Here is a 55620-nt window from a genome sequence, read left to right as displayed (position 1 = left end):
GGAGGGCCGGTACGGGAGAAGGTATTTGCGGTCGGAGCCGCCAGTTCGGAGTATGGCGCTCAAAAAGGTCCTCTACTACGGCGCGATCGGGATCGGGATCCTGATCGCCGTCAGCATCGTCGTCTCCATCGTCTCGACGCTGTTGAGTCTCGCGTGGGCGGTGATATCCGGGTTGATATCGCTCGCTATCCTCCTTGGAATCGTCTACGCTGCTTATAAAGCAGGATCGTGGATATTCGGCAGCAGCGGGTCAGAAACGGACCGAATCTCCACCGGACCGAGTTCGTACTCGTCGGGGTCATCGACGGCGGGCGGCTCGCAGGACCGGCAGGACCGTCTCCGACAGCAGTACATCGAGGGACAGATCAGCGAGGCGGAGTTCGAACAGCGGATCGCCCGCGAGTTGGAAAGCGAGGACGTCGACGGCATCGACAAAGAGCTCGAACGCGAGCGTTAGAACCGGTCGCGCAACTCGGCTCGAAGGTCGTCCACGTCGAGGTCTTTCATCGAGAGCAACACCAGCAGGTGATAGACGAGGTCAGCGCTCTCGTAGGTCAGTTCATCGAGGTCGTCGTCTTTCGCCGCGAGGATCGCCTCAGTCGTCTCTTCGCCGATCTTCTCTAACACCGCGTTCTCGCCCTTCTCGTGGGTAAAAAGCGAGGCGGTGTACGACCCCTCTGGCAGTTCTCGCTTGCGCGACTCGATGGTCGCAAACAGCTCGTCGAGGACGGCCTCGTCCGGGACGGTTCGGGCATTGTCGGGCACGTTCCCGTCGCCATCGTCGAGGTCGCTCACGCGATCACCTCGCTGTCGGGGAAGAAGGCGAGGTCGTGGAGTCGCGGGTCGGCAGTGAGTTCCGGGTGGAACGCGGTCGCGACGACCGGGCCGTCACGCACTGCGACCGGCCGCCCGTCGACGGTCGCGAGCGTCTCGACTGCCTCACCGACATCGTCGATGGCGGGCGCGCGGATGAAGACGGCGTGGAACGGCTCGTCAAGCCCCTCGACCGGGACCTTCGCCTCGAAGGAGTCCTTCTGTCGACCGAACGCGTTGCGGTCGACGGTGACGTCGACGACGCTGAGGGGGTCGACCCGGTCGTCCTTGGCGTCGCGCGAACAAACGATGAGGCCGGCACAGGTGGCGAGAACCGGCTTCCCGGCCGCGACGTGGTCGCGGATCTCGTCTGCGATTCCCTCTTGATGGATCAGCCGCGAGATGGTCGTCGACTCTCCGCCCGGCATGAGAAGCACGTCGCAGTCGGGGACGATACCCGACTCCCTCACTTCGACGACCTCGGCGGGTTCGTCGTGTGCGGCCGCCGCATTCTCGATGGCAGCGGCGTGTTCGGCCACGTCGCCCTGGACGGCGATGACGCCTGCGTACATACTCGCTATCCGGGAGCGACGCGCAAAAAGGGCGCGCTACGCGACATCGGGGAGACCCCCTCCGATCTCAGCATCTTTCGAGGCGGAGCCCCCGGCCTCAACGAGCAAGCGCTTCCGACCGGTCGGAAGCGCGAAGCGAGTAGGCCGGGGAGGAAGCCGACATGGCCGGAAACAAGTAACTTGATTGCTACTGTCTGACTTGCCACCCGATACACTTTTTTCGGGCGACAACGTACCATTGTGTAGTGATACCGTCGCGCACGTCGGCGGTATCACGGGCCGCAGTAGCCCGGCCCCAAATGGTGGGGACGCCGACCCCGAAGGTCGCTCAGTACGGGCGAGGAACGACCTTCCTCCCCTGCGACAACTGACGGCGAGTCCCACATCAAAGCCCCACCCTCCACGAGCGAACCCGTCAGGGTGAGCGAAGTAGGGTGGGGTCGGTTACGCAACGGTCAACGAGAGGATCTGGACGAAGACGCCGAAGAGGACGCAGAACGCGAGGACCGTCTTCGGGTCCATCGTTATCGCGTTCCGGTCCTGTGCGTCGAAGTACCGAACGAGCCCCGCACTGGACATCAGCCCGCCGGAGTTGCTTCCACTGCTCATACGCATCGATACTGTATCGCCGGTGGTAAGCGTTTCGTCTCGGATCGGGACCGTTCGGGCGGGGATCGCTCGCGGAGTCCCTCATCGTACCGCCGGGTGAGAAACCCTTATCGGCTCGGCCCTGCTAGTCATCGGCGAACCATGACTGTTCGACTGCTGGACTTCTACGCAGACTGGTGCGGCCCGTGTAAAACGCAGGACCCGATCCTGGAGGACGTTCAGGAGGAACTCGGCGACGCCTTCGAGCTACAGAAGGTCGACGTCGACGAGGAGCAGGACGTCGCCAACCAGTACCAAGTTCGGTCGCTGCCGACGCTGATCGTCGAGAACGACGACGGCGTCGTCGACCGGTTCGTCGGCGTCACCCAGAAGGAGGACATCACGGCGGCCATCTCCGAAGCCGGCGCATAACGGTTTCTCCCGTCGCCGCCTCGCTCCGGCAGTGTTCCGTCGCCGCGTCTCGCAACCTTTTACAGCGCTCGCACGCTCACCGGTAGTATGGCCAGTTTCGACGCCGCGGAACGCCGCAACCTCGACCGCGCGATCTGTATGCGCTGTAACGCCCGCAACGCCCCGGATGCCAAGAGCTGCCGCAAGTGCGGCTACAAGAAGCTCCGACCGAAGGCGAAGGAACGCCGCGCGACCTGAACGGCACGCATCGCCCATTTATTTCCGCTCCGGTTCCCGCTAGCACCTGGCTTCTTCGGCACTGTCACTCGCCTTCTCCCGGACGCCGAATCGATTAGTCCTCGCTCGTCTCCGAGGCGACGTGATCCGCGTCCGCGGCGCTCCCGCGTTCGGCCATCATCTCCGCCGCGCGCGGTGCCCACCCGGTGTACCTAAAGCCGACAGCGACGACGAGCGCCATCCAGCAGTACGCGAGGAACACCCCGATGTACGCCCCTTCGGGGCCGAGCGCCAGCGTCCGGCTCAACAGCCACGAGAGTCCCAAAAAGAGCCCGAACATCCCCGAGACCCGCGCGACCAGTGGTATCCGGGTCTCGCTTGCGCCCTGTAACGACCCCGACAGCGCCGAGAAGCAGACGAGCGCGGCTCCTGCGAGGCCGTATACTCGAGCGAAGTCGACCGCGTAGCTCGCGGTCTCCGGGTCGCTCGTGAAGAGGCGGACGACCTCCGGTGCGAGCACGACGAGCGCGAGGCCGATCGTTCCGACCGTGAGCACGCCGAGGCTCGCGACCGCCCAGCCGTTGTATCGTGCCTCGTCCGGATCGCCCGCGCCCAGCGCATGCCCGACGAGCACCGAGGCGGCGACGTTGTATCCGCGCGAGAGCGGTCCGGTGACCTGCTGGTAGACGCGCCGCCCGATCTGGAACCCGGCGTTGACCGCCTCGCCGAATCCTAACAGCAGGGCGTTAAACGGGAACTCCGCGGCCTCCGAGCCGAATCCCTCGACCACTCGCGGGGCGCTCACCCGAAGGAGCTGGCGGGCGATCGTGAGATCCCGCGGTCGAGCGAAGTTCGCGTCGGTCCACGACCCCCAGATGGCCGCACACAGCAGGCCGGCGGTGAGGACGTTGGCGGCGGCGGTCGCCAGCCCGACGCCGACTATCTCCAGCCGCGGAAAGCCGAACAGTCCCAACCCCAACACGACCGATCCGGTGATATTGAGCGTGTTGGCGACGATGTTGACGTACATCGGCGTTCGGGTGTCGCCGGTTCCTTGGAGCGCTCGCGCGCCGACGAGCGCGACGTGTCTCGCGGGGGCGGTCGCGAAGACGATTGCGAGGTAGACGGAGCCGAGCGCGACGACCTCCGATGGGGTCTCCTGCCCGACGAGCGTTCCGAACACGTCGATCGCGGCCTCACCTAAAAAGAGGCCGAAGAGGACGAACGGAACACCTGCGAGCGCGCCGATCAGGATCGCCTGTGTGACGGCCTCGTCGCGGGTGTCTGTCGCGCCCGCGCCGGTGTCCTGTGAGGAGAGCGCGATCGCGCCGCCGCCGAGCCCCAATCCGATCCGCAGCGGAAACCGGGCGTACAGGTCCGCGAGCCCGATGGCGACGACGGCCGCCGGCGAGAACAGCGCGGTGACGATGATGTCCGTCGTCCGCATCGCGGTGCGGAACGTCTGCTCGGCCATCACCGGCCACGCGAGCGAGAACACGCGTTTCCAGACGCGCCGGAGCCGCGGGAAATCCATGCGTCATCGCCGACGGCCGGAACCGGTTTTTAGATGTCGAACGCGGCCGTCCCCGCCGGAGCCCGGACGATAGGCGGCTCCAGTCGCTCTGCCGCCTTCCGCCCGAAGATTGAAACGCGAGAGCGACCCACCCGGGCTATGGACGTCTTCGTGTACGGAACGCTCACCGAACCGGAGCAGGTCGGCGACCTGCTCGACTCGTTCGTTTTCGTCGGCTCCGCGACGCTGACGGGGCTCCGGCTCGTCGAGGGCGAGTACCCGACGCTCGCGCCGGGCGGGGAGACCGCCGGTCGACTCCTTCGAACCGAGGAGGTCGACTCCCTCGACGAGTACGAACGCGTCGACGACGACCTGTACGTCCGCGTGACCGTCCCGCTCGACGCGCCGGACGAATACCCGGCGGAGACGGCGGTGTACGTGGGCGACCCAGACCGGCTCGGTGCGGACGCGACGTGGCCGGGGGAGGGATCGTTCGGCGAGCGTGTCGCGAGCTACCTGTCGACCGCCGATGTCGCGGTCCGGCTCGACGGGTCGAGATCCGTCTGACGGGCCGATGACGCGGGACTAGCCCCGCCGCAGTCTCCCGGTTTTACTTTCACTCCGCCTGCCGGACCTTTTTGTATCACGCCGCGCTTCGTTTACTCGCACGTCACACGCGTGCATTCCCCCATTCCCTTTTACCGACGGCGACCGGAACCGATTAGCCGCCGGCCCCGCCAGAACGGCGTATGCTGACGCTATCTGCGATCCGTGACGCCCGGGAGCGGGTCGACGCGGTCGCTCGCCACACGCCCTTGGAGCGGTCGCGGACGTTCTCGGAGATGACCGGCGCGAACGTCCACCTCAAACTCGAGAACTTCCAGCGCACCGGCGCGTTCAAGATCCGTGGTGCGGCCAACCGCATCGGAACGCTCCCGGCAGAGGCGCGCGAGGCCGGCGTCGTCACCGCCAGCGCGGGCAACCACGCGCAGGGGGTCGCCCTCGCGGCCGAGCGCGCGGGCGTCGACGCAACCGTCGTCATGCCGAAGTTCGCGCCCGTGTCGAAGGTGAAGGCCACCCGCGGATACGGCGCGACCGTCCGGCTGGAGGGCGTCGATTACGAGGAGGCGCAGGCGTACGCGCACGAACTCGAACGCGAACACGGGCTCACGTACGTCCACGCGTTCGACGATCCCGCCGTGATGGCCGGGCAGGGAACGCTCGGACTGGAGATAGCCGAGGACTGCCCAGAGCTCGACACCGTCGTCGTTCCGATCGGCGGCGGCGGGCTGATCTCGGGGGTTGCCGTCGCGATCAAAGAGCAGCTTGACGACGTCCGCGTTGTGGGCGTCCAGGCCGAGGGCGCGGCGAGCGCTCCCCAGTCGTTAGCGGCGGGCGAGCGGCGCGCGATCGACAGCGTCGATACGATCGCCGACGGGATCGCTACCCGATCGGTCGGCGAGAAGCCGTTCGAGATCATGCGCGAGTACGTCGACGAGGCGGTCGTCGTCGACGACCGCGAGATCGCACTCGCGCTCACCCTCCTGTTGGAGCGCTCGAAAACGCTCGTCGAGGGCGCGGGCGCGGTCGCGCTCGCCGCGGTCCTCTCGGAGGCGTTCGACTACGAGGACGACGAGACGATCGTCGCCGCGCTCTGTGGCGGCAACATCGACCTCAACCGGCTCGGCACCGTGGTCCGCCGCGGGCTCGTCCAGATGGGTCGATACCTCAAGATCACGATCGATTTAAAAGACCGACCGGGCGAACTGGAGCGCGTCTCCAGTATCGTCGCCCGGACCGGCGCGAACGTGTACGCGGTTCACCACGACCGGACCTCCCGCGATGTCGCCGTCAACGCGGCCGAACTCGAACTCGAACTCGAAACCGACGACGCCGAACACGCCGCCGGCATCGTCGAGGAGCTCGAAGCGGAGGGGTACGACGTGGATATCGTGTCGTGAGCGGGAGACGAGACCGTGGGACTCGTTTATAAATAGTCGGCTCCGGTTGCGTCTCTGCTCTCCGGACAGATCGTCGCCCGAAATAGCTGTGGGCAAGGCTTGGTGGTGAGTGATTACGGGAGTGAGTCTCGCAAATCGACAGCGACGTGATCGTATTTAAAAGGACTGTGAGCGGCTGCGGCGACGGTTTATAAATAAGGAATGCGGTGGCGTGCCCCGGTTCGCGCCCTCAAGAGGGCGCGAACCGCGAGGGACCGAAGGTCCCTCTGGCAGCCGGCGCGTAGCGCCGGCGACGACGGCGCGAGGGAGTCGGTCGGCCGAAGCGAAGCGGAGGCCGGCCGACGAGGCTGGGGAGGCGTGAGGTGCGGTTGCTGTGCGGGGTGGGACTCAAAGGGGCAGCCTGCTCCGGGAAGATGGGCGTTCACGAGAGCGGCGCTCTCGTGAGCCGATCAGAACGCAAAGCGTTCTGATGACGACGCAAGCACTCAAAAAGGGCGAGCGCAGCGAGCCGTGTGAGCGCGCAGCGAGCCCCTCGACCGGAGCAGGCTGGGGCTTTGGAAGTCTTCACCGACGATTCGTCGCTAACCGTTTATAAACGAACAGCTGGAGAAGTGGAGCCGTTCACCACAGCACCATCTACTTATAAACAGCCGCCAGCAACACCACTAATCCACTTATAAACAACTACCAAACCGTATTGCGAGACCTACTCCCGACATCACTTATAAAAACTCCGTACTGACCGACCACCCGTTCGAACATTCGGTCGCCCGGAACTGGTCATCGACGGGTCGCAGTACTGTCCGTATCGCCGTGGTCTCAGTCGTCTGCGGCCGCGGCGTCGACTTCGGGCTCGTACAACTCGCCGGCCCGCTCCAGATCGGAGAGGTAGTCGTCGGCGTCGAGCGCGGCCTTCACGCCCATTCCGCCGGCGGTAACCGCCTGCTGGTAGTGGTGGTCGACCACGTCGCCCGCGCCGAAGAGTCCCTCGACCGTGGTCGCGGTCTGGCCGCCGTCGCGGCCGCCCTGCGTTAGCAGGTAGCCGGCGTCGTCGAGTTCGACGCCCGTTTCCTCCAAGTACTCGGTGTTTGGCGTGTGACCGATCGCATAAAACACCGCGCCCACGTCGAACTCGTACTCCTCGACCGCGTCCGCGGTCGCGGGGTCGTTGAGCTTTTCCTTCGGATGGCCGTCGGGATGCTCGACGAGCGTGACGCTCGTGATCCCGTCCTCGGCCGTGCCGTGAATCTCGGTTAGCTCCGTGTTCCGCAGGATCTCAATCGCGCCGTCATCGACCTTGTCCATGACGCGGTCGATCCAGACGTCCTCGGCACGGAACTCCTCGCGGCGGTGGGCGATGTAGACGGTGTCGGCGAACTTGGTAAGGAAATTCGCCTCCTCCATCGCGGCGTCGCCGCCGCCGACGACGAGCATGTCCTCGTCGCGGAAGAACGCGCCGTCACACGTCGCACACGTCGAGAGCCCGTATCCCATCAGCTCCTCCTCGCCGGGCACGCCGAGGGTGCGCGCGGAGGCTCCGGAGGCGGCGATCACGGCGTCAGCGGTGTACACGTCGCCGTTCGTCAACTCGACACGGAAGTGACCGGCTGGCGTCTTCTCGACGTCGGCGACGATCCCGTTTCGAAGGTCGGTGCCGAACTTCTCGGCCTGCTCGCGCATCTCGTTGATGAGCTCCGGGCCGGAGATCCCGTCGGGGAAGCCGGGGTAGTTCTCGACGTCCGTCGTCAGCGTGAGCTGGCCGCCGGGCTCGTCACCCTCGATCAACAGCGGCTCGTTGTTCGACCGGGCGGCGTAGATCGCCGCGCTCAACGCGGCGATACCGCTCCCGGCGACGAGAAGTCGTCGGTGTTCGAGTATTTCATTGCTCATACTATACTGTTCGTGACGGCGGGATATGTAGGTTGCGCTGCGGGTTCGTTGGACCGGGCGGCTCGCGTCGACACCCGTCGGGTGGTGTCAGTTCGTAAGCCCCTGTCACTCCGGAAACTCGCTCGCGGGCTCCGTCGGGGTCGTTCCCCGAGTCGCGGTCGGCGGGTCGTCGAGCGCCTCGAAGAACCGACCGGAGACGAACGCCTCGACGACGTCGGGAAGTTCCTCGTCCTCGGCAACGCCCTCCAAGATCCCGAGGGGGACCTGCGCGCCGGCCATGTTGGCGTGTCCGCCCGCGGATCCGGCCTGTTCGAGCGCGTCACGGAGGACTTCACCGATGTCGAGGTCGGTGCCGCGGGTGCGAGCGGAGCCGTAGATTACGCCGTCCATGTACCCGTACACGAAGGTCACGGAGACCCCTTCGAGATCCAGCAGTCGGTCGGCGGCCTGCGCGAGCGCGTCGCGGTCGGTTATCTCTCCGACACAGGAGGCGACGATCGATCCCCTGATGTCGCGGCGTTCGATCGCTTCCGCGAGGACGCGGAGTGTCTCCGCGCTCACGCTCGGGCTTTCGACGCGCTCCAGTGTCGACTCATCAACGTGTGGAACCAGCGAGGCGGCCGCGGTAAAATCCGGGATCGACACCTCCCGGGTGAAATCTCGGGTGTCGATACGGATCCCGTACAACAGCGCGGTCGCGAGCGCTCGCTCCGGTTCGATCCCTAGCCGCGAGAGATACTCCGTTATGAGGGTGCTCGTCGCGCCCGCGTCCGGCCGGATGTCGACGAACGTCCCCTCTATCGGACCGCGGGGTGGGTGGTGGTCGATCACGATATCGACGGTCGCGTCCTTGGACAGCGAGTCGTTGATCCCGGCCCGGGAATGATCGACTAAGGCGATTCCGCCGTACTCCGACGGATCGACCTCGCCGAAGGTCTTCAACGACAGATCGAGGAGGTTTACCATCGCGCGGTTCTCTTGATGGGCGATCTCGCCGCCGTAACAGGCGTCCGCGGAGGTTCCGATCCGCTCCGCGATCCGCGTCACCCCGATCGCGCTCGCGATGGCGTCCGGATCCGGGTTGTCGTGTGCGACCACGAGAAGCGGCCCCGAGAGCCGCCGGATAGTTCGAACCAACCGCGGCGGTCGCTCCTCGGCTCCCGGCGATCGAAGCCTCTTGGCGTCGCCGACCGGTTCGACCGGTTCGCTCGACTCATCCGAATCGTCCGGCTCCTCCATCTCGACGGCGTCGAGCACCCGATTCGTCAGCGCCTCGGTCGGGTCGACGACGCGGTCGGCGACCGATTTCAACGCCTCCGTCTGCTCGGCGGTCGGGCCCGTCCCGACGTGTGCGACGATCAGCGCGTCGGGATAGCGTTCCCGGGCGGCCCGGGCGGCCGCGACGTTGCGGGCGGGGTCGTCGCTCGCGACCAACACGACGGACGCGCGGTCGGGATACGCCGAGGGGTCGGTCGGGTCGGCCTCGACGGTCGCGACGTTGCGGTCGCGGAGCGTGGAGGCCCACCCGGTGTCGTCGGTCACCGCCAGAACGTCCGCGCGGTCCTCCCGTGCTCGCTCGACGAGCGTGTTCCCGACAGCGCTACAGCCGAGCAGCAGACGCCGGGGCATGTCCGACCGAAGGGGGTCACGACGCAAAACGCTGCCGTCCGCGGATCGACCGGGTACGGTCCGCGAATCGACTGGGTACGGTCCACGAATCGACCGATCCTCCGCCCCGAGAGTCGACTATTCCAGCGTATCCGGGTCCTTTGCGGCCGCGACGACGTCGACCGCGGCCCGGTTCTCGGCCACGTCGTGGACGCGAACGAGGTCGGCCCCGCGCTCCGCCGCGACCGCGGTCCCTGCGACGGTCGCGTGCTCGCGGTCCTCCGGGGCACACCCGACCGCACCGAACAGCGACTTGTGCGAGTGGCCGACCAACACCGGACAGCCCAGCGCGGCGAACTCGTCGACCCGCCCGAGCAGTTCAAAACTCTCCGCACCCGACTTGCCGAACCCGATCCCGGGGTCGACTATCACGCGCTCGCGGTCGATGCCGGCCACCTCGGCGCGGAGCAGTCGCTCGCGGAGGTCGTCGATCACGTCGGCGACGACGTCGCCGTACTCCGGGTCGTTCTCGGGATCGACCGGGGCGTCCACGCTGTGCATCACGACCACCGGACAGTCGGCGTCGGCGACGACCTCGCGCATCTCGGGGTCCTCCAGTCCGGTGACGTCGTTGATAATATCTGCGCCGGCCGACAGGGCCGCCTCCGCGACCGCCGGCTTCCGGGTGTCGACCGAGACGAGGACGTCGCCGTCGGCGACCGCCTCCACTTCGCGGACCGCCTCGATCACGGGGACGACGCGGTCGATCTCCTCGTCGACGGGGACGGGCTCCGCGCCGGGCCGGGTGGACTCGCCGCCAACGTCGATCACGTCGACGCCGGCTTCGACCATCCGCTCCGCGCCCGCGACGGCGTCGGAGAACCCCTCGTGGCGGCCGCCGTCGTGAAAGGAGTCCGGCGTCACGTTGAGCACGCCCATCACGGCGGTTCGGTCGGCCCACGGATACGGGGTATCGCCACGGACCGCCTCGCCGTCGCCGTCGATTCCGAGGCTCGCCCGGAGGTCGTCCGCGACGCCGCCGAGCCCGTCGCCCGCGCCGTCGAGGCGATCACACAGCTCGCGGAGCTCCGCGGGCGACCCGGCGAGCGTGACCGGCGAGAGCTCTCCCCCGCCGGATTCGCTGCCCCCGTCGACATCACTTCCCTCGCTGTCCGCGCCGACGCCGCCGACCGCAGCCTCGCCGCCGACCGTCCGGAGCGTCGCGGCGACCCGATTCGCCCGGTCCCCGCGCAGTCGGAGCGTGCGAACGCGGTGGTCGACCCCGTCACGAGCACGGTCGACGCCGGCGGGCGGGACGCACCCGGATTCGAGCGCGCGCGTGGCATCACCCGGCTCGCGGACCGACTTCGGAGTCACCGTTCTGGTTCGGGCGGAACGCGCCTCGGCGACCGCGAACAGCGATCCGACGACGAGCACGCAGTCCTCCGGGTTCGCGCGCGCGACCGCCGACTCGACCGCGTCGGCGACGTCGTCGCCGGCGGCTACCGACCCGACGCCCGCGGACCGCAGCGCCGCCGCCAACACCTCCGGGTCCTCTGCGCGATCGAGTGCGGGCCGGCAAGTAACCGCGCTCGCGGCCTCGGGGAGCGCCGCGGCCGTCCCGGCGTGGTCCTTGTCGTGCATCGCCGCGTAGACGAGGTGTAGGTCGTCGTAGTCGTACTCGGCAAGCGTTCCGGCGAGCGTCTCGCAGGCGGCGGGGTTGTGCGCGCCGTCGAGGACGGTCAGGGGCTCGGCGTCGACCACCTCGAACCGCCCGGGCCACGTCGCTCGCGCGAGCCCGTCGGCGAGTGCCCGGTCGGTGAACGCGGCGTCGGAACCGCCGACCGCCTCTACGGTCCGTCGCGCCAGCGCGGCCGCGAGCGCCGCGTTCGTCGCCTGATGTGCGCCCACCAGCGGGATCCGGTACTCGCCCGCCGACTCCCCCGCGAACGAGACCTGCGCGTCGCTCTCGCTCACGCGACCCTCGTACTCCGCGACGATCGCGGCGTCGCCGTGAGGGTCGCCTCCCGATCCCGCGTCTCCCCCCGACTCGGTGACGGTCGTCACTGGCGCGCCAGCCTCGTCGGCGACCTCGCGGACGACATCGAGGGCGACCCCGTCGCAGGCGGTTACCATCGGGGCGTCCGGCTCGGCGATTCGCGATTTGGTGCGGGCGATCTCCTCGATCGAGTCGCCGAGGACCGACGTGTGTTCGAGCGAGACGTTCGTCACCGCGGTCGCGACGGGGTCGACCGCGCTGGTCGCGTCGTACTCGCCGCCCAGCCCGACCTCCAGCACCGCGACGTCGACCTCGCGGCGCGCGAAGTCGTGGATCGCCATCGCCGTCACGACCTCGAAGAAGGTGAGCGGCTCGCCGGCAGCCGCCCGGTCGACGAGCCACGGCTTCACCTCGGCGACGACGTCGGCGACCGCGGCCTCGGTCATCGGTCGGCCGTCGACCCGGACGCGTTCCCCGAGCGACGATAGGTGCGGCGAGGTGTACAGTCCGACAGACAGTCCGGCTTCGCGCAGGACCGACTCGGTCAGCCGTGCGGTGCTTCCTTTCCCGTTCGAGCCCGCGATCTGGACGCACGCCAGGTCGTCCTCGGGGTTACCCAGCCGGTCCAAAAGCGCCGCAACGCGCTCGGTGCCGGGCTTGACCGAGAAGCGACGGAGGTCGAACAGGAAGTTCGCCGCCTCGTGGTAGTGCATGTGGCGTGGGTCGGTGCCGCGTCGGTTAGGCGTATCGGACCACGAAAGCGGAGCGACCCTCGGCGTGTCGGATCGGGAAAGAGCAACCCTTACGCGCGACGACCGCCGACGACGGATATGAACGAGACGGTGCCGTCGGAGCCGACCGACGGAACGAACGCGACCGACCCCGTCCTTGTCGCCGAGGCGGTCCGGAAGTCGTACGGCGACGTCGTCGCGCTCGACGGGGCCGACCTGCGCGTCGACACGGGCGAGGTGTTCGGGCTCATCGGCCCCAACGGCGCGGGCAAAACTACCCTCGTACGCGCGCTCACCGGCACGACCGAGGTGGAAGGAGGGGTCCACGTCCTCGGCGTCCCGCCGCGCGAGGTCGACCCACAGCGCGTCGGGCTCCTCCCGCAGTCGTTCGATCCGCCCGCGCGGCTCACCGCCCGCGAGCTCGTCGACTACTACGGCGGACTCTACGACTCCGCCCGCGACACCGAGGGCGTCCTCCGGGACGTGGGAATGGCCGCCGACGCCGACGCGTGGTACGAGACGCTTTCCGGGGGCCAGAAGCGACGGACCTGCGTCGCGACCGCCATCGTCAACGACCCCGACCTGCTGTTTCTGGACGAGCCGACGACCGGGATCGATCCGGCCGGCCGGCGCTCGATCCACCGGCTGGTCGAGCGACTCGCGGCCGACGGCACCACCGTCCTCCTCACCAGCCACGCCATGGACGAGGTCGAGCGGCTCGCGGACCGGGTCGCGCTCCTCCGCGACGGCGATGTCGTCGCGTCGGGTGCCCCGGACGACCTGATCGCCGCACACGGCGGCCGACCGCGGCTGTCGGTGACGCTTGCCGACCCGGCGGCCGGCTCCGTCGACGCGGTCGCCGGGGCGCTCGAAGCGGGGACGACCGACCCCGACGGGTCCACGAACGTCGGCACGCGCGTCGATGTCGAACCGACCGAGAACGGACTTCGCGTGCTCGGCGTCCGACCCGAGGGGATCGGCGCGGTCGTCGACGCGCTCGCGGACGCTGGGGTCGCGTTCGAGTCGCTCTCGTGGTCCGAACCCACGCTGGAGGACGTCTACCTCGAGTTGACCGGCGAGGAGTACTCGCCGCGCGGCGACGGCGGACTCGTGACCGACTCGTCCGGAAACGGGACGCAGCCGGCGGACGCGTCCACGGTCGCCGAGGTCGGGGATGTCGCTGACGGCGGGGATGTCGTCGATGGAGGAGATGTCGTCGACGGAGGGGACGCATGAGTCGGCTCGGACGGATCGGAACGGAAGCGACGGCGGCGACCCGGTCGTTCCTCCGGCGGCGGACGGCGGTGTTCTTTACGTTCTTCTTCCCCGTGATCCTCGTCGTGATATTCGGGGCGCTGATCCGGACGCAACCAACCGGCGGCGGGCTGTTCGCGGAGCCGGCCGGCTACTACATCCCGGGGTACCTCGCGGTCGTCGTCCTCTTCACGCCGCTGTCGCGTGTCGGCTCCGAGATCGCCCGCCACCGCGACGGCGGCCGGTTCGAGAAGCTGGCGACGACCCCGCTCTCGCGGGTCGAGTGGCTGGTCGCCCACACGCTCGTCAACGTCGCGATCATCGGCGCGGCGAGCCTGCTGATCCTCGGACTCGTGATCGCGGTGACCGACGCGGAACTCGTCGTCTCCGCGTCGCTGCTGGCCCTGCCCGTCTTCGTCGCCGTCGCGGTCGCGCTCTTCTGCGGGTTCGGGGCGATCCTCGGCGCGCTCGCGGACTCACAGGACGGCGTGATCGCCGCGAGCAACACGGTCGCGCTCCCGCTGTTGTTCCTCTCGGAGACGTTCGTCCCGCCGGCGCTGCTGCCCGACTGGTTCCTCCCGGCGGTCGCGGCCTCGCCGCTGACGTACTTCGCGCGCGGGACGCGAGCGATCCTGTACGAGCCAGCCACGTGGGCCACCGAGTTGGCGATCCTCTCGGTACTTGCCGTCGGGTTCCTCGCGCTCGGCGCGTACGCGGTGCCACGGACGGACTGACTCCCCTTCACGCTCAGTCCGCGACACGAAAGCCGGTGGTTTATCACTCCGGCCGCCGTTCCCCGACCAACGAGGGATCACCGTGTCGACCGTCGAGTTCACGTGTTCGGGCTGTGGCCAGACCATCGAGGTCAACGACGAGATGCGCGAGACCATTCTCTCGGTCGGCTGTCCCGTCTGTACGACCCCCGCGAGCGACGACGACTTCGCCGCACCCGACGAGGACGACGCCGCCACCCTTGGTGCCGGCGACTCCTGAGGACCACTTACAAACCGCTCTCGTGGCCGGAGGCCAGCCCGTAAGCCGTTGGTCCGGATGAACGTCTTAGAAGACGCGGGTACCTGCCACGATCGTTTATAAGCAGACACCTACGACTCGCGATCGACGGTTATCTTCCGCCCGGTCAGTGTCTCGGGTTCGAACCGGTAGAGGTCGATGTCGAGGTCCGGCTTTTCGTCGGCCCAGATCTCGAACAGGGGGCGGCGAGTCTCGCCGTACTGCGCGATCGTCTCCGGCGTGAGTTCGTCGAGGTCGACGCGGCGGAGGGTCCCGACGCCGACGACGCTCGTGTACTCCTCGCCGTCCTCCTCGTACACGACCAGCCGAGCCGCCGGGTCGGTGCCCAGAAACGCCCGCTTCTCGCTGTCGACGCTCGACACCAGCCTGATAAACGCCTCGCGGGACTCCTCGTCGTAGCCGTAGGAGACGGGGATCGCGTACGGCGCGTCGTCACGGGCGAGCGAGAGCACGCCGGTCTCGTGTCGGGCGAGGAACGCGTCGACCGCCGACGCGGACATCTCGACCTCGCGGTTCGTCGTCATACGATACGACTGTTCGTACGCGGGTATAAAGGACACGAGACACCCCGCCTCGCGAGGGGTCGGTGTCGGCGGCAGCCGAGACGTACCACGGGACGAACAGGCGTCGACGCCGGTCACATGACGGATGATTCACCGCGCTCCGGGAAGATCACCGGTGAAAGGACCTATCCGATCCCTCGTGGTACTACAGTACATGCCCTCCCCGACGCATTCCTCTTCGACGGGCGTGGCCTCGACGGCCGACCGTGCCAGACCGTTCCTCCATGCGACCGAATCCCTGCTCGCCGTCGGCGTGCTCCTCGTCGGCGCGATGGCGTTCAACTATCTGCCCCAACCGTACTCCGCGTGGCCGACGGTCGGGTCGGTCCCGGTCTCCCCCGAGTTGGTCGTCCCGACGCTGCTCGGGCTCGCGGTCCTCGCGAGCGCAGTCGTGGACCGGTCCGACATCGGGTCGATACTCCTCGGGCTCCTCGCTGGCGTGATCCTCGGGATCGGCGGCGTCAGCCTGTCGCTTCTGTATGCGTCCGGAACCGGCGGCGTGTTCTTCACCGGGCTGTTCACGCTGGTCGGTGGGATCGTGCTGGCGCTCGGCGTTCTCGGGTACCGGGCCCGCCGATCCGACGCGGTCGTCTCCGTCACGCGTGGACTCCGCGACCGGATCGACGGCTGATCACGGACCTCACTCTCTCCGAACGGACACGCTCTCTCCCGCTGTTACCCTCGCTCACTCGACGGCCGTCGGCTCGGTGAGATCCGCGTCGACGACGGGCGCGCCACAGACGACACAGCCCGCGTCGAGGAGACCCTCCCGCATTGCGTCGTCCACCTCGAAGGACTGGTGGCACTCCGAGCAGACGAAGGTGTGTGTCGATCGGGGCGTCATGGCGGCGACTACGACACTCATCCTCATGAAACGATCATCGGGTTCCCACGGCTCTGGAATCCGGGCCTCCGATCTCAGTCCAACATCGCCGGGAGCAGTTTCCGTTGTGCGGCCGCGATGTGCTCCGAGAACGTTGACCGATCGATCCCGAGCGTCTCCGCGACCTCGCCCGCGTTCGCGCCCTTCGGGTGGTCGAAGTAGCCGGCGTCGTAGGCCGCGGTGAGCACCTCCCGTTGGCGCTCGGTCAGCTCGCTGCGATCGAACGTGACCAGGTCGCTCTCTTCGGGCGTCGACGACGACTGGAGCAGCCGCAACACCTGCATGTCCGCACACGACTCCTGGAGCTCTTCGAGGACGGCCCGCAGGGCTGGCAGGTCCGTGGCATGAAAGGTGACCAGTAGGCGACCGTCCCGGATCACCGTCTCCGTGGCCGGAACGCCGTGGCGATCGAGCACCGTGAACGGCGAGCCGTTCGTACACGGGACGTCGAACCGGTAGGCGGCCTTCGCCCCGTAGTCGAACACTGTCTCCACTCCCTCGGGAACGTCGAGGTCAGCGTCGGCGACGAACTCGATCACGACCCGGTCGTCGCTCGAACCATCGGACTGGGGGGATCCGAGCCGGCTTCGGGCCACGCTGTATATCGGCATCGCCCCGTCGATGATCCCGTCGAACGGCGACGGCGACGACGTCGGCAGCGAGACTTCCGCCCTGATACCGGCTCCCATCGTCCGTCCGTACCCGCGGCCGAACAAAACGTTGACGGCACGATGCGGGCCGCGGCCAGCATTCGTTCGTCCGCGCTCGCGTATCCCCCCGCCTCGTGACTCCTCTTTCTCGTGATCCTCCCTCGCATGTACTGATCCGCCCGGTGGACGATTGGTGTATATAAAACACCCCGCATATGCTGGGATGGGGTTCGGGTAGATACGGCTCCACGGTACGTATATGAAGCGCAAGCCGTCCCGCATGGGGGGACAGAAGACGACCGTGACGGACGCCGACGAAACGCTCGGTGACGCGTTCGACGCACTCGCGGACCCGGACTGCCGGGCCATCCTCTCCGCGGCCGACGAGCCGATGACCACGAGCGAACTCGCCGACGCCTGCGACATCGCTCTCTCGACGGCGTACCGTAAAGTCGAGCGACTGAACGAGACGCCCCTCCTCTCCGAGGGGATCCGGTTCGATCCGGAGGGCGATCACGCCTCCGAGTACTCCCGCGGCGTCACCGACGCCACCGTCGAACTCACTGATACCGGCGTCCGACTGACCATGGAGACCGGAACCGAACCCGATGAGGTCGTGTCCGGCGGGTCGACCGCGGACTTCGGTGTCACCGGAGCCTCCGCGGACTAACGACGCGGTCCGCCACGGGGACCCGCCCGACTCGCTACTCGATCCGCGGCCGACTCGCCACGTTTTCCGTCGATCCGCGGCGAAGCGGATTTTATTCGTGATAGCCTCGTAGCAAGTATTATACCGATCCTCGGGAAACGCTCCGTCATGGTTCGCCCCCCCGACGCCGAGACCCTCCTCGATTTCACGCAGGAGAAACTCGTCGTGCTCGACGATGAGGGGCGGTTTCAGTACCTCAACGCGGCGGTTCGAGACGTACTCGGCTTCGAACCGGACGACCTCGTCGGCGAGGACGCCTTCGCGTTGATACACCTCGAGGACGAGCCACGTATTCGAACCGTTTTCGAGGAGGTCGTCGCCGGCAACCGCGGCACGACGGAGACCTTGGAGTACCGCTACGGGACCGTCGACGGCGACTGGCTCTGGATGCGAAGCGATGTCTACACTCGGGAGGCGACCGGTATCGACGGCTACGTACTCAGTTCCCGGGACGTTACCGACGAGGTGGAGTCCATCCGTCGACTCGAAACCATCGTCTCGACGTCTGCCGACGTCCTCTGGATGTTCGACCCCGAGTGGTCGGAGGTGCTCTTCGTCAACGACGCGGCCGAGGACGTCTTCGGGATCGAACCGGAAGCACTGGAGCGGAATCCGCAACTGTTCCTCGATCGCGTCCATCCCGAGGACCGACAGCACGTCGAACGCGCGATAGATCGACTCTCGGCGGGAGAATCGACGAACATCGACTACCGAGTCGAGCCACCGGACGGAGGAATACGCTGGGTCCGCGTCCTGGGCGAGCCGGTCCACGAGGACGGCGAGATCGTCGCAGTCGCCGGCTTCGCGCGCGACGTCACCGACGAATACCGGCACAAACGCCAACTCGAAGTGATGGACAACCTCCTCCGGCACTCGATCCGAAACGATATGAACGTCGTCATCGGGACCGCCGAACGGATCATCGAGGCGGTCGAGCGGATCGGGAGCGACCGAGCCGCTCTCGCCGCCGCGAACGACGAGGGTAACACCGACACGGATCCCTCCCCGGATGTCGGCTCGGCTGCCGATACTCACTCCCTTCCGGACGTCGAATCGATCGCAGATGTCGAAACGGCGGCCGAGACGATCCGCCGCGTCGCCGAGAGCCTCCTCGACACGGCGGAGAAACAGCGGGACGTGATCGAACTGGTGAGCCGTGGCGGGTCGCCACGTCCCATCGACATCGAACCGATCGTCCGCGAGTCGGTCGCCGAGGCGCGGGCGGGTGCCCCCGCGGCCGAGTTCTCCGTGTCCTGTCCGACGGACGCCGAAGCGTTCGCCCTCCCAGAACTGGAGTACGCGGTCTCCGAACTGGTCGAGAACGCGGTCGAACACGCGGAGGCGGACCCGGAAGTCGACGTGACGGTCGCCCGTGTCGGCGGGGACCTCGAGATCACGATACGTGACAACTGCCCGCTGATCCCGCCCGAGGAGCGCCACATCATCGCCGACCAGTGGCAGATGGACGATGTTCATCACACCGTTGGCATGGGGCTGTGGCTCGCCTACTGGGTCACCGACCGGTCCGGAGGTGACCTCTCCTTTGACACCCACGGCAACGGGAACGTCGTCACCGTTCGGGTGCCGAACGACTGCTCGGAGACCCGGTCCAGCCACCCGGACGACTCCTGAACCGCGAGCGTTTCACGACTCCGAGAGCGAGTCCCGTCGATCGGTGACGACGAGATCGTATTTGTCAGCCGCTCAACCCACCAGGTTCAACAACCCGAAGAGGGGGTCGATGTTCCGTGCTCCCAGCGACGCACGTCGCGACTGCCCGGCTACCGGTCGTCCGGCCTCTGTCCGTAGCTCTCGAACTTCTCTTCGACAACGGCGAGTTGCTCGTCGGTGAGCGTGTGTGGTTCGCCGACCGCCGAGGACTGGAGATAGAGCCGACAGAGATCCTCCACGTGACGGGTGTTCTCGACCGCGGTCTCGAGATCCGGGCCGGTGACGACGAGGCCGTGGTTCGCGAGGATCGCGGCGTCGGCGTCCGCCTCGGCCATCGCGGCGACGACGTTGACGGCGAGTTCCTCGGTTCCGTAGGGGGCGTACTCGACGAGGGGCACCTCCCGACCAACTGAGACGATCATGTAGTGGATCGGCGGCAGTGACTGATGGAGCGTCGCCATCGTCGTCGCCCACGGCGAGTGGGTGTGAACGATCGCGCCGGGTCGGTCGTGTTTATAAATACCCGTATGCATCGGCACCTCGCTTGACGGGGTCATCCGACCCGCCACTCGCTCGCCGTCGAGGTCGACGACCGGGACGTCCGCGGCGTCGAAGGCGTCGTACGCCACCCCCGTCGGCGTCACCGCGACCGCGTCACCGTCGCGAACGCTGAGGTTCCCCGTTCGGCCGGGAGTGAGGTCGGCGAGCGCAGGCGCATACTCGACGACCGCCCGGCGCGCGTCCGCCAGCAGGTCCGCGTCGTCGTTCATATCACCACCTCGATCACGTCGTCGAACCTGTCCAGCCGGTGATCCGGTCGCTCCCGGGCTCGAAGCTCCTCGTCCGCGGGCGCGTCGCCGTCCGCGACGAACAGCGCGGTCTCCGCCCCGACCGCGTTCCCGCCGGCGATGTCGGTCTCGACGTTGTCGCCGACCACGAGCGCCTCGCTCGGCCGGAGATCGAGCGCCGACAGCGCCGTAGTGAAGGGGATCGCGCTCGGTTTCTCGCGGCCGACCTCCTCGGAGGTGACGAGCCGGTCGACGTGTTCGTCGATCCCGAGCCGGACGAGCTTCTCCAGTTGGACGTGCGTCGTGAGGTTGGTGACGACGGCGACGGCGACCCCTGCCTCTCGCAGGGTTGTGAGCGCCGACGCGACGCCGTCACACCGGTCCATTGCCGCCATGTATCCCTCCCAGTACGCCTCGCCGACCGCGAGCGCGGTCGCGGCGTCGTGCGTGTCGGCGTGGATCCGGAGCGCACGTTTAAAATAGATGAACCGCTCGTGGGACGCCGCGGTACCGCGGACTTCGCGTTTCGCCTCCCGACGCGCGGTCGCGTACAACTCGTCGAACGTCGACCGGTCCATCTCGTGTCCGTGCTCCCGAAACGCTGCCAGCGCGGCCCGCTTGCCGGCCTCGTTACAGGGCGTGTACGGATACAGGGTGTTGTCGAGATCGAACAACACCGCCTCGTAGCTCATGTTCCGAAACTCGGACGGGCGACAACTTAAGCGTGCTTCGACGGGACGCGTGCGTCGACCCCGCGACGTCCCCCTCTCCACCGACTGCCCGACCTTATATACGGAGCCGCGGCCACTCTCGCCGTGACCTGTTGACCGTCCCGGTCCGGGCGAGACGGGTGTCCGGCGACCCGGCCGGGGAGCGTCGCCGCCGGCTGTTCGCCACTATCGTCTCGATCGGTCGTTTAGCCGGACTGATCGGCAGCGACGCGCCGACGCCACTCACTGCTCGTTCATCGCCTCGCTGGCGATGTTCCGGCCGCGGGAGTTGAGTGTCACCTCCCGTCGTACGCGGACCTCCTCGACGACTTCCAGGTCGATCAGGCGCTCGAACGTCTCCTCGACGACGTCGACATCGATCCCGAGGAACGCCGGGATCTCGAACGGCGAGACGCCGGAGTATAGCGCCATCAACACCTCCCTGTCGCGACTCGACAGGTCGACGTTCGTCGTGCTCCGCTCCTCACCCTTCCGGAGCCACGACTCGACGAACCGCATCCGGCTCGGCTTCCCGGCGAGATGGGTCTCGATGCTGGTGCCGTCGCCGTCGGTATGTGAGACCTCGATCACCGGTTTCTTCTCGCCGTTCACGGTGCGTTTTGCGGCGTCGAGCCCGCTGATGTCGTCGAGGTCGAACTCCACGAACGCACCCTTTTCGAGGGCCGCGTTGAGGCCGTTCTCGTCTATCTTCACGCGGGCCTGCTGCCACTCGGTCTCCTGTACGACGCCACCGGCTACCGCGGGGTGTTTCGCCATCACCGTCCGCTGGTCGATCAGTGCCCGGTAGACGTCGCGTTCGAACGCCTCGTGATCGGAGGCAGCGACGAGCAACACCTGCTCGCCCAGATCGAAGCTCACGTAGTTCGAGACGCGAGTGATGGACTGGTTGGCGTCGTGACGCCCGCCGAGTCCCCGGAGCTGCGAGAGCGGGATCGTTCGCTTCCCGTCGTTTCCGGCGAGGATCAGTCGCCGGTTCGACAACAGGACCCGTCCCGGGGTCCACGAGACGTCGTTGACGGTTCGACCCTCTCGAACCGCAACGGCGAATCGCGCTTGGGTGTCGGCGATCTTCCGCTCGCTCTCGTTTCCCGACATCTACCCACCCCCCGCACGAAGGCTGGAAACCGCGGAGAACACCCGCTTTCGGACCGCGGCGCTCTCGTCGTCGGTCAGGTCTTCGAGACGGTTCAGCGTCTCCTGCCCGCCGACGGATCCGAGCACGAACACGGCCTTCGCCCGCGCCGACTCGGGGTGTTCGGTGCCGATCCGGTCGAGGAGTCTGTCCTCGACTACCGGGCCACCGAGGGTCTTCAGGCTCGTCGCCGCGAACTGAGCGGTCTGTGGGTCGTCGTCCGCGAGCGCGTCCGCCAGCGCCTCGACGGCCGGGGCGGCGTCGGGATCCGCGACCCGCCCGAGGATCCACGCCGCGTTCCGTCGCTGTCGACGCTGTTGGCCCCGCGTGAGGATCTCGACTAGCGGCTCCACGACGGTCTCGTCGTCGGCCGCTTTCAGTTCGGAGACGACCTGATCGCGGACCGCGTGGCTCTGTTCGGTCGGGACGTTCGAGAGCAGTTCGATGACGGAGTACACCGCGGCGTTTCTGACGATCGCGCTCTCGTCACCGAGCGCTCGCGCCAGCGGCTCCACTGGCTTCGGGTTGTTCGCCTTACCGAGCGCACCCGCGGCGATCCGACGGATCGACTCGTCCGGATCGTCGAGGAGGTTCAAAAGCGGGTCGAGCGCGCGGTCGGTTCCGACGTTCCCGAGCGCGTTCGCGGCCGCCCGTTTGACGCGCGGCTCGTCTTCGAGTCGTTCGACCAGCGCCGGAATCGTCCTCGGATCGGCGAACGCCCCACACGCCTGACAGGCCCGCAGCCTCACTCGCGGGTCGGGATCCGAGAGCGCCTCGACGACCGCAGGAACCGCGCTCGGCTCGTTCAAACGCTCCAAGGCGTTCGCCGCCGCGATCCGGAGTTCAGGTCGGTCGGCCTTCAGCGCCCGGGCGAACTTCCGTGCGGTGACCCACTCGGCCTCGGAGCCGCCGCCACCCGTGAGCTCCGTGAGGAGCTGTTCGAGCGCTTCCTGACCGACCGCATCGAGGGCGTCGACCGCGGCCCCACGAACCTTCGGGTCGTCGTCCGTCGAGGCCGCACGGAGGAGCCCGTCGATCGTCGCCTGGTCGTCGGGATCGGCGAGCTCGCCGAGCAGCTCGACCGCGCGCTTTCTGACCGCCACGTTCTCGCTCCCCAACGCGTCCCTGAGCCGCTCGATGTCCCCGTTCCGTGCGTGCTGATACAGCGACATCACTCCCTCCGAAACACGCGCCGTCGCTTGTCTATCGGTTCGTATCGGTCGCTCCTGTCGGGCGGAACGCTCTCAGTCATCCCGACGATCAGGACGCCGTCGTCGTCCAGTGACGCCTCGAGGGTGTCAAACAGGCTCCCCTTGTGACCGACGTCGATGTAGATGAGGAGGTTCCGACACAACACCACGTCGAACGGTCCGCGCGAGCCGTCACTGATGAGGTCGTGGGTGTCGAACTCCACGAGCCGTCGCGGCCCGTCGCGGACGCGGAACGTGTCCTCGTCGCGGTCGACGTATCGATCCGGATCGGATAGGGGCGCGAGCTCCTCGGCGATGTCCGTCGTTCGCGTCGTGTGGTAGACGCCCTCGCGTGCGCTGTCGAGGGCCTCTTCGCTGATGTCCGTGCCGAGTATCTCGACCCGACTCTCGTCGATATCGGAGTCGTCACACGCCAGCATCGCCAGCGAGTAGGGCTCTCGACCGTCCGCACACGGCGCGGACCAGACCCGGACCCTCCGGTTCTCGGCGGTGAGGTCGGCCAACACCTCGCGAAGCACTTCCCACATCTCGGGGTTGCGGAAGAACTCTGTCACGTTGATCGTGAGCGCGTCCATCAGCGCCTCACGCTCCTCGCCCTCTTCACGGAGGAGTCGTTCGTACTCGGCATGTGAGTCCGTATCCCGTCGGCGCATCCGGGCGGAGATACGGCGGTCGAGGTACGACTCGTTGTAGTACCCCGGCTCGAACGGGACGGAATCGTCGATCTGACGCAACACGCCCTCGAAGGCGGCGTCTCCGGTCATAAGCTCACCACGTCCAGAACGGCCACGACGTCGCCGTCGCCGAGGACGGCCGTGCCGCTGAGCCCGGGCGTCCCCGACAGCGGCCCGTCGAGCGGTTTCACGACCACTTCCTCCTGGTCCAACACGCCGTCACAGTGGAGCGCGACCTGTCGCGTCTCCTCGCGGATCCTGACGAGCATTCCCTCGTCGGCAGTCTCGGAGGCGGTTTCGGTGTCGACCGATCCGCCGTCGGTCGCCGTGGTCTCCGTCGGGTCGGCTGATTCGGACGCAACACCCGACGGTGCGGGAGTGCTCCCGGCTTCGAGCCGCTCGTTGAGTCGAACGACCGGATACAGGTCGTCCTCGTGGCGGACCACCTCGTCGCCGTGAACCGTCTCGATGTCGTCCGCACGGGACACCTCGGCGATCGATTTTATCGGGATCCCGTACTCCGTCCCGCCGACGTCGACGAACATCACCTTCACGATGGCGACGGTGACCGGAAGCCGGAAGCGGACCGTCGTCCCCTCGCCGGGGACGCTGTCGACGGAGACGGAGCCGTCGAGGTCGCGGGCCGTCGTCCGAACCACGTCCATGCCGACGCCCCGGCCGGAGACATCGGTGACCTCCTCGGCCGTGGAGAACCCCGGGTGGAAGACCAGATCGTACACCTCGCCGTCCTCCATCGATTCGACCGTATCCCGACTCTTGACGCCCTCCTCGACCGCCTTCTCGCGGAGGCGGTCCGCGCTCAGGCCGCCGCCGTCGTCCGAGACCTCGATGATCACGCTGTCGCGTTCGCGCTCCGCGGTGAGCATCACTTCGCCGGTCGGGTCCTTCCCGGCCGCCTCGCGCTCCGCGGGTGATTCGATCCCGTGATCGACCGCGTTCCGCAGCACGTGGACGAGCGGATCGCGCATCTCCGTCAGGATGGTCCGGTCGAGCTCGACGTCGTCGCCCTCGATGTCGAACCGGACCTGCTTGTCGAGGTCGCGAGCGATGTCCCGAACGAGCCGCGGGAACGAGTCCGACACCTGCGAGAACGGGATGAGCCGCATGTCCATCGCGGTGTCCTGAAGGCTCGACGCGAGCTTGTCGAGCTCGTCCAGCGTGTCCGACTCGACGTTCGCCTCCTCCAGTTCGCGCCGGAGCTTGATCCGACTCGTTACGAGCTGCTCGACCAATCCGTACAGGTCGTCGACCTGATCGACGTCGACGCGGATCGACTTGATCTCGTCACGGTCGTCGCCGCCGGTCGGTCCGTCGCCATCGCCGGTCGGTCCGTCGCCGGTCGGTCCGTCGCCGGTCGGTCCGTCGCCATCGCCGTCGCCGGTCGAGTCGTCACCCGTCGGCCCATCACCCGTCGGCCCGTCACCCGCCGAATCATCGCTACCGTCATCCGGTGTGGTCTCGTCCGCCACCTCGTCCGCGGCGGTGTCGTCGGGTGCGGTCCCGTCTCCGGTGGCGTCGTCGCCGGTCGTGGCAGCGTCGTCGGGAGCATCGGCATCCCCATCGGCGGCGGCGACGCTCACGGACTCGACTTGGGTGAGCGCGTCGAGTCCCTCGGCGACGACGTCGGCTTCCGCGTCGGCGACGAAGGCGTCGAACCCGTCCTCGAACTCGCCCTCCTCCAGTGATTCGGGGTCGGGGTCGGTGACGAACTCCCCGAACTGGTCGTCGAGCGCCTGCGTGATGAGCGTCGCGTCGACCGCCGGCATCGCGCTATCGCCGACCGTTACCGCCGCGTAGACGACATCGCCATCGAGGTCGGCCGCGGCGTCCGGGAGCGCGGGGATCGGGACGTCGGCCGCGTCGCCGGCGGCGGTGTCGCCGTCGGCTTCGCCTGCGGAAGCGTTGTCGTCGTCGCCTTCGCCGTCGTCATCGCCGCCGTCCGGGTCGACCGTTCCGTGTTCCTCGACGGCGCGGAGGCGGGACTCGAGGTCCGAGGGGTCCGTCGACACCTCGCCCGTGTCGGCGATCTCGTCGACCATCGACTCGACGGTGTCGACGCCCTCGAAGAGGAGGTCCATCAGTTCCGGCGTCACCTCGCGGTCGCCGGCGCGGACCGCGTCGAGAAGGTCCTCCAGCGCGTGGCCGAACGAGGAGACGTCCTCGTACCCCATCGCGGCGGCGTTGCCCTTCAGCGTGTGGGCGACGCGGAACACGTCGTCCATTGCCGCGTCGTCCTCCGGATCCGCCTCCAGCGCGAGTAGCGCGTTGTTGAGGTCGGTGATCCCGTCCTCGGCCTCGGCGACGAACGCCGCGCGGTGTGAGTCCATCAGGCCTCACCTCCGAGGATCGCGCCGGCGACGTCGTCGAGGTCGTGGACCGCGTCGACCACGCCCGTCTCCGCCGCACGCTTGGGCATCCCGTAGATGACACAGGTGTCCTCGCTCTGTGCTATCGTTCGTGCGCCCGCGTCCGCCATCGCCCGGATCCCCGACGCTCCGTCCGAACCCATTCCGGTCAGGATCACGCCGACGAGCGGATCGTCGACCGTCTCGGCGGCCGACCGCATCGTCACGTCGACGGCTGGCGTCACGGAAGTCGAGTCGTCGTCGACGAGGTTCACGCGCAGCCGGCCGGCACGATAGCTTCCGATCTCGAGGTGGCTTCCGCCGCGGGCGACGAGCGCCTCGCCCGCCCCGATCCGGTCGCCGTCGGTCGCCTCCCGCACCGCGTACGCGGAGACGCCGTCGAGCCGGTCGGCGAACCGGGAGGTGAACGCCTCCGGCATGTGTTGGACCACGAGCACGCGGCAGTCACCCGTCGGGAGCGAGGCGAGCACGCGCTCGACCGCGTTCGGTCCCCCCGTCGACGCGCCGATGACCACGGTGACCGGGTCGTCGAGGTCGACGCTCTCGGTCCCGGACGTTTCGGTCGCCGTCCCGGTCGCTTCGCGCTCGCTCGCTCCGTCACGGGTCGCCGCGTCGAGGTCGGCGTCCGCGACCGACCGGACCGCCTCGACGAGCCGCTCCGCCTCGCGGGAGACCCCGGCGGACACCTCGCCGCCGGGTTTCGCGAAGAAGTCGACCGCGCCGCGTTCGAGCGCCTCGAACGTCACTTCCGCGCCGTCGTCGGTGTGTGCCGACAGCATCAACACCGGCGTCGGCGTCTCGTCCATGATCCGCTCGACCGCTTCGAGCCCGCCCATGCCGGGCATCTCGACGTCCATCGTCACGACGTCGGGGCGAGTCTCCGCGACCACGTCGAGTGCCTCCTCCCCGTCGCTCGCCTCGCCGACGACCGTTACCCCGGCGTCGTCGAGGAGGTCGGTTATCAACCCTCGCATGAACGTCGAGTCGTCGACGACGACCACCCGGAGAGAGCCCCCTCGCCCACCACGCCGATCCGTCGTCCTGCTCATGTCCCCAACGCCGGCCAGAACCAGCATAAACCCACGGACCCAGTAATCACAGGTGATAATTCAGGGGACACGGTTATGAGTCGGATTCGCGGATCCCCGTGTATGGCAGCCATGGAGGCGGACGCCGAACCCACGAAGGTACTGGAGTTCGGCCTCGGCGAGGGAACGTACTGTCTGGACATCGGCGTCATCGACGAGATCGTCGACGCCGGCGAACTCACCCGGATCCCGAACTCGCCCGATCACGTCGAGGGCGTGATGGACCTCCGCGGTCGAACGACCACCATCGTCGACCCGAAGACGCTCTTCGGGATCGGCGAGACGGGTCCTCGCGAACGGATCGTGGTGTTCGACGACGACGAGCTCTCGGAGGGCGGGACCGTCGGCTGGATCGTCGACGAGGTGTTTCAGGTCCGGGACGTGAGCCCCGAGAACGTCGACGACGGAACTACGGCTGATGACCCGGGACTCAACGGGATCGTCAAGTCCGACGACCGGTTCGTCGTCTGGGTGGACCCGGAGGTCGATGCCGACGAGGGTGCCGGAACCGGGATCGACGGCGCGGGCGCTGGTGACGGTGCGGGCATCGATGACGACGGCACGGGTGTCGATGACGACGGCACGGGTGTCGACGGATCCGAGTCCGCGTGAGATACTCGTCGTCCGGAGTTCTCATCGATGAAAACCGGGCGGCAACGTTTATCCGGTGACCCGAGTGGATACAGGTATGCGCGCCTCCAGTGGGGTCCCCGGGTTCGACGATGTCGTCGACGGCGGGTTCCCGGCCGATCGGCTATACGTGGTGAGCGGCCCTCCGGGAAGCGGGAAAACGACGTTCTGCTCACAGTTCGCCGCGCAGGGGGCTCGAAACGGGGAGGACGTGCTGTACGTGAGTATGCATGAGACGAAAGAGGGGATCAAACGCGACATGGGCGGCTACGACTTCGGGTTCGACCGGGCGTTGGAGACCGACCGGATCACCTTTCTCGACTCGTTTTCGGCCGACGGCCGGCGCTTCTTCGGGTTGCCCGGCGAACGACGGGACCGGTCTGGCGTCACGAACCGACTGACCGGCTTCATTAACTCCCGCGACATCGACCGGGTCGTCTTCGACTCGACGATGCTGTTGCGCTTCCTCCTCGATGACGACGAAGACACGATGATACAGCTCCTCTCCTCGATCAAGCGGGCGGACGCGACGACGCTTCTCATCTCTGAGATGACCGACCCCGACGCGTACTCCGAGGAACACTACCTCGCACACGGCGTGGTGTTCATGCACAACTATCTGGAGGACGAGGGGATGCGTCGCGGCCTCCAAGTGTTGAAGATGCGCGGCGCGGACATCGATACGGACATCCAAGACATCGAGTTCACGGAGGGCGGACTCCGTGTGGGCCCGGCAGCAACGGTGAGTCACTGATGTACGACCGCACGTTCGGTACGGACTGGTGCGACGACACGCTGGATCGCGAGGAGGCGATCGATCGCGCGTTCGCCTTGGGCGTCGCCGCCGGCTGTGGCAGCGAACGGCCGGATGAACTCGACCGCGTCCTCGGGGCGTTTCCGAGCGCGTACGACCGGAGCATCGTCGAACTCGCCTACGACGAGGGACGGACGAAGGCTCTGGAGGATCCGGCCGAGGAACCCGAACGCGTCTGGGACCGGCTCGTCGACGAGACCGGGACGCCTCGACGAGCGCCGGTCCCCGCCGCGCTCCCGGGAGCCATCAATGAACTGACTCTCATGGACCGGCCGCGAACGGGGGCCCCGTCGTCGCTTGAGCTCCCGTCGTTCCTTCGAAAATGATCGCTCGGAAGGGTTTTACACGACTCGGTCCGAAGGGAGAGATATGAGCGTGCTTCCCGACGCTGTCCTCGATGCCGGCAGCGTGCTCATCAGCGGGCCACCGATGAGCGGGAAGTACGACCTGTTCAATCGGCTGCTCTTCGAGTGGTCGAACGCACCGATCGTCGTGTCGACCGGTCGTACCGCCGACAAGGTTCGGTCGGACTACGAGCAGATCACGGGTACCGACGCGGACGACGTGGTGATAATCGACTGTGTCACCCACCAGCAGGGCGATAAACCGGCCGACACCGCGACGACGAAGTACGTCGGGAACCCGGGCGATCTCACCGAGATTGGGATCAAGTTCACCGACGTCGTCGAGTCGTCGACCGGCCTCTCTCGGGCCGTGGGCGTCTACTCGCTGTCGGAACTGTTGATGTACTGGGACCCCGAGCGGATCTACCGGTTCACGCGGGTGATGACTTCACAGGCGTCCGGGCAGGACTGGCCGTTCGTCGGCGTCGTCGGCTCGACCACGCACGACGAGCAGGTGATACACACCCTCCACGAGCCGTTCGAACTCGTCTTGGAGACCCGCATGGCGGACGACGAACGCCAGTTCCGCGTCCGCGGTCGCATGGATCAACCCTCCGAGTGGACGACGTTCTGAGGGTGGTCGTCGGGTTCGGACCCGTCGCTGCGCAACTCACCCGACGAGTTCGAACTCGATACCGACCGGTGCGGCGTCGACGACCCCCCAGTAGACGAACCGGTGTGTCCCCGGCCCCAGTGGCGGACAAACGGCGATTTCAGTGCCGGGAACTCCCGACGCGAGCGCGTCCTCCTCCAACGTGACGGACCAGCTATAGGTTCCGTTGGTCGCGAGCGACCGGTCCTCCCGGGGGAGCTCGACGGGCTCGCCGGTCGGCGAGCCCCGGACCTCCTGCCATCCGGCCCCGGTTCGTCGCTGGATCGAGTAGGCGTGTTCTCCGCGCGTGGCGACCGCCGCGTCGCCGTTGTTCCGCAACACGAGCCGGAGCGACGACCCGTACGTCTCGGACGTTCCTTCGGTGGAGAGCTCGACCCGCGTCCCGTTCGCCTCGACGGTTCGCGTCTCGACCGGCTCGGAAAAGGGGGCCTCCAGCCGGACGAACTCCTCGTCGGTACACGACAACGTCGCCGGTGTTCCCTCCGGGCCCTGCGGTCCGTCGCCGGCCGCGAAGTCGAGGCATCCGGCCGCGGCAGTCGTCCCGACCGCGGCGAGCGCGCCGCCGGCGCGGGAGAGCAGTTCCCGTCGTGATCGCGTCATGGAACCGCTACGGGCGGCGCGGGTTTCAACCACACGCGTTCGGAACGGCTTTCCCGTCGGCCGGCGCAAGACCGTCCATGGAGCTGTTCGGATCCAGCGGCATTCGCGGGGTCGCGTTGCGGTACCTCACGCCGGAGCTGGTCCTCGACATCGCGAAGGCGGCCGGAACGACGTGGGGCGCCGACCGGGTCGCCGTCGCCCGCGACACCCGGACGACCGGCGAGCTGTTCGCCAACGCGGCCGCGAGCGGGCTCGCCGCCGTCGGCTGCGACGTCGACCGGCTGGGCGTCGCTCCCACGCCGGCGGTCGGCCACTACTGCGAGTCGACCGGGGTCCCCTGTGTGCTCGTCACCGCCTCGCACAATCCGCCGGAGTTCAACGGTATCAAACTCGTCGGCGACGACGGGGTCGAGCTGTCGGTCGACGTGCTCGAACGGATCGAGCGACGCGTGCTCGACGACGACTACGACCACACGGACTGGCGCGGAGCGGGAACGACGACCCGCGTCGAGGGCGTCGTCGACGACTACGCGGACCAGCTGATCGACGCGGTCGACCGGGATGGCATCGCCGACGCGGGTCTCACGGTCGCGGTCGATCCCGGACACGGGGCCGCCTCGGTCAGTTCTCCCCGCATCTACCGCGAACTCGGCTGTGAGGTGCTAACCGTGAACGCGACGCCCGACGGCCACTTCCCCGGTCGGGAGTCCGAACCCGTCCCCGAGAACCTGACCGCGCTCTCGCGGCTCGTCGCGACCAGCGACGCCGACGTGGGGATCGCCCACGACGGCGACGCGGATCGGGCGGTGTTCGTCGACGAGACCGGCTCGGTCGTCGACGGTGACACCTCCTTCGCGGCGCTCGCCGACGACGCCCTGAAGCCAGGCGACGCGGTCGTCAGCGCCGTCAACGTCTCTCAGCGACTCGTCGACGTCTGTGCCGACAACGACGCCGACCTGGAGCTGACGCCAATCGGCGCGACGAACATCATCACGCGGACACGGGAGCTGTACGCGGAGGACGTTCACGTCCCCATCGCCGGCGAGGGGAACGGCGGCGTGTTCTTCCCGCCGTACCGGCTCTCCCGGGACGGCGCGTACATCGGCGCGAAGTTCCTCGAACTGCTCGCGGCCGCCGACGAGCCGGTCAGCGAGGTCGTCGCGCCGTACACCGACTACCACTTCGTCCGCATCAACGCCGAGTACGACGACGCCGACGAGCGTGAGGAGATGCTGTCCGCGGCCCGGGCCTACGTCGAGACGTCGGCGGCGACCCCGAACACGACCGACGGCTACCGGCTCGACTACGGCGACGCGTGGGTGCTCGTGCGCCCCTCGGGCACGGAGCCGAAGATCCGGATCTACGCCGAGTCCGCCGACGCCGACCGCGCCGAGCGGCTCGCCGAGGAGATGCGGCAGGCCGTCGAAAGCGGCCGGTGACGGTGGGTTACCGGTCAAGTGCCGCGAGCACCTCGGCGGCCTCTCGCGCCGCTTCGAGGTGGTCGCGGGCCCGGCGCGGGTCGTCGGTTTCCTCCGCCGCCCGGGCGAAGCGTGTCAGCGTCCGCGTGAGCGACGCTCGGGCGTCGTCGATCCCACCCGGTGAGCCGTCGCTCTCCTCGGACCGAACCCCGGCTGCGGTCGAGGACATCGAGGTACCGGCGGCGGTCGTCGCCGACTCCGAACGATCCGTGGTCGTCGAGTCCGGACGCGGCGCGGACCCCGACTGTGGGTCACGTGCTGGTTCCGCCGACTGTGGGTCACGTGTTGGTTCCGCCGACTGTGGGTTACGAGCCGATGTCGCCGGCTCGACGCCTTCCGGACTCCCAGCCGTCCGATCCGTTGTCGCGGGCGACTCGTTCACGGCCGCGTCGTCCGGGGTCTCCCCCGTCGGCACCTGTCCGCCGCCCGCCGGGACCGCGTAGCCCGCCTCGGTGGCGTGACAGGTGGGACAGAACTCCTGTCCGTCGTGTCGGAATATCGGATCGCCACACGCGTCACAGTGGCGGTTCGTCATCGTCGCACCCTGTAGGAGTAGCTCGGACATCCGCTGGGTGTGTTCGCGTTGCTCCTCGTCCTCCGCGAACTTCTCGCGGAGCTTCTCGCGTTCGGCCTCCTTGTCGAACCCGTCGCTCATACGCGTTCGAACGTGGTTCACGCGCAAAAAGGCGGTGGGCTCGGCTCGGTCCCCGACTCCTCGTCCGCTCGGACTACTCCTCCGTCCGAGTCCGATCGGGATCGAGCTCGCCACGGTGGATCTTCGAGCCGTCCTGAGCCACCTGCCGACCGAGCACGGCGCATTTGACCCGCATCGGCGAGATGTCGACGCCCAGCATCTCCGTGACGTCCTCGGTGTCGAGCGCCTCCAACTCCTCGATCGTCATCCCGTGGAGTCGTTCGGAGAGCATGCTCGCTGAGGCCATCGAGATCGCACAGCCGTCGCCGGTGAACCGCACCGCCTCGATCTCCTCTTCCGCGTCGTCGAGTCCGATCTCCACCTTGATCGTGTCGCCACAGGAGGGGTTCTCGCCGACGTGTGTGAAGTCCGGGTCCTCGAGTTCCCCGTAGTTACGGGGGTTCTTGTAGTGATCGAGGATCTGCTGCCGGTACATATCCGAGCCCAGTCCCATACTGCTCTCGCGTACGCCGGTCGCGCTCAAAAGGGTTCCGTCGGTCGCTCAAAAGGGTTCCGTCGGTCGCGCTCGGAGGGGTTTCGCCGGCCGCCTGCCGACCACTACTCCTCGGACAGCAACGGCATCGGTGCCGACTCGGATCGGCCGGCCGGGGCGTGCGTCGAGTCCGACGGACCGGGTTTGGCGTCCCCGCTTCCCGCCGTCCGGACGTGCCCGCGGATCGCCCTCAGGAGACAGTCGTACTGTCCCGCGTTCGACCGCTTTCTGACGTACGCGTCCGCGCCCGCACTGATAGCGTCCGACTCGACGAGCGAGTCGTGACAGGTCGTGTGAAACAGGATCGGCGTTCGAACGTCCCGTCCGCGCGCGTACTTGACCAGTTCGACGCCGGTTCCGTCCGGGAGTCGGTGTTCCGTTACCACGCAGTCGACGTCGCCGACGACTCCGAGCGCGTCGGCGAGCCGATCGACTGACTCGACGGTCACGTCGTCGAGCCCCCAGTCGATGAACGCCGCCACCACCTCCGCGGCCCGCGGATCCGGTTCGACGTGGAGGAGGTCGACCGATGGATCCTCGTCAGCGTCGACTTCCCGGTCGGTATCGGCACCTCGATCAGTGTTAATAGATCGGTCGGTGTCGGCGGTCGTTCGTGGGGCGGTTCCGTGCGCGTTCGAGTATGGTCGGTCAGTCATGATAGTTGTTCCAGCACGAGGCGTCGTCTCCGGCGGAAGCTACTACGTATGTAGTAAATCTTCTCTCCAGTGGTCGTGTTTCTCCCGGTATCATAATAAGAATTGTGCGATCCGGGTTGTCATGGCTCTATACGGCCGAGATCGAGGGGTACGAGATGTCATATCACGTCCGATACGCCCCGGTTGGAGCTCAGATCAACGGACGGAGACGGGTTCCGCGGTCCCGGTCCGTTGTCTCCTCCTAGCACTCACCGACCCGTCCATATTTAAGTCGGCCGGCGGCGATCAGTCGGCCATGTCGACACCATATGGCGAGTGGCCGTCGCCGATCGCCCCCGAGGATGTCGCCGAGGGTGGTCGCGGCTTCGGGAGCGTCCACGTCGCGGACGGGTACGCGTACTGGCTCGAACGACGACCGTCCGAGGGCGGTCGCGGCGTCGTCTGTCGGACCGCGCTCGGTGGTTCGGACGACACCCCCGACCACGACGAGATCACTCCGGAGGGCTTCGACGTCAGAACCCTCGTGCACCAGTACGGCGGCGGCGACTTCGCCGTCGCGGGCGATGACCTCGTCGTCGCGAGCATGGACGACCAGCGTCTCCATCGGCTTCCGGTCGATGGGAGCACGGAACCGACGCCGATCACGCCCGAGCCCCCGGAGCCGCTCGCGCTCCGATACGCGGACATGGCGGTCGGCCCCGGCGGCGACATCGTCTACGCGGTCCGCGAGCGACACGTCGGCCCCGGAACCGACGACGAGCCGGCGAACGAACTCGTCCGAGTCCCGCTGTATCCCGGTGACGAGGACGATCCGGATGATCCGGCCGTCATCGCCGAGGGCCACGACTTCTATGCGGCCCCGCGGCCCGCTCCCGACGGCGACCGGATCGCGTACCTCCGCTGGGATCACCCGAACATGCCGTGGGACGGAACCGAACTCGTCGTGGCGGACCTCGACGCCGAAGGAGAGGTCGTCTCCGGCTCCGAAACGGTTGCGCTCGGCGGTCCCGATGAGTCGGTGTGCTCGCCCGCGTGGTCGCCCGACGGCGTCCTGCACGCGGTCTCCGACCGGACCGGCTGGTGGAACCTCTACCGGATCGCTGATGGCTCCGCTGAGAACCTCCATCCGGCGGACGCGGAGTTCGGAGTCCCGATGTGGCTCGTGGGGGTATCGACGTTCGCCTTCCTCGACGACGGCCGGATCGCGACCCTGTATACCGTCGACGGCGAGCCGAGCCTCCGCCTGCTCGATCCGAGCACCGGGGAGATCGTCGACCCCGATCTCCCGTACACGTCGTTTCGACCGGCGTCGATCCGATCGGACGGCGACCGCGTCGTCTTCCTCGGCCACCGACCGGACGCCCCGAGCGCGGTCGTCGAGTGGTCGCCGGAGTCTCCCGAGCCGAACGGTACGGGGGACGAGGGGAGTGATGGCTTCGGCGAACCCCGTCGGCTCCGTGAGTCCACCGACGACCCGATCGCTCCGGCGTACGTCTCGACGCCGGAGTCGGTCGTCTTTCCGACCGGCGACGCCGTCGGCGCGGACGACACCGTCGCGCACGCCCACTACTACCCGCCACACAACCCGGACGTCGAGGCCCCCGACGCCGATGGTCCTGATTCCGACACCGAGCGCCCGCCGCTCGTCGTGAAGGTACACGGCGGCCCGACCAGCCGGTCGGAGGCGACGCTGTCGACGTCGACGCAGTTCCTCACGACTCGCGGGGTCGCGGTGCTCGACGTGAACTACCGCGGGTCGACGGGGTACGGCCGCGCGTACCGCGACGCGCTCGACGGGCAGTGGGGGGTCCGCGACACCCTCGACTGCGTGAACGCCGCCCGCTACGCCGCGGCGGAGGGCCTAGCGGATCCGGACCGACTCGCCATCTCTGGCGGGAGCGCTGGAGGGTACGCCGTCCTCTGTGCGCTCGCCTTCCACGACACGTTCGATGCCGGCGCGAGCTACTACGGCGTCGCCGATCTGGCCGCGCTCTCCGCCGACACCCACAAGTTCGAGTCGCGTTACCTCGACGGGCTAGTCGGCCCGCTCCCGGCGGCCGAGGAGACGTACCGCGAGCGCTCCCCGCTGTATCACGCCGAGGGGATCTCCGCCCCGCTGCTGTTGTTACAGGGTGGTAAAGACGAGGTGGTGCCGCCCGCGCAGGCGGGGGCGATGATCGACGCGCTCGTCGCGAACGACACGCCGTACGCCTACGTCGAGTTCCCCGAGGAGCGCCACGGGTTCCGCGACGCCGACAACATCGCCCGGGCGCACGAAGCCGAGTTCGCTTTCTACGGCGAGGCGTTCGGATTCGACCCGGCCGGCGATCCCGAGCACGTCCCGATGCTCGTCGGCGAGCGTCCGCCGGAGCTCCGGTGAGAGCAACGATCCCGTGCGAAGACTAATCTAGAGTGGCTAACAAGGCATACGAGCGTTCCCAACTGGCTCCCGCGAACCGCTTCGGGATCAAGCCACGAGACACTCGACTTGACAGCTGATGAAAGTCAAAACGGGTGGATCGATCGGAGCGGCTACAGCCGAGCTATTCCATGTCTTTCTGTGCCTGTCTTATCGAATTAGCCACCGCCTGATAGTCCGGAATGCCATCGAACACGATGTCTGACATCGTTCCAGTTGATATTTGGATGTTCCCCTGCCCAAGTAGTCCCTCAACAAACGCTTGTCCAGTCTGTACTTGTCGAATGTCACTGATACGGTATTCTGTGGTACCGGTGCTGAGAACGCCAGCGACCTCCACTACTCGTTCGTTCGTCACGATGTACCTGTGGTTTTTACGCGCTAGCCAAACGTAAACGAGTCCGACGAGACCGATCAGGAAAAACGACATGATTACACTGATCAATAGTAGATTACCCCACTTTGACCAGGCGGGTCTGACGTCATGCCGTATCTCTTCTCCCTCTAACAACGCTATTGACTCCGCTGCACTACTTGGCATACGAGAATTATCAATTTCGTACAAACATATAAAAGTAGTCCTCGATCATCACCGATGATAACCAGAGTCGAATACGATCGCGGGTGATTCGACGCCGATGTAGTTCAGGCGAACAGATCCCGTGCCTGCTCGACCGCGTCGACGAGCGCGTCAACCTCCTCGACGGTGTTGTATATATAAAAGGACGCTCGGACGGAGGCGGCGACGCCCATCTTGTCGTGGAGCGGCTGTGTACAGTGGTCGCCGGCGCGGATCGCGACGCCGAAGTCGTTGAGAATGCTGGATAGATCGTGTGCGTGGACGCCGTCGACGTTGAACGCGACGAGGCCGCCGCGCTCGTCGCCCGCCGGACCGTAGATCTCGACGCCGCCGAGCGCTTCCAACTCGTCGTAGGCGTACTCGGCGAGGAGCCGCTCGTGGGCTTCGATCCGGTCGACACCGATCTCCTCGACGTAGTCGATGGCGGCCGCGAGACCGATCCCTTCGGCGATAGAGGGGGTGCCGGCCTCGAACTTCCACGGAAGGTCTTCCCACGTCGAGTCCTCGAAGGTCACCTTCCGGATCATGTCGCCGCCGTAGAGGTACGGCTGCATCGAATCGAGAATCGCCTCGCGGCCGTAGAGCACACCGATCCCGGTCGGACCGGCGGTCTTGTGACCTGAAAAGGCGAGGAAGTCGACGTCCAGATCGTCGACGTCGACGGGCCGATTCGGGACGGACTGGGCCGCGTCCGCGAAGATCAGCGAGTCGTGATCGTGGGCCAGATCCGCCAGCTCGCGGATCGGGTTCACCGTCCCGAGCGTGTTCGAGACGTGGACGACGGAGACCATCTCGGTGTCGTCGTCGATCTTCGCCGCCGCGTCGGCCATGTCGAGCGTCCCCTCCTCGGTCACCTCGATGAACCGGACGTCCGCTCCGGTTCGCTTGCCGATCTGTTGCCACGTGACGAGTGACGCGTGGTGTTCCATCTCGGTGAGGACAACGTTGTCGCCCGGACCGAGCTCCTCCAGTCCCCACGCGTACGCGACGAGGTTCATCGCCTCCGTCGTGTTCTTGGTGAAGACGATTTCCTCGCGACCAGACGCGCCGATGAACTCCGCGACCGTGTCGTGGGCCTCCTCGTACGCGACGCTCGCCTCCTGGCTCAGCTGGTGGATTCCCCGGTGGACGTTGGAGTTGTAGCCTCGGTAGTAGTCGCTCATCGCTTCGACAACCGGCTCCGGGGTGTGTGTCGTCGCCGCGTTGTCGAGGTAGACGAGTGGCGTATCGTCTCCGTCCCCCTCGCCCGGCGTCTCGGGATCGCCGCCGACCGACCGCTGGAGGATCGGGAAGTCGTCGCGGATCGCCTCGACGTCGAACGGGTACTGTTCCTGAACTCCCATTATAGCCTGTTGGACCCCGAGTATTAACAGCCCTTCGGTCCGGTACGTGTTGCCCGTATCGCGGAGCCGATCCGAGGGGCGGGTTCGTCGTGTCGCGCGTCGTTCTTCAGCAGGGTTTATAAGTCGTTTCGACGGTGGGAGACACGTCTTATATATGGCTCGTCTGAGTCGCGGGCGACCCGTTTGCGGATCGAGTCGCTCTGGCGTTCGAGATGGGACCGATCGGGTGTCCCGCTCCCGCTCCGACGTGACGCCCGAACTAATGTGCTTTTGAACGTCGGGGGCCTCCTCTCGGGTATGACCGAAACCCTCACCCTCGCGACCCGCGGGTCGGATCTGGCCCTCACACAGGCCGAGACCGTCCGCGACGCGCTTTCGACACGCAAACGCGAGGTCGATATCCGCCGCGTCGAGACCCGCGGCGACCGGATCCCCGACGAGATGATCCATCGGCTCGGGCGCACGGGAGCGTTCGTCCGCGCGCTCGACGAGAAGGTGCTCGCCGGCGACGCCGACCTCGCGGTCCACTCGTTAAAAGACGTCCCCACGGAAGGGATGGACGACATGGTCGTCGCCGGCGTCCCCGAACGCGCTCCCTCAGGCGATGTCCTCGTTCACCCGGAGGGGTCGGCCCTCGACGACCTCCCGGCCGGCGCCGTCGTCGGGACTGGCTCGCTCCGCCGAACCGCCCAGATCAAGGCGGCACGACCCGACCTCGACGTCGAACCGATCCGCGGCAACGTCGACACCCGGGTCGAGAAGCTGCTCGCGCCCGGCCTCCAGGCGGAACACGAACGCCGGCTGATCGCTTCCGGCGAGGCCGCCGCCCTGACCGCGGAGGGCGGCGAGGAGGTGTCCGAGGACGATACCGGTTCCGACGGCCCCGACGGCGACACCGACGCGTCGTTCGAGCGGAGCGTCGAGGAGTGGTTCGACTCGCTCTCGGAGCTCGAACGCTCGGCCATGGAGCGCTCCGTCGACGTCGAGTACGACGCGCTCGTGATGGCGGAAGCCGGACTGCGTCGGTCCGGGCTCTACGACGACGGCCGAACGACCCGACTCCCGCGCGAGGAGTTCGTTCCCGCCGCGGGCCAAGGAGCCATCGCCGTCACCGCGACGGATCCGGACACCATCGAGGCGATCCGGTCGGCGATCGACCACCCCCGAACCCGGGTGGCGGCGACCGTCGAGCGGACGGTGCTTGCCGAACTCAATGGCGGCTGTATCGCCCCGATTGGCGTCTCGGCGCTGGTTCAGGGGGAGCACGTCCACACCCGGGTTCGCGTGCTCTCCACCGACGGCACGGAGGAGGTGGAGGGAACGCGGGACCTCCCGATCCGCGACCACGCCGGCGCGGCGGAGTCGTTCGCGGCGGATCTGGCGGACCGCGGTGCGGCGGACCTGATAGCCGAGGCGCGTGAGACGGTCGACTCGGCGGCGAGCGGCGACGAGGAGGGGAACCCCGATGAGTGACCGAGCCGGCGACGACGGTGACCACGACAACCCGCCGACCCGGACCCGCGAGGACGATGTCGGGACGGTGTACCTCGTCGGGTCCGGACCCGGCGACCCGGACCTGATGACGGTGAAGGCGGCCCGGCTGGTCGAGTCGGCGGACGTCGTGCTCCACGACAAGCTCCCCGGTCCGGAGATCCTTGGGGAGATACCGGCGGCGAAACGCGAGGACGTCGGCAAGCGTGCCGGCGGCGAGTGGACGCCTCAAGAGTACACGAACCGACGGCTGGTCGAGTTGGCCGAGGCGGGCAACTCCGTCGTCCGGCTCAAAGGCGGCGACCCGTTCGTCTTCGGTCGCGGCGGCGAGGAGGCCGAACATCTCGCCGATGCCGGGATCCCCTTCGAGGTCGTTCCCGGCGTCACCTCCGCGGTCGCCGGCCCCGCGGTCGCCGGGATCCCGGTCACCCACCGCGATCACGCCTCCTCGGTTTCCTTCGTCACGGGTCACGAGGACCCCACGAAAGAGGAGTCGGCGGTCGACTGGAACGCGCTCGCGGCGACCGGCGGGACCATCGTCGTCCTGATGGGCGTCGGCAAGCTGCCGGCGTACACCGCCGAACTCCGCGGGGCGGGCCTCGACGGCGACACACCCGTCGCACTGGTCGAGCGCGCCACGTGGCCCAACATGCGCGTCGCGACCGGCACGCTCGACACGATCGTCGCGGTCCGGGACGAGGCGGAGATCGAGCCGCCGGCGATCACCGTCATCGGCGAGGTTGCCGCGACCCGCGATCGGGTCGTGGCGTTCTTGGAGCACGCCGGCTCCGCGCCGGTGGCCCAGCCCGAGGCGAACACGGGAGCGGATCAGGAGAACGCCGTGGACGCGGACACGGGTGGTGAGGACGCGTGAGCGACGCCCCTCGTGTCGCCGTCTTCCGCCCGAACGACGAGCGGATCGAGGACGCGATGGCCGCGCTGGCATCGCTCGGAGCCGATCCGGTCGCGGACCCGATGCTCGCGATCGAGCCGACCGGCGAGACGCCCGCCGACGCGTCGTACGTCGTGGTAACGAGTAAGACGGGGGTCGAACTCGCCGCGGACGCGGGCTGGGACCCGGGTGACGCGACCCTCGTCGCCATCGGTCCGGCGACCGCGGCCGCCGCCCACGACGCGGGCTGGACGGTCGACATCGTTCCCGAGGAGTACACCTCCGCGGGGCTCGTGGCGGCCCTCCGCGACCGCGTCGACGGGGTGTCCGTCGAGGTCGCACGGTCGGATCACGGCAGCGAGGTCCTGCTCGACGGTCTCGCCGAGGCGGGCGCCGACGTGACCGAGACCGTGCTCTATCGGCTGACACGCCCGGCGGCGGCCGGCGACTCGGCGGTGGCTGCCGCCGGGGGTGAACTCGACGCGGTCGCGTTCACCTCCTCGCTCACGGTGGCGCACTTCCTCGAGGCGGCCGCGGAGCGGGGCGTCCGCGACGCGGCCCTCGCGGGCCTCGACGAGGCGATCGTCGGCGCGATCGGTGCGCCGACCGCCGAGACCGCGGCCGAACACGGGATCGACGTCGACGTAGTTCCCGACGAGGCCGCCTTCGACGCTCTCGCAACCGCCGTCGTCGATGCTGCCGGGATGTCGGCCGACGCGACCGACGCGGAGTAGGCTTCGGGCTACCGGAGCTCGGAATGCCGCCCGCCCGACATCTGCCGTCTCCCTCGGTTCTCAGATCCGATAGCGGCGGCGTCGATCATCACCCGAGCCCGACGGGTTTCGACTCGATCGATCGGTACCTTTCATTCTGACGCGGTAACGAACCGAAACGACCCGAACTCCCACGAGCCTCGGGATCTCTCGATGAGTTACCGTCCGTGGTCGAGATATCAAAAACAATAACTGGGTGCGTGGGTTTATACTCAGTCGTCTGATATCGCACGGTATGGAATCGAGCGACCGGTGGACGACACGGGTCGACGACGGCACGCTCGTCGTCGAGTTCCCGCACGGGACGGGGTTGAGCCCCGCCGACGGCGAGGCGCTGCTCGACCGGTGGCGAGCGCTTACCGCCGACCGACCGATCGGTGCCGTCGTGATCGTTGTGCGGACGAGCCGCCCGTGTTCCGACGCCGGTCGCCGAGCGCTCCGAGAGTCCGCACAGATCGCGGTCGCCCGCGGTGTCGAGCGATTCGCCGTCGTCGGCGAGCGCTCGAAGCGACGCTACCTGAAGCGCACGATCGACATCGAGGACGTCACGGTCGAGGCGTTCAACGACCGCGAGACCGGGGTGGAGTGGGCTGACTGTCGATCCGGATCCGGCCCGGCGGTCGGATCGTCACCGTCGTAGCGTCCCCCTCTCCATGACCGTCGAGTGCGGTTTCGATCGAAGTGCTCCCCCGGTCTCTACTTATCGTCCTGCCGTCTCGATCCCCGCCGCCTCGACGACTCGCTCCGCGTGACGAGTGGCTCGTTCGCGAACCGCGTCCGCGTCGATCCCGACGTGCTCTCCGCCGTCGTATCTGACCGTTCCGGCGACCATCGTGAACACCACGTCGTCGCCGTGTGCCGCGTACACGAGATGTGAGAGGGGATCGTGAAGCGGCGTCGCCCGCGTCTTCTCCGTGGTGAGCCCGATCAGGTCCGCCTCGTACCCTGCTTCGAGGCGGCCGATCCGATCGAACCCGGCCGCCCGCGCGCCGTTGATCGTCGCCATCGCGAGGACCGTCTCCGCGGGGAGGCGGGTGGGGTCGCGTGCGTCGACCTTTCCGAGTAGACTCGCCTGTCGCATCTCCGTGAACGGGTCGAGCGTGTTGTTACACGGCGGGCCGTCGTTGCCGAGCGCGACCGTGATCCCGCGCTCGAGGTAGTCGTGGATCGGCGCGATCCCCGAGGCGAGTTTCATGTTCGAGGAGGGACAGTGGGTGACGACCGTGTCGGTTTCCGCGAGGATGTCCCGCTCGCTCTCGTCGGTGTGGACGCAGTGGGCGAGCGTCACGTCCGGCCCGGTGAGACCGACCTCGTCGAGCCAGTGGACGTTCCGTTTTCCCGTCGCCTCCTCGACGGTCGCGATCTCGTCTTTGTTCTCGCTGGCGTGGGTGTGGATCGCCACACCGTCGTAGCGGTCGGCTATCTCCCGACAGCCGCGGAGACAGGCCTCCGTACAGGTGACGGCGAACCGCGGGGTGACCGCGTAGCGGATCCGACCGTCGGCCGCGCCGTGGTACTCTCCGATCAGCGCCTCCGTTTCCGCGAGCCCGGCGTCGGTCGACTCCAAGAGCCCGTCGGGCGACTCCTTGTCCATCAACACTTTCCCGAGTCGTCCGCGGATCCCGGTTTCGATCGCCGCCTCGAACGCCTCGGCTGCGTGGTTGACCGAGAGGTGGTCGACGACGGTCGTGGTCCCGGACTCCAGACACTCGAGATAGCCGAGCTCTGCCGCGGCTCGCGTCGCCTCGGCGTCCATCGCGGCCTCCATCGGCAACACGGCCTCGAACAGCCAGTCGAGCAGTTCGTCGTCGTCGGCGATCCCCCGCCCCAGCGACTGGACCGAGTGAACGTGGCCGCCGACGAGTCCCGGCGCGACGATGTCGAACGCGCGGCGTTCGTGATCCGGGTGCTCCGAGAGGAGGGCGTCGGCCTTGCCGACCGCCGTGATCGTCGATCCCTCGATAACGACTGCGCCGTCGTCGATGACGGTCTCCGGATCGGCGATGACGGTCCCTGTGATCAGCATGTCCGTCCGTTCCTGACGGCCGATTCTTAAGAGGGTGTCCCTCGCGGGCCGAGCGTGACCGACCCCGACCGGCCGCGTCGCCGCCGACCGTTCGACGACACGTCACGTCGCCGGCCTCTCACTCCAGTTCGCGCTCGCGACGCTCGCCGGACCGGCTTACGGACCGATCCGCCGACCGGGTTCTGCTTCGGCCGTCGACGCGCTCGTCAAGCGGTTCGGTCTCCAGCAGCCGGTCGAGCCGGCGCTCGAACTCCGCCTCGTCGATTTCACCGGTCGCGTAGCGATCGCGCAGCTCCGCGACCGGCTGCTCTGCGGTCGTCGATTCCGAGACGTCTCCGTTGCTCTCGGAGGCGACGAGCGGGAAGTCGTCGCCGAGCAGCCACACCAGCGGAATCAGGAGGAAGTACCCGGTGACGAACGTTGCGGGGACCGCCACGCCGAGTCCGAGCACGGCGAACAGCGCGGTGAATCCGAACGCGAGAACCGCGATGAGGCCCGAGAGCCGCACCTTTCCGAACGTCGGGAGGGACATACCGCCGCGGTGTCACTGAACCCTGAAAAACGCACCGCCGTGATCGTCGACGGGACGCCCTATCGCGTCGTCACTGACGACGCTCCCGTGTCGCGATCAACGGTACCCCAACGTCGCGACCGACGCATAGCGGCGTCGCGACCGACGCCTATTCGGCACTGCCTCCCCCACTCGGATCCGTGCTCAGATACGTGACGACGAACCCGGGGAAGGTTCGCGAGGCCGAGGAGTATCTGCCGGACGGATCCGTCGAACGGCTCGACTTCGACTACGCGGAGATCCAGTCGCCCGAACTCGGCCCCATCGCGGCCCGAGGCGCTCGCGAGGCGTACCGGGAGGCCGGTGAACCCGTCCTCGTCGACGACGCGGGACTGTTCATCGAGGAACTCGACGGGTTTCCGGGCCCGTACTCCTCGTACGTCGAGGAGACGCTCGGCATCGAACGCGTCCGGGAGGTCGCCCGCCCGCTTGCGGACGCTCGCGCCGCGTTCCGCTGTACCCTCGCGTACTGCGACGGGGAGGGGTTCGCCGCGAGCCCGGATCCCGTCGACCGCACCGATCGTGAGGCGGCCGCGGCCGCAGGCCCCGGTGAGAGCGACGGCGACTCAAGCAGAACGACCGACGACGAGACCGCAGACCGATTCGATCCGCTCCCGGTCAAGCTGTTCGAGGGCTACGTTCCCGGGCGAATCGTCGACCCACGCGGCGACGGCGGCTTCGGCTACGACCCCATCTTCGAACACGACGGCGAGACGTTCGCGGAGATGGACACCGAGCGGAAAAACGCCGTCTCCCACCGCGGTCGCGCCCTCGCGAAATTCGCGGAGTGGTACGCGGACAGGTGACTCGAGGTCCGGGCTCCGTCCGCCCACTACTCACCAGTCCCGCGCGTCCCGATCCGGCCCGGGGTACTCTCCGCCGATAACCGCCGGATACAGTCGTTCAGGATCGAACACGGTCGCGAACGCTCGCGGCTCGCGAACGCTCACGGGCAGTCGATCGCGGAGTCCGGCGGCGGCCTTCGGACCGGTCAACGTCGGGTCGAGACTTATGACCTGCATCGCGCCGCCGTGGTACGCCGACGCCAACGCGGGGTGATCCCCATCCGTGTGGTCCACCCGGTCCCGCCACGCCGCCACTTTCTCGCGCCAGTCGCTTGCGAGGTCGGGATCCGTAAGCGACGCCACGATCGCCGCTGCGTCGTCGAGCAACGGATCGCTGGCGACGAGCGTCGTCCAGGAGTGCTCCCGGAGGATATCGAGCGCGTCGCGTGCGCCACCACCCACCAGCAGATCCGCTGCCAGCACGTCCGCGTCGGCGACGACTCGGGCGGGGCTCGGCTCCGGCCGCCCACTCATTCGCGATCGCTCCGTTCCGCGCGTCGCTCCGCGAGCGTCCGGCTGACATCGTCCGTCTCGACGGCGTACTCTCCTCCTCGCTCGAACAAGTCCTCGAAGGTCATACGACACCGTCGTCCTCCGTCCCTATCGGCTTACCGGCCGAGCGGAGCCCCGCCCCGTCGGAACGTCGGCCGAACGGATCACACCCGTCTGACGCGGATATAAGTCGCTCCAGTCGGTCGATTTTGATGGGCGCACGGCCCGGACTGGTTCCGGTTCGCCGCGCCGATTCCCCCGGTTTTTCTGACCGATGTAATTACCCAGAGATGTGGGTACAGGACGTGTGAAATAAAAAGCCTAGGCCGGAATTTGAATCCGGGGTCTCGTCCTTACCAAGGATTTTTTCGAGATCGCCTCAAACCGGCCACTTCACGGCCACTATCGCCGGTTCTCGACCTGACTCGTACCTTCTCATCCCGAAATAACTGCACGATCCTATAAATAAACGATGGTACACTCTCGGGAGTCACAGGAGTACGTTCCAGATAACAGGACTCAGAAACAACAAGAGCCACTCATCACGACAAGCTCTCGATAGACTCACTATCCGGAATCGGCTCCAACGAGGAAAGCGATACTTGGTAGTTGTACTTCTCGATTGACGTAGACCATTTTCGATTCCCGTTCAGAACCATCTCCTTCGTTGCCATCCCCAGAAACTTCACCGAAGTATCGCCCTCCAGATGTCCGAGAATAAAGAGGTCAGCGTTCACACTCTCTTCTTTTACCGAAAAGACGTACGGCTTGGTTTGTCTCGTTTTCACATCAATCGTCTGCTCAACACCGTCGATGGATGTTTTAAAATCGACACCACCGTCAGACCACTCCACCAGTTCCGAATTGACCTGAAGGTCAGCATAGATGGCGAACGCTATCTCGCCTATCATCCCAACCTGATGCCGATTCTCTGGATTCTCACCTCCTGTATTTTGATGATTATCGTATCCCTCCCGTTCCTCGAACGACTTGTTTCGATCCGTTCCCATCTCACGAGCCCGCCGAACATACCGGGGCGGAACATCAACGGTGACAGTCATTCTTGTACCTCCGCACCAGTTCGAAAGCTGGTGAGTTCGTCGATGCGGTCTTCCAGGTCCTCGATCTCCCGGCGGAGGTCCTCTGCTTCTTCATCTTCCGAGGCCGCCAATTGGTCCTTGAGGCCCTGGAGTCGCGTCTCTTTGCGTTCCTCGTCCACCTCGGCCTTCCGAACGTACTCGCTCTCTTCGACTTCGTACACGTCGCTCTCGGACAGCTCCGTGACATCCAGCGCGTCGTCTACCTTGTCACGGTCAACACCCAGCACACGCTCACGGTCGATTCCGGCCCCTTCAAGCGTCCCCAGCACTTCCTCGTCGTCCTTCAGCGAGCGGTTCCGGCGCGTGGTTCGCTGAACAGACCCGAACGGTCCGGACACCGGTCGGTCGTGATGGAGCCGGTTCAACAGTACGTCGGCCACGTCCTTGCGGAGATCGTTCGCGTTGCGCTGAACGTCCGAGAGAAGCGTGTAGAGGTTTACGAGAGCGTCCGTATCCATGTCTTCGAGGACTTCCATCTCGTGGCGTTCGAGCGCGTCAACGAGCAGAAGAGCGTCCGCATACACATCCAGATCTGGCTCGGTACGTTCTTCCTCGCTCTCCTCGGATTCATCCCTGACATCGAGTAGCTGGCTCGTGGTCGATCCCTCCTTCTCGGCGATCATGCCTTGGTCCTCGTCGATCTCGAACCGTGGATGCACACTCAGCACAGCCGGATACGGATCGGCATTTGGCGGGAGTCGATCCAGTTCGAAGCCACCGGGTTCCTCGGTGATCCGCCGATACAGCGTCTCGAACTGATCGCGTTGGAGCGGCCGAGTTTCGTCTATGTCGCGGTCGAGGAACTCGATGACGACCCGTTGTTCCTGTACGTCGGTCACGCGAAAGCGATCGTGCGACAGCGGCGTGATCAGCGTAGCTCCCTCGGGGAGATCGTCGAGTTCGTCCAGAAGCGTATGCCAAGAGACGCTGAAGGTCATAGTTCGACTGTCGAGCGCAGGCAACAAAATCGTCTGGGTCGGGCCGAATCCGTGCGATGCTGTCGGGACGTGAGTAGAGAATCGGAAGACAGCGGCTACTTCGCAGATTGTGCTATTGAGACCACCAAATGGTGCTATCTGCGAGGTAGGATTGCCGGTTTGCTGAGCCGAGGCTGGAAGTGAAGACCGTGATCGGGTCGATGGTCCGACAGCAGGGTCGCGCTCGTCTTGACCTTCCCTCGGCAATAAACCCCGCACAAGAAAACCTAACGGGCTCGACATTACTCATTAATCAATGCCAACATTCGAGCGATTCAGGCACAGCCCGTCAGAGTAGTAACTCGATGTGATCCAGTACTTGTAGTCGTTGATTTCAACCTTCTTGAACTCGTTACCGTTGTATATCTCACTCTCACCGTTCTGCTCGATATACTTCCTGAACTGGTGGAAGATTTCTAAGTCCTCACCATCGTACCAGTCACTAACCACATACTCATGCTCATCTATCCCCTCATAATCGTCCTCGTCGATATGATTCCAACTCAGTGACTCCGCCCACTCGTGGAGATCGTCATCGGTGTCCATACTGCTCCTCAACAGCTTCCAGCTACACCAACTTTCACGTTGCTCTATTCGACGAGGGGAATGAACGCACGAGGGCAAAGCTGATTTGTAGGGCTTGTATATCGTCTTGTGTGACAGATAGCCTCGCGGATCAATTGGCCGGACTCAAAAGCGATCTTGATGGGCTTCCGGAGGCTAAGGAGCCGCCGTCAACGACACTCCAAATCATTCGGAACAACCAGCAGGAAGAAGAGTGGCAACAGCTTCTGTTCCACTATCTATCTCCGGACGAACCACATGGCTTGGATCACGCGCTCTTGGAGCACGTCCTGTCGGCACTCTCCGATCGAGACGATATGGATTTCACGTTCTCCGGGCTGGATCTCGCTGATGTTCAAATCAAGCAAGAGGTTACGATCCCGAACGGCCGACGGCCAGACGCTGTTGTGTGGGCTTCTGAAGAGTGGTTCATTTGCTGGGAGCTGAAGATCAATGCCCCTGAGGATGAAGATCAGACACGGGATTACGCAGATGCCAATTCGTTCCAGAGTATCGATTTGGCAAAAACAGACGTTCCCGAGAGCGGCCACCATTATGTGTATCTTGCGCCGAAGGATGCTTCACCTCCGGAAGCGGAAGAGTTTGTCCACGTCTGGTGGAGATGGGTAGCCGATCAGATTCAGACGTTTCTGAGCGAGAGTCACGGCGAATACCCTGCTCGAACAACGGCACAACTTGACCAGTTGATCGGAACAATCCAAAGTGAAGTAAAAATGACTGAATATCAGGAAAACCAGCAAGAAAAAGCAGAGCTGTACTTCGAGTACTACGATGCAATAACTGAAGCACAGGAAGCGTATGAAAACCGGTGGGATTGGTTCGCCAATAACTGGGGAAACCAACTGGTCAAGTCCATGGATAGTGTTGAGCCAGTCGAGATCTCCTCTCTACGAGATAGCGATATAGCGGTTGAACTCTCTCAGCCATCTATCGAAGATGAGACGTGGATCTTTTCACAAAGTGGTTCAGACTGGGCAACCTTCTTCAAAGAAGGATGGTTTCGCCACAAGGATGACCTGTCAAATATCTATGTCCCAGATGAAAACCGGGATGATATTTGGGTAATGTTCTGTCATCGTTTGGAAAAGAACAGAGAAAAGGCCATCAAGGATAATTTATTACAGATTAGGATAATTAACGGTTTAGGGAATAGTGATGAGTTCAATGACAAATTTAGACAAACATTCATCACTAAAGCCGAAAACAGCAACGACGAGATGCCATCATCAGTGACCGTTCCTGGTACCCGTAGCAGTCCACTTACCGCGACCTACAACATCCCGGTAAGAGAGTATGGTGATTTCTTCGAAGCATATGTCGCGGCGTTGGACGATGCATTTCACGATCTGGTGCTTGAGAACCATCAAATAATTACTCTCATCGATGAAGCGTATGAAGAGTCTCTTGAGGTATTTGAGTGAGCCCCACAGCAGGGTTGCGTTCGTTTTGACCTTTCTCCGCCCAGAAGCCTTCGCCCACGGGGACAGATACGTTCAACAATCTGGCCTCGGTACATTCTTATAATGGATGTCAGCACACTGGAGACACTGAGAGACGAATACCCAACATCGAGTTGGGCACTCTGGAGTTCGGACTTCCCTTCAGAGGGCTGTATCGAGGAGAGCCCGGGGAGGCTCTACGAGTTCATTAAGCGCAACCAGGACCGATTGCGACCGTCGATTGTGTTGCTGTCGCTGAATCCCTCTACACAATTGCCGTCCGACTACCAGAACTTCCACTCGACGGAGCCAAAACATCGCAACGACCAGTTCCGAGATTTTGTCGAGGACGCTGATCTCGGAGGGGCCTATATGACGGATCTGGTCGAGCGAATTGTCGATGCGAACTCAGGGAACGTAGATCCGACCCCGGACGATGTCGAGCACTTCTTTGAACAACTGGACCTCCTCGATCAGGAGACCTATCATATCCTGTGCTTCCACGAGAAAGTGTTCCAGACGCTTATGAACTATTACGATTCGAGGGAACGAGAACTCAACCACGACATCCGGGCGTTTCGCGCCGTCCAAGGCGGAGTCCGATTAGAGTGCTATCGCGTCTGGTTTCACGCCAACTGGGGCGCGAACCGGGACAAGATCCCCGCGCTACGGAACCAACTGACGTTCCTGAGCTCGGAAATCATCGGCGACGAACTTGCGGATCTCTCTCGGTGGGTCGAGTGACCGGCCATCCCCGAGAACCAGGATCACCAACTGACCCGTAACAAGAATCCAATAACGGGTGAGTTGGCGATTCACTCCCCGAACTCGATCATCTCGTACGTGTTGCGTCAATCCCACGTCGAAGCATCCCTCAATTTCCCTCTCACTCGAAGGAGTTCGATAGCTGTGATTAGCGCAGAAACCACTGCAATCGAAATTTCTGAGCCTGGGGTCCGTGTATAGTATATTTCGAGGAGTGGAGGTGCCGCCCCTACTGCAAATATAGCTAATGGAAAAACCAATAATGTTTTCTTATCTATATATTTGATACCTGTTATGATGTCGGACAACATATAGCTCGGTTCACAGGAATCACTAAAATAGCCCCGCTGGTTCTGACCACCTACACCTCAGACATAAAAGCGCCATAGATAGACTATCCGACGACAGCATCATCAAGACACCGGGTAACCACTAAACGGCTGTTAGAGTGTCCATACAGATTTAATTCGGGAAGTACAGATCTGTCATTATTCTATATACTAATAGGGAAACACCGATTCTGTCGAATTGATTCGTTTGAGGGGCTAAAGATGTGGATTAGGAGTAAAGTCGAGTGCCACCCCTGCTGTCGAGACGTATGCTGGGGTAGGTTGGCGTCCGGGCTTCAATAAATCCTCAACCGTCGCGACAGCAGGGTGCGGCCACGTCCTGATGTATCAGTATCTCTCTCTCTCTCGGGCTTTCTGTAGTCTCACTCGAATGAATCAACCGCCATCTGGGACACCAACGATGGTCTTCCTTCCTCGTCGTTACTGTCTTGTTCAGGAGCAACAGCCATCCAGCAGACCAACTTTACCTCCTCCTTCTCTTCGAGCTGAGGGAGCGGATCTGGGGCTTCGTACGGCTGGAGTCCGAGATCCTCAACCTTGGCAACCAGCTCGCGGGATTTCTCGACCGGGGCGAGCGACTCGTCCTCATAGATCTCGCGGAGTTCACGCTCATACCGCCGTGGCCACGGCGCTTCGACCGAGGAGACTGTTGTCTGGAGCTTCTCCTGGGTCATATCGTCCGGCCAGTGGTCTCGGAGATGCTGACCCACCTCACGGAACAGCTTCCGGATGTCGGGCTGGACATTCAGCGGGTCAGTCTGTTCCTGCCACTGCTGGAAGATGTCACCACGGGCCTCCTCCCAGGCGTCATAGACTCGCTCGCGCATCCCGTCGGGAAGGACACGCTCTGTCTCCTCCGTACACTCGATTCGCTTGAGGCAGGTGAGCGTGTCCTGAATGAGTACATCGTCGTCATCGTCACCAGTCTCAATCGTCTCCCACTCGCGGGGGACGTACCGCATAAAGACCTCGTCGCCAATCCGCGCACAAAAAAAGTAGCCCGGATTCTGCCCCTCAAACCCTGATCCTGCGGCCCAAGGAAGTGACGTAATCTGTCCCTCACGGGACTGTAACCCCTTCCGGAGTTCCTGCCGATACTCTTCTCCGGAGTAGGCCGCCGCCTGCTTCCCGCCCTCCTCGTACACATCGCTCTCCTCATCGTGGATTGAGCCGATGTCCTCAAGCTTGTCCGAGAAGTTCTGCTCCAGAGTCTCCATGTCCGGGATGACCTCGCTGTCCACACCGATCGAGCGTGCCGCCTGCGTGAGCTTCCGCCGGACCCGGTGTTCGAGTTCGAGGAGTTCGTCCAGACGGTCCTCCGGGAAGAACGAGATCGGATAGATTTCTGAGTGGGGCGAGTTTACGCGATCGATCCGTCCGTTTCGCTGGACGACACGCATCGGGTTCCAGGGCAGGTCGTAATTGATCACCGTGCGGGCTTCCTGAAGGTTAACACCCTGCCCGAGCACGTCTGTCGTCACCAGAATGTCGAACTCGTCAGTAGCGTCCGGTGGGGCGTCCGAGATGTTCGGTGCGAACCCATAGACGGCTTCCTCTCGCGTAATGCCACGCTTTGAGTCCTCGCCAGAGACGCCAGCGATGCGACCCTCATAACACGACAGTTCGTCGTCCTCCGCGACGGTGTCCTCGAGATAGTCGAGGATCCAATCGACTGTATCCTCGTAGTACGAGAACAACAGCACCTTGCGGTTCTGGCGGAACGCCGCCTCGACGTTCTCATCGTCCACCTCCCCCGCCTCAGCGTCCTCACGGGCGAGTTCTACCACGTCATGGAGGGTATCTCGGAGGGCGTGAAGTTTCTCGTCCTGGTCACGACTCACGGCCCGTGCGCCGTCGTGCCACCGTTCGAGGATCTCGATGTCGTGTTCGAGGTCGGCACGAAGCTGATCGGGGTCGGCCTCCGCCGCCGCGAGTGGGACACGACCTCCTTCAGCCTCTTCGAGCATCTCCTCCCAGGCCTCGTCGCTGTCCGTCTCCATCCACTCGTCGATGGCGTCGGAGTCCGGGAAGTAGCCCTCGTCCATCAGCTGAAGGGCGGCACGGTTCTGTGCCACCATCCGGTTGAGCGTGTTGGCGAACGCGTGGCTGGAGGACTCGAATCGCTTGAGCAAGCCGGTCCGCAGGAGTCCGACAAGGGAGAGTTCCGAGGCGTTCTCCTCACCCTCCAGATAGTACGACGGACGGTAGCGGGCAAGCGTCAGTTCTGCCTCCTCGTGATCCCCGGCGGCGAGCCCCCGCGCGACATCGCCGAAGTACTCGTCGCCGAACGTCTCGGAGAACTCGTAGTCAACCCGCCGTGGATGCTGGTCGGGGAAGCTGATCCGAACGGAACCCCCTTCTCCATCGGGCATCGTGGCGTTCTCGTAGTGGTTCTTGATGAACCGACGCGTGCGGCGGACCGTCGTCTCGTCGAGTACGTCGAACAGCATGTCTGGACTCAGATCCGACGGGTCCTCCGCCTGGGCCTGCTTGAACCGTTCACGGAGTGACCGAATCCCCTCGTGGGCGAACGCCGCGTCGTTCTTGATGAAGTAGTCGAGCTCGTAGTATAGGTCCCACAGCGAGTTGTTCACGGGCGTTGCCGTGAGCATCACCACGTCCTTCGGCGGGTCGCCACGGAGGAGTCGGCGGAGGGCATCGGCTTGCTGAGTCCCGGGGTTGCGGAACGCATGGGCCTCGTCGATGACGACGAGCTGGTACTCATCGACTTTGAGATCAAGGTTGTTGGCGTCGCCACCGAGTTGACTGTCGTTCCGGAGTTCAGCGTAGGAAATCGTCTCGAACTGAATACCCCACTCGCTCGGCTTGCGATTCCACATCCCGTCGCGGAGGTACGCCGGTGCGACCACAAGAGCGCGCTGACGGTTCTCGTGGACGTACTGATGGAGGAGTTCACCCGCGATGTATGTCTTCCCGAGGCCGACCTCGTCGGCGACGATGACGCCACCGTGTTCATCGAGGAACCGGTTCGCGCGACGGACACCGTCTTCTTGGAAGGTCGTGAGCCCGATACCGCCCTCTTCCTCGCGTTCCTCTTCGAGTTCTTCACCGTATCGCTCGTAGAGCACGCGGAGGTACACCAGGTACGGGTCGTAGGGCTCGAACCGTTCCTCGTACAGCCCGGCGAGATCGAACGGTTCGCTCTCGCTCCAGAGGTCCTCGAACCAGTCCTGTACCTTGCCCGTGACGTGGGGGTCGTACGTGCCGAGGTTGAGTTCGAGGTTCGAATTCAGGCCTGCGCCAGTGAAGTTCGACGAACCCGCGATGACGCCCTCGTGGTCGGAGAAGAGGTAGGCCTTCCCGTGAACGAAGCTATCCTCGTGCCGACGGATCTCCACGCGGTCGCTGTTCAGGAACTCGACGAGGTCCTGAAGATTCTCGTCTATCTCGCGGGAGAAGCCCAGCAGATTCCGGTCCTGTTCGAGGTTCTCATCGAGTCGCTGAAGAGCATCGTTGATGCGCTTCTGGTCGTACTCTTCGTCCAGTGGTTCACCTGGTTGTCGCCACCGTTCGGTACCCTCGTATTCCGGCTGGGCACCGATGAGAAGTCGGACCTGATCGACGTGCTCCAGGCCCTCGGAGACCGAGAAGTACCCACGCGGGTTGAAGTAGCCCGTGACGACATCCAGATTCGGGTCGTCGGCGAGTCGGTCGTCGATCTCTTCGAGGTAGCCATTGATGGCCGTGGCGAGCGTGTTCCCGCTCCGGTTGTCAACGAACTGCGGGCGCTCGAAACGACTGCGTTCAGTCATCGTTGCGTGTTCCAGCCGCTTGTTCCGCCTCGCGGTTGGCGTGATCGAGGTCGAGTCGGTCGGCCCAGTCTGCGTAGTAATCGAGCACGCGTTCGAGACGCTCATCGTAGTCCCAGCCGTCGTGGAACGTCTCGAAGATCACCTCGACGTGGTCACGGGAGAGCCCGTATAGATGCGCAACGACAGCATCGAGTTCGCAGATCTTCTCCTGTTTCGTGTCTTCGTCGAGCGGTCCGTAGTCGACACCGAGTGCTTCGGCCCAGTCTGTATAGCGGTCATCTACTGCGGCGAGTCGTCCCGCGAGATTAACGGCTCTTCGACGTAGTTGATTCTCGCTTGAAGCTCGTGGTATCGGTATTCCATTGAAAATATAATAATCTAAATGCTTTTCTACGAAACGACGGGCATACCAATCCGCTGGAATGGATGATAGGACCCCGATTAGGTATGCCTCGTCGGTCTCGTCACCCCGTTCCCAAAGCAAGAGCGGATCTGCATCCCGCATAAACACTTCTGGGGGAATGAGAGCGGCACGAATTGTCCGAGTATCTGTCGCCCGGGTCACCCTACGGAACGCTATTGACGGGCGGAAACAGGGGAGTTCCCTATCCGTGTCTGGCCACTTCCGACTTCGAGATCGCTTGTCTCGAAGATATTCAACCAGCTCATCTCGATCTCCCCAGCCATAGTACGAATTTGTGTCCGGTTTCCAGACATCGAATGATTCACCTTTGTAAACCGGCCAGACGGTTGTATCGGCCTCACTGGGTGCGTCAGCATCAAGTAGATCTCCTGCGGTAATCCCTGTTCGATAAGGAACGACACTCCACGAATCCTCAACGCTCGCGGAAATACGTGGTGACTTTTGGAGTTGGCCGAACGCACTTATCGCCCGGTCTTCGGGCGGTAACAGAGGAAAAGCGCAAACATCGGTCCATTCTCTGACTTCGTCGATAGTAAACCTCGAGGGATCTTTCCTTACGCCTTGGTTGAACTCGTTTTCACTCGCGTACGGCCCTCTAATCGGAATCGTGGCATCGTCATTAGGAAGTGACCTACGGAGCGAAACCAACCCAATCGTGTATCGAGGCTCCATCTGGAAGGCCCACCGATTTTTGTTCTTCACAAATGTAACATCGTCGAAGGTTCCATTCTCAACAGCATGACGTCGGAAGGCCTCCGAACCCTTCGCCATAAATGCTTCTCGGGGGAGAACGACACCGATCCCCCCGCCATCAGTTACCACATGCCAGAAACGCCAACAAAACGCTTGGTATAGATCCGGGTCACCAGATCCAATACCTTTGTACGGGCCGTTCGTAAGTATTTGAGACCGCTTGTCAGCCTCTTCTCTTTGCTCGGACAGGTCTTCAACTAAGTCAGGACGCTCTGCTTCAAGTTCCGATATTTGTACGTGTTTACCCCGAGGTCTCGACAGCCGGCACAGCGTGAGCCCGTGAGATCATTTCATTGTTGCTGACGACTCGACGAAGCTCTTCGTATGGATTGCGTCCCTGCTGGCGCCACGTCGCCAGCAGGGACAAGATCGTCTCGTGAACGAACATTCCTCGGTCATTACGGAGCGTTCCGATGATTTTCCGGAGAACCACTGGCTCACGAAGTGCATTCTCTGCGGCATTGTTCGTCGGAGAGACCGCTGGCTCACCGACGAAGGTGAGCCAGTGGTCGAGACCTCCTTCGATCTTCCCGAGCAGTGTTGC

55 protein-coding genes and 1 pseudogene are annotated in these 55620 nt (G+C 65.3%); 24 read left to right on the top strand and 32 right to left on the bottom strand.

The genetic code is table 11. The features are described 5' to 3' along the window. The first annotated feature begins 52 nt into the window (after positions 1-52). Complete coding sequence (locus J2751_RS09075; protein ID WP_209485348.1) at positions 53-457, top strand: hypothetical protein; 405 nt, start codon at positions 53-55, stop codon at positions 455-457. Here J2751_RS09075 and hisE read toward each other — a convergent pair. The 3 genes from hisE to J2751_RS09060 all read right to left on the bottom strand — a co-directional run bounded on the left by hisE (position 454) and on the right by J2751_RS09060 (position 1994). Beyond that, positions 454-795, bottom strand: a complete 342-nt coding sequence (gene hisE / locus J2751_RS09070; RefSeq protein WP_321168676.1) for a phosphoribosyl-ATP diphosphatase — start codon at positions 793-795, stop codon at positions 454-456. The genes J2751_RS09075 and hisE overlap by 4 nt on opposite strands. After that, complete coding sequence (pdxT, locus tag J2751_RS09065) at positions 792-1385, bottom strand: pyridoxal 5'-phosphate synthase glutaminase subunit PdxT (protein WP_209485346.1); 594 nt, start codon at positions 1383-1385, stop codon at positions 792-794. Before pdxT ends, hisE begins: the two co-directional genes overlap by 4 nt. A gap of 444 nt (positions 1386-1829) precedes the next feature. After that, positions 1830-1994: a preprotein translocase subunit Sec61beta gene (locus J2751_RS09060; RefSeq protein ID WP_209485343.1), complete on the bottom strand. Its 165-nt coding sequence runs from the start codon at positions 1992-1994 to the stop codon at positions 1830-1832. Between the two features lie 141 nt (positions 1995-2135). Between J2751_RS09060 and trxA the strand changes: the two genes are divergently transcribed. Further along, on the top strand, positions 2136-2405 hold the full coding sequence (gene trxA / locus J2751_RS09055) for a thioredoxin (RefSeq protein WP_209485341.1): 270 nt from the start codon (positions 2136-2138) through the stop codon (positions 2403-2405). An 87-nt stretch (positions 2406-2492) separates the two neighbouring features. Beyond that, the gene (locus tag J2751_RS09050; protein ID WP_209485339.1) at positions 2493-2642 is read left to right on the top strand and encodes a 50S ribosomal protein L40e; all 150 of its coding nucleotides are present in this window, start codon (positions 2493-2495) and stop codon (positions 2640-2642) included. Between the two features lie 94 nt (positions 2643-2736). On the opposite strand, the gene J2751_RS09045 is transcribed toward J2751_RS09050, so the two are convergent. Continuing rightward, positions 2737-4155, bottom strand: a complete 1419-nt coding sequence (locus J2751_RS09045) for an MATE family efflux transporter (protein ID WP_209485337.1) — start codon at positions 4153-4155, stop codon at positions 2737-2739. Between the two features lie 138 nt (positions 4156-4293). On the opposite strand from J2751_RS09045, the gene J2751_RS09040 reads away from it, so the two are divergent. Then, positions 4294-4701 carry a gamma-glutamylcyclotransferase family protein gene (locus tag J2751_RS09040; protein WP_209485335.1) on the top strand — a complete coding sequence of 136 codons (408 nt, stop codon included), beginning with the start codon at positions 4294-4296 and terminating at the stop codon, positions 4699-4701. A gap of 182 nt (positions 4702-4883) precedes the next feature. Further along, positions 4884-6095 carry a threonine ammonia-lyase gene (ilvA, locus tag J2751_RS09035; protein WP_209485333.1) on the top strand — a complete coding sequence of 404 codons (1212 nt, stop codon included), beginning with the start codon at positions 4884-4886 and terminating at the stop codon, positions 6093-6095. Positions 6096-6914: 819 nt separating this feature from the next. Here ilvA and J2751_RS09030 read toward each other — a convergent pair. The 3 genes from J2751_RS09030 to folP form a co-directional block, all read right to left on the bottom strand. After that, entirely contained in the window at positions 6915-7985 is a 1071-nt protein-coding gene (locus J2751_RS09030) for an NAD(P)/FAD-dependent oxidoreductase (protein WP_209485331.1), read from the bottom strand. 105 nt (positions 7986-8090) lie between these two features. Next, entirely contained in the window at positions 8091-9614 is a 1524-nt protein-coding gene (locus tag J2751_RS09025; RefSeq protein WP_209485330.1) for a DHH family phosphoesterase, read from the bottom strand. A gap of 117 nt (positions 9615-9731) precedes the next feature. Next, a complete protein-coding gene (gene folP, locus J2751_RS09020; RefSeq protein ID WP_209485328.1) occupies positions 9732-12305 on the bottom strand; it encodes a dihydropteroate synthase in 2574 nt (857 codons plus the stop codon). A gap of 117 nt (positions 12306-12422) precedes the next feature. On the opposite strand from folP, the gene J2751_RS09015 reads away from it, so the two are divergent. The 3 genes from J2751_RS09015 (at position 12423) to J2751_RS09005 (ending at position 14570) form a co-directional block, all read left to right on the top strand. Next, positions 12423-13559 carry an ABC transporter ATP-binding protein gene (locus J2751_RS09015; RefSeq protein WP_209485326.1) on the top strand — a complete coding sequence of 379 codons (1137 nt, stop codon included), beginning with the start codon at positions 12423-12425 and terminating at the stop codon, positions 13557-13559. Beyond that, the gene (locus tag J2751_RS09010) at positions 13556-14311 is read left to right on the top strand and encodes an ABC transporter permease (RefSeq protein ID WP_209485324.1); all 756 of its coding nucleotides are present in this window, start codon (positions 13556-13558) and stop codon (positions 14309-14311) included. The genes J2751_RS09015 and J2751_RS09010 overlap by 4 nt, the downstream gene beginning before the upstream one ends. Before the next feature lie 82 nt (positions 14312-14393). Continuing rightward, a complete protein-coding gene (locus tag J2751_RS09005; protein ID WP_209485321.1) occupies positions 14394-14570 on the top strand; it encodes a DUF7560 family zinc ribbon protein in 177 nt (58 codons plus the stop codon). 110 nt (positions 14571-14680) lie between these two features. On the opposite strand, the gene J2751_RS09000 is transcribed toward J2751_RS09005, so the two are convergent. Continuing rightward, a complete protein-coding gene (locus tag J2751_RS09000) occupies positions 14681-15133 on the bottom strand; it encodes a pyridoxamine 5'-phosphate oxidase family protein (RefSeq protein WP_209485319.1) in 453 nt (150 codons plus the stop codon). Positions 15134-15326: 193 nt separating this feature from the next. Here J2751_RS09000 and J2751_RS08995 point away from each other — a divergent pair, with 193 nt between their 5' ends. Continuing rightward, positions 15327-15803 (top strand): hypothetical protein, encoded by a 477-nt coding sequence (locus tag J2751_RS08995; protein ID WP_209485317.1) that lies wholly within the window; start codon positions 15327-15329, stop codon positions 15801-15803. A 54-nt stretch (positions 15804-15857) separates the two neighbouring features. Here J2751_RS08995 and J2751_RS08990 read toward each other — a convergent pair whose 3' ends face one another. Then, positions 15858-16016: a DUF7560 family zinc ribbon protein gene (locus J2751_RS08990; protein ID WP_209485315.1), complete on the bottom strand. Its 159-nt coding sequence runs from the start codon at positions 16014-16016 to the stop codon at positions 15858-15860. Between the two features lie 74 nt (positions 16017-16090). Then, positions 16091-16744 (bottom strand): helix-turn-helix domain-containing protein, encoded by a 654-nt coding sequence (locus tag J2751_RS08985; protein WP_209485313.1) that lies wholly within the window; start codon positions 16742-16744, stop codon positions 16091-16093. Positions 16745-16964: 220 nt separating this feature from the next. Between J2751_RS08985 and J2751_RS08980 the strand changes: the two genes are divergently transcribed. Further along, positions 16965-17375: a helix-turn-helix domain-containing protein gene (locus J2751_RS08980; protein WP_394357380.1), complete on the top strand. Its 411-nt coding sequence runs from the start codon at positions 16965-16967 to the stop codon at positions 17373-17375. A 147-nt stretch (positions 17376-17522) separates the two neighbouring features. Then, on the top strand, positions 17523-19046 hold the full coding sequence (locus J2751_RS08975; protein WP_209485309.1) for a PAS domain-containing sensor histidine kinase: 1524 nt from the start codon (positions 17523-17525) through the stop codon (positions 19044-19046). A 149-nt stretch (positions 19047-19195) separates the two neighbouring features. On the opposite strand, the gene J2751_RS08970 is transcribed toward J2751_RS08975, so the two are convergent. From J2751_RS08970 to cheB, 7 genes are all read right to left on the bottom strand, one after another. Next, positions 19196-19855, bottom strand: coding sequence for a class II aldolase/adducin family protein (locus J2751_RS08970; protein WP_209485307.1), 660 nt, complete (start codon positions 19853-19855; stop codon positions 19196-19198). Then, positions 19852-20565: an HAD family hydrolase gene (locus J2751_RS08965; RefSeq protein ID WP_209485305.1), complete on the bottom strand. Its 714-nt coding sequence runs from the start codon at positions 20563-20565 to the stop codon at positions 19852-19854. The genes J2751_RS08970 and J2751_RS08965 overlap by 4 nt, the downstream gene beginning before the upstream one ends. 261 nt (positions 20566-20826) lie before the next feature. After that, positions 20827-21699 carry a CheF family chemotaxis protein gene (locus tag J2751_RS08960; RefSeq protein ID WP_209485303.1) on the bottom strand — a complete coding sequence of 291 codons (873 nt, stop codon included), beginning with the start codon at positions 21697-21699 and terminating at the stop codon, positions 20827-20829. Continuing rightward, positions 21700-22908 carry a HEAT repeat domain-containing protein gene (locus tag J2751_RS08955; protein WP_209485301.1) on the bottom strand — a complete coding sequence of 403 codons (1209 nt, stop codon included), beginning with the start codon at positions 22906-22908 and terminating at the stop codon, positions 21700-21702. It abuts the gene before it with no gap. Further along, positions 22908-23711, bottom strand: a complete 804-nt coding sequence (locus J2751_RS08950) for a CheR family methyltransferase (RefSeq protein ID WP_209485299.1) — start codon at positions 23709-23711, stop codon at positions 22908-22910. Before J2751_RS08950 ends, J2751_RS08955 begins: the two co-directional genes overlap by 1 nt. Next, positions 23708-25969 carry a chemotaxis protein CheA gene (locus J2751_RS08945; protein WP_209485297.1) on the bottom strand — a complete coding sequence of 754 codons (2262 nt, stop codon included), beginning with the start codon at positions 25967-25969 and terminating at the stop codon, positions 23708-23710. Before J2751_RS08945 ends, J2751_RS08950 begins: the two co-directional genes overlap by 4 nt. Beyond that, positions 25969-27057: a chemotaxis-specific protein-glutamate methyltransferase CheB gene (cheB, locus tag J2751_RS08940; RefSeq protein ID WP_245202697.1), complete on the bottom strand. Its 1089-nt coding sequence runs from the start codon at positions 27055-27057 to the stop codon at positions 25969-25971. Before cheB ends, J2751_RS08945 begins: the two co-directional genes overlap by 1 nt. A gap of 102 nt (positions 27058-27159) precedes the next feature. Between cheB and J2751_RS08935 the strand changes: the two genes are divergently transcribed. The 4 genes from J2751_RS08935 (at position 27160) to J2751_RS08920 (ending at position 29518) form a co-directional block, all read left to right on the top strand. After that, entirely contained in the window at positions 27160-27708 is a 549-nt protein-coding gene (locus J2751_RS08935; protein ID WP_209485294.1) for a chemotaxis protein CheW, read from the top strand. A gap of 76 nt (positions 27709-27784) precedes the next feature. Next, entirely contained in the window at positions 27785-28480 is a 696-nt protein-coding gene (locus tag J2751_RS08930) for an RAD55 family ATPase (protein WP_209485292.1), read from the top strand. Beyond that, on the top strand, positions 28480-28866 hold the full coding sequence (locus tag J2751_RS08925) for a hypothetical protein (RefSeq protein WP_209485290.1): 387 nt from the start codon (positions 28480-28482) through the stop codon (positions 28864-28866). Before J2751_RS08930 ends, J2751_RS08925 begins: the two co-directional genes overlap by 1 nt. Positions 28867-28909: 43 nt before the next feature. Beyond that, on the top strand, positions 28910-29518 hold the full coding sequence (locus tag J2751_RS08920; protein ID WP_209485288.1) for a DUF7504 family protein: 609 nt from the start codon (positions 28910-28912) through the stop codon (positions 29516-29518). 36 nt (positions 29519-29554) lie between these two features. Here the strand turns inward: J2751_RS08920 and J2751_RS08915 are convergent, their stop codons facing one another. Then, complete coding sequence (locus J2751_RS08915; RefSeq protein WP_209485286.1) at positions 29555-30157, bottom strand: hypothetical protein; 603 nt, start codon at positions 30155-30157, stop codon at positions 29555-29557. 77 nt (positions 30158-30234) lie between these two features. On the opposite strand from J2751_RS08915, the gene glmM reads away from it, so the two are divergent. Then, positions 30235-31596, top strand: a complete 1362-nt coding sequence (glmM, locus tag J2751_RS08910) for a phosphoglucosamine mutase (RefSeq protein ID WP_209485284.1) — start codon at positions 30235-30237, stop codon at positions 31594-31596. Positions 31597-31603: 7 nt separating this feature from the next. Here the strand turns inward: glmM and J2751_RS08905 are convergent, their stop codons facing one another. From J2751_RS08905 to J2751_RS08895, 3 genes are all read right to left on the bottom strand, one after another. Next, on the bottom strand, positions 31604-32290 hold the full coding sequence (locus J2751_RS08905; protein ID WP_209485282.1) for an Sjogren's syndrome/scleroderma autoantigen 1 family protein: 687 nt from the start codon (positions 32288-32290) through the stop codon (positions 31604-31606). Positions 32291-32363: 73 nt separating this feature from the next. Next, on the bottom strand, positions 32364-32783 hold the full coding sequence (gene sufU / locus J2751_RS08900; protein ID WP_209485280.1) for a Fe-S cluster assembly sulfur transfer protein SufU: 420 nt from the start codon (positions 32781-32783) through the stop codon (positions 32364-32366). A gap of 104 nt (positions 32784-32887) precedes the next feature. Next, positions 32888-33478 carry a response regulator gene (locus J2751_RS08895; protein ID WP_209485278.1) on the bottom strand — a complete coding sequence of 197 codons (591 nt, stop codon included), beginning with the start codon at positions 33476-33478 and terminating at the stop codon, positions 32888-32890. A 295-nt stretch (positions 33479-33773) separates the two neighbouring features. On the opposite strand from J2751_RS08895, the gene J2751_RS08890 reads away from it, so the two are divergent. Then, positions 33774-35858 carry a dipeptidyl-peptidase 5 gene (locus tag J2751_RS08890; RefSeq protein WP_209485276.1) on the top strand — a complete coding sequence of 695 codons (2085 nt, stop codon included), beginning with the start codon at positions 33774-33776 and terminating at the stop codon, positions 35856-35858. A gap of 163 nt (positions 35859-36021) precedes the next feature. Here the strand turns inward: J2751_RS08890 and J2751_RS08885 are convergent, their stop codons facing one another. Then, positions 36022-36438 (bottom strand): PH domain-containing protein, encoded by a 417-nt coding sequence (locus J2751_RS08885; RefSeq protein ID WP_209485274.1) that lies wholly within the window; start codon positions 36436-36438, stop codon positions 36022-36024. A gap of 104 nt (positions 36439-36542) precedes the next feature. Then, complete coding sequence (locus J2751_RS08880; RefSeq protein ID WP_209485272.1) at positions 36543-37820, bottom strand: aminotransferase class V-fold PLP-dependent enzyme; 1278 nt, start codon at positions 37818-37820, stop codon at positions 36543-36545. Positions 37821-38117: 297 nt separating this feature from the next. On the opposite strand from J2751_RS08880, the gene hemC reads away from it, so the two are divergent. From hemC to J2751_RS08860, 4 genes are all read left to right on the top strand, one after another. Continuing rightward, positions 38118-39293 carry a hydroxymethylbilane synthase gene (hemC, locus tag J2751_RS08875; protein WP_209485270.1) on the top strand — a complete coding sequence of 392 codons (1176 nt, stop codon included), beginning with the start codon at positions 38118-38120 and terminating at the stop codon, positions 39291-39293. Beyond that, positions 39286-40185 (top strand): uroporphyrinogen-III C-methyltransferase, encoded by a 900-nt coding sequence (cobA, locus tag J2751_RS08870; protein ID WP_245202696.1) that lies wholly within the window; start codon positions 39286-39288, stop codon positions 40183-40185. Before hemC ends, cobA begins: the two co-directional genes overlap by 8 nt. Then, the gene (locus J2751_RS08865; protein ID WP_209485269.1) at positions 40182-40937 is read left to right on the top strand and encodes a uroporphyrinogen-III synthase; all 756 of its coding nucleotides are present in this window, start codon (positions 40182-40184) and stop codon (positions 40935-40937) included. The genes cobA and J2751_RS08865 overlap by 4 nt, the downstream gene beginning before the upstream one ends. Positions 40938-41211: 274 nt before the next feature. Continuing rightward, positions 41212-41616, top strand: coding sequence for a hypothetical protein (locus tag J2751_RS08860; protein ID WP_209485267.1), 405 nt, complete (start codon positions 41212-41214; stop codon positions 41614-41616). A 60-nt stretch (positions 41617-41676) separates the two neighbouring features. Here the strand turns inward: J2751_RS08860 and J2751_RS08855 are convergent, their stop codons facing one another. Together J2751_RS08855 and J2751_RS08850 are read right to left on the bottom strand one after the other, a co-directional pair. Continuing rightward, positions 41677-43002, bottom strand: coding sequence for a 5'-deoxyadenosine deaminase (locus J2751_RS08855; RefSeq protein WP_209485265.1), 1326 nt, complete (start codon positions 43000-43002; stop codon positions 41677-41679). Positions 43003-43120: 118 nt separating this feature from the next. Beyond that, a complete protein-coding gene (locus J2751_RS08850; protein WP_209485263.1) occupies positions 43121-43534 on the bottom strand; it encodes an SHOCT domain-containing protein in 414 nt (137 codons plus the stop codon). A gap of 179 nt (positions 43535-43713) precedes the next feature. Here J2751_RS08850 and J2751_RS08845 point away from each other — a divergent pair, with 179 nt between their 5' ends. Further along, positions 43714-44379 (top strand): non-canonical purine NTP pyrophosphatase, encoded by a 666-nt coding sequence (locus J2751_RS08845; RefSeq protein WP_209485261.1) that lies wholly within the window; start codon positions 43714-43716, stop codon positions 44377-44379. A 30-nt stretch (positions 44380-44409) separates the two neighbouring features. On the opposite strand, the pseudogene J2751_RS08840 reads toward J2751_RS08845, so the two are convergent. From J2751_RS08840 to J2751_RS08825, 4 genes and pseudogenes are all read right to left on the bottom strand, one after another. Beyond that, positions 44410-44877, bottom strand: a pseudogene (locus J2751_RS08840) (DUF7384 family protein); the annotation flags it as partial. 575 nt (positions 44878-45452) lie between these two features. Continuing rightward, entirely contained in the window at positions 45453-45971 is a 519-nt protein-coding gene (locus tag J2751_RS08835) for a hypothetical protein (protein ID WP_209485260.1), read from the bottom strand. Continuing rightward, positions 45968-46948, bottom strand: a complete 981-nt coding sequence (locus tag J2751_RS08830) for a hypothetical protein (protein ID WP_209485258.1) — start codon at positions 46946-46948, stop codon at positions 45968-45970. Before J2751_RS08830 ends, J2751_RS08835 begins: the two co-directional genes overlap by 4 nt. 288 nt (positions 46949-47236) lie before the next feature. Next, complete coding sequence (locus tag J2751_RS08825) at positions 47237-47533, bottom strand: hypothetical protein (protein WP_209485256.1); 297 nt, start codon at positions 47531-47533, stop codon at positions 47237-47239. Positions 47534-47643: 110 nt separating this feature from the next. On the opposite strand from J2751_RS08825, the gene J2751_RS08820 reads away from it, so the two are divergent. Both J2751_RS08820 and J2751_RS08815 read left to right on the top strand, forming a co-directional pair. Then, positions 47644-48993, top strand: a complete 1350-nt coding sequence (locus J2751_RS08820; protein WP_209485254.1) for a PD-(D/E)XK nuclease family protein — start codon at positions 47644-47646, stop codon at positions 48991-48993. Between the two features lie 102 nt (positions 48994-49095). Then, on the top strand, positions 49096-49755 hold the full coding sequence (locus tag J2751_RS08815; RefSeq protein WP_209485252.1) for a hypothetical protein: 660 nt from the start codon (positions 49096-49098) through the stop codon (positions 49753-49755). Positions 49756-50488: 733 nt separating this feature from the next. Here J2751_RS08815 and J2751_RS08810 read toward each other — a convergent pair. From J2751_RS08810 to J2751_RS08800, 3 genes are all read right to left on the bottom strand, one after another. Continuing rightward, a complete protein-coding gene (locus tag J2751_RS08810; protein ID WP_209485250.1) occupies positions 50489-53899 on the bottom strand; it encodes a helicase-related protein in 3411 nt (1136 codons plus the stop codon). Continuing rightward, on the bottom strand, positions 53892-55094 hold the full coding sequence (locus J2751_RS08805; RefSeq protein ID WP_209485248.1) for a hypothetical protein: 1203 nt from the start codon (positions 55092-55094) through the stop codon (positions 53892-53894). Before J2751_RS08805 ends, J2751_RS08810 begins: the two co-directional genes overlap by 8 nt. A 223-nt stretch (positions 55095-55317) precedes the next feature. Then, positions 55318-55620: IS66 family transposase (locus tag J2751_RS08800; protein WP_209485246.1), on the bottom strand; the 303-nt coding region annotated here is incomplete at its 5' end.

Source organism: Halorubrum alkaliphilum (assembly GCF_017873815.1).
Taxonomy (GTDB): domain Archaea; phylum Halobacteriota; class Halobacteria; order Halobacteriales; family Haloferacaceae; genus Halorubrum; species Halorubrum alkaliphilum.
The sequence above is the reverse complement of the archived record's forward strand: the minus strand, read 5'-3'. Positions and strand labels throughout refer to the sequence as shown.

Excerpts from the sequence above, each read along its gene's own strand:
- J2751_RS08895 (WP_209485278.1), bottom strand. The coding sequence starts at position 33,478 with ATGACTGACCGACCATACTCGAACGCGCACGGAACCGCCCCACGAACG.
- J2751_RS08905 (WP_209485282.1), bottom strand. The coding sequence starts at position 32,290 with ATGAGCGACGGGTTCGACAAGGAGGCCGAACGCGAGAAGCTCCGCGAG.
- J2751_RS08825 (WP_209485256.1), bottom strand. The coding sequence starts at position 47,533 with ATGGACACCGATGACGATCTCCACGAGTGGGCGGAGTCACTGAGTTGG.
- J2751_RS08880 (WP_209485272.1), bottom strand. The coding sequence starts at position 37,820 with ATGGGAGTTCAGGAACAGTACCCGTTCGACGTCGAGGCGATCCGCGAC.
- J2751_RS08805 (WP_209485248.1), bottom strand. The coding sequence starts at position 55,094 with ATGGCGAAGGGTTCGGAGGCCTTCCGACGTCATGCTGTTGAGAATGGA.
- J2751_RS08810 (WP_209485250.1), bottom strand. The coding sequence starts at position 53,899 with ATGACTGAACGCAGTCGTTTCGAGCGCCCGCAGTTCGTTGACAACCGG.
- J2751_RS08950 (WP_209485299.1), bottom strand. The coding sequence starts at position 23,711 with ATGACCGGAGACGCCGCCTTCGAGGGCGTGTTGCGTCAGATCGACGAT.
- J2751_RS09025 (WP_209485330.1), bottom strand. The coding sequence starts at position 9,614 with ATGCCCCGGCGTCTGCTGCTCGGCTGTAGCGCTGTCGGGAACACGCTC.
- J2751_RS09010 (WP_209485324.1), top strand. The coding sequence starts at position 13,556 with ATGAGTCGGCTCGGACGGATCGGAACGGAAGCGACGGCGGCGACCCGG.
- J2751_RS08975 (WP_209485309.1), top strand. The coding sequence starts at position 17,523 with ATGGTTCGCCCCCCCGACGCCGAGACCCTCCTCGATTTCACGCAGGAG.
- J2751_RS08815 (WP_209485252.1), top strand. The coding sequence starts at position 49,096 with ATGGATGTCAGCACACTGGAGACACTGAGAGACGAATACCCAACATCG.
- J2751_RS09015 (WP_209485326.1), top strand. The coding sequence starts at position 12,423 with ATGAACGAGACGGTGCCGTCGGAGCCGACCGACGGAACGAACGCGACC.
- J2751_RS08890 (WP_209485276.1), top strand. The coding sequence starts at position 33,774 with ATGTCGACACCATATGGCGAGTGGCCGTCGCCGATCGCCCCCGAGGAT.
- J2751_RS08960 (WP_209485303.1), bottom strand. The coding sequence starts at position 21,699 with ATGTCGGGAAACGAGAGCGAGCGGAAGATCGCCGACACCCAAGCGCGA.
- pdxT (WP_209485346.1), bottom strand. The coding sequence starts at position 1,385 with ATGTACGCAGGCGTCATCGCCGTCCAGGGCGACGTGGCCGAACACGCC.
- J2751_RS09000 (WP_209485319.1), bottom strand. The coding sequence starts at position 15,133 with ATGACGACGAACCGCGAGGTCGAGATGTCCGCGTCGGCGGTCGACGCG.
- J2751_RS08850 (WP_209485263.1), bottom strand. The coding sequence starts at position 43,534 with ATGTCCCTCCCGACGTTCGGAAAGGTGCGGCTCTCGGGCCTCATCGCG.
- J2751_RS08860 (WP_209485267.1), top strand. The coding sequence starts at position 41,212 with ATGGAATCGAGCGACCGGTGGACGACACGGGTCGACGACGGCACGCTC.
- J2751_RS08965 (WP_209485305.1), bottom strand. The coding sequence starts at position 20,565 with ATGAGCTACGAGGCGGTGTTGTTCGATCTCGACAACACCCTGTATCCG.
- cheB (WP_245202697.1), bottom strand. The coding sequence starts at position 27,057 with ATGAGCAGGACGACGGATCGGCGTGGTGGGCGAGGGGGCTCTCTCCGG.
- J2751_RS08980 (WP_394357380.1), top strand. The coding sequence starts at position 16,965 with ATGAAGCGCAAGCCGTCCCGCATGGGGGGACAGAAGACGACCGTGACG.
- J2751_RS08885 (WP_209485274.1), bottom strand. The coding sequence starts at position 36,438 with ATGCCAAGTAGTGCAGCGGAGTCAATAGCGTTGTTAGAGGGAGAAGAG.
- ilvA (WP_209485333.1), top strand. The coding sequence starts at position 4,884 with ATGCTGACGCTATCTGCGATCCGTGACGCCCGGGAGCGGGTCGACGCG.
- J2751_RS09040 (WP_209485335.1), top strand. The coding sequence starts at position 4,294 with ATGGACGTCTTCGTGTACGGAACGCTCACCGAACCGGAGCAGGTCGGC.
- J2751_RS08995 (WP_209485317.1), top strand. The coding sequence starts at position 15,327 with ATGCCCTCCCCGACGCATTCCTCTTCGACGGGCGTGGCCTCGACGGCC.
- J2751_RS08970 (WP_209485307.1), bottom strand. The coding sequence starts at position 19,855 with ATGAACGACGACGCGGACCTGCTGGCGGACGCGCGCCGGGCGGTCGTC.
- J2751_RS08955 (WP_209485301.1), bottom strand. The coding sequence starts at position 22,908 with ATGTCGCTGTATCAGCACGCACGGAACGGGGACATCGAGCGGCTCAGG.
- J2751_RS08930 (WP_209485292.1), top strand. The coding sequence starts at position 27,785 with ATGCGCGCCTCCAGTGGGGTCCCCGGGTTCGACGATGTCGTCGACGGC.
- J2751_RS08925 (WP_209485290.1), top strand. The coding sequence starts at position 28,480 with ATGTACGACCGCACGTTCGGTACGGACTGGTGCGACGACACGCTGGAT.
- sufU (WP_209485280.1), bottom strand. The coding sequence starts at position 32,783 with ATGGGACTGGGCTCGGATATGTACCGGCAGCAGATCCTCGATCACTAC.
- trxA (WP_209485341.1), top strand. The coding sequence starts at position 2,136 with ATGACTGTTCGACTGCTGGACTTCTACGCAGACTGGTGCGGCCCGTGT.
- folP (WP_209485328.1), bottom strand. The coding sequence starts at position 12,305 with ATGCACTACCACGAGGCGGCGAACTTCCTGTTCGACCTCCGTCGCTTC.
- J2751_RS09060 (WP_209485343.1), bottom strand. The coding sequence starts at position 1,994 with ATGAGCAGTGGAAGCAACTCCGGCGGGCTGATGTCCAGTGCGGGGCTC.
- J2751_RS08920 (WP_209485288.1), top strand. The coding sequence starts at position 28,910 with ATGAGCGTGCTTCCCGACGCTGTCCTCGATGCCGGCAGCGTGCTCATC.
- J2751_RS08830 (WP_209485258.1), bottom strand. The coding sequence starts at position 46,948 with ATGACCTTCAGCGTCTCTTGGCATACGCTTCTGGACGAACTCGACGAT.
- hemC (WP_209485270.1), top strand. The coding sequence starts at position 38,118 with ATGACCGAAACCCTCACCCTCGCGACCCGCGGGTCGGATCTGGCCCTC.
- glmM (WP_209485284.1), top strand. The coding sequence starts at position 30,235 with ATGGAGCTGTTCGGATCCAGCGGCATTCGCGGGGTCGCGTTGCGGTAC.
- J2751_RS08855 (WP_209485265.1), bottom strand. The coding sequence starts at position 43,002 with ATGCTGATCACAGGGACCGTCATCGCCGATCCGGAGACCGTCATCGAC.
- J2751_RS08915 (WP_209485286.1), bottom strand. The coding sequence starts at position 30,157 with ATGACGCGATCACGACGGGAACTGCTCTCCCGCGCCGGCGGCGCGCTC.
- J2751_RS09030 (WP_209485331.1), bottom strand. The coding sequence starts at position 7,985 with ATGAGCAATGAAATACTCGAACACCGACGACTTCTCGTCGCCGGGAGC.
- J2751_RS08990 (WP_209485315.1), bottom strand. The coding sequence starts at position 16,016 with ATGACGCCCCGATCGACACACACCTTCGTCTGCTCGGAGTGCCACCAG.
- J2751_RS09050 (WP_209485339.1), top strand. The coding sequence starts at position 2,493 with ATGGCCAGTTTCGACGCCGCGGAACGCCGCAACCTCGACCGCGCGATC.
- J2751_RS09075 (WP_209485348.1), top strand. The coding sequence starts at position 53 with ATGGCGCTCAAAAAGGTCCTCTACTACGGCGCGATCGGGATCGGGATC.
- cobA (WP_245202696.1), top strand. The coding sequence starts at position 39,286 with ATGAGTGACCGAGCCGGCGACGACGGTGACCACGACAACCCGCCGACC.
- J2751_RS08985 (WP_209485313.1), bottom strand. The coding sequence starts at position 16,744 with ATGGGAGCCGGTATCAGGGCGGAAGTCTCGCTGCCGACGTCGTCGCCG.
- J2751_RS09045 (WP_209485337.1), bottom strand. The coding sequence starts at position 4,155 with ATGGATTTCCCGCGGCTCCGGCGCGTCTGGAAACGCGTGTTCTCGCTC.
- J2751_RS08835 (WP_209485260.1), bottom strand. The coding sequence starts at position 45,971 with ATGACTGTCACCGTTGATGTTCCGCCCCGGTATGTTCGGCGGGCTCGT.
- J2751_RS08935 (WP_209485294.1), top strand. The coding sequence starts at position 27,160 with ATGGCAGCCATGGAGGCGGACGCCGAACCCACGAAGGTACTGGAGTTC.
- J2751_RS08945 (WP_209485297.1), bottom strand. The coding sequence starts at position 25,969 with ATGGACTCACACCGCGCGGCGTTCGTCGCCGAGGCCGAGGACGGGATC.